Raw genomic sequence first — 53,562 nt, 5'->3', positions numbered from 1 at the left:
CGCCCTGGACGTGTACCAGCAGCGCGCCGAAGCCCTCTACTGGGAGCGCCGCGCGGACACCGTCCAGCAATCCGGCCGACAGTGGGCCCGTCTGGATGAGATCCGGGTTCCGCTCGCCCTGGCCGCCCGCGCCCTGCACCGTGAAACCTGCCAGCACTGGTCCACGGCGGCCGACCTCACCGAGTTGTGGGACATGCCGCGCATGATGACGGTCCTGCCCGGCGAGGGGGTGTTGTACGACGTTGCGCGGGCCGCCGACACGGTAAAGATGTGCATCTCCGAGATGCGGGAAGCCGCCGAGTCCCACCACCACTGGGCGTGGGTGCTGTCCGACAACCTCGAACGTCCCTGAACCCCGGGCGGGTGTCGGACCCGCCCGGTACCGTCACCACCACGGGGGTCGCTCCCCCCGCCCTTATCGCCCCTCTGAGGGGTTCACCGGCCGCCCAACCCCGGGCGGCTGGCCACAACACCCCTTTGGAGGAACCATGTCTGTGACCACGGAGCCGGGCCAGTTTCCGGTCGAGGAGAACGTTCGTGTCGATGGCGAGTTCGCCGGTCGCATCCGCCGGATGAGCAGCGGCACCTACCGGGCCACGCAGGGGCAACTTGTCGTCGCTGATGGGGCTGTTCGGGCTGAGGCGGTCGGCGCGGTGGCTGCGGAGTTCCGGTCCCGGCACGCCCAGGAGAAGCAGCAGGAGAGCCTTGACTTGGCGGTCGCGCGGGATCAGGAGTCGTATCGGCGGGCTGTGGAGGCGGACGAGGCGGAGGACACCTACGACGTGTGATCGAACGCACGTTCGACAGGGTTCGGCTGATCATGTAAGGTGTATGTCAGCGGAGAAAGTATGCCCCGGCCGGGAAAACCACGGTCCGGGGCATTCGTCGTTTCAGGAGACTTTCGTGACCCCCATGGCTCTCATCCACGGCGACAAGGTCGACACGACCGACGCCGCCCGAATCCTCGGCAAGACCACCGCCGCGATCTACGTGTACGTGTCCCGAGGGGTCAAGCTCGCGTCGGGGGAACGCTTCTTCCTCCGCCCGGCCGGACGCGACCACCGGGGCCACAACCTGTACTCGCTGGCGGACCTGAGGACGATCGCTGCCGCGACCCGGGCCCGGGGCACGTCCCACAAACAGGTCCTGACCGCCGCGTAATCCCATCCCCCGCTAGCTCAGATGGGTAGAGCACCCGGCTCTTAACCGGGGCGTCGCAGGTTCGAGCCCTGCGCGGGGGACTGTGCCTGTAGCTCAACGGCAGAGCACCCGGTTGTGGGCCGGGCAACGCGGGATCGACACCCGCCAGGCACCCCACAGGCGGTTAGCTCAACGGGTAGAGCACCGGTCTCCAAAACCGGGCGTCGGGGGTTCGAGTCCTCCACCGTCTGCCACCCTGGCCCTCACTGGCCGGAGGAACCACGCCCCGGAACCTGCCTGCCCGGGAAAGTAGCGCGGGGCCGCCCACGGCAACAGGGCGAGCCCGCGCCGCGCACCACACCAACCACCGCCCGGGTAGGGGCCCAGCACGAACCCCTGCATCCCCCGGCGGTCACGGCACGGCACCACCTTGCCTCGGGCCACCCAGGAAAGGCCACCGTGACCCCGCTGTTCGACACCCCCGCCACCAAACCGGAAACGATCCACCCGTTCAGCGTTCTGCGCGCCGACGTCGGCAAATGGCAGGACCGCAAACGCGCGTGGAACGCCCTCGGGTTCAACTCCCGCGCCGGGCGCGAACACACGAAAACGTGGAACACCGCTGGCGGCGACGACGTCTCCCAGAAGCTCGGCAAGATCAGCGACGGCCTGTCCACCTTCGACCCCGTCCTAGCCGAACTCTCCTACGACTGGTACACCCCCGCCAACGGCCACATCCTCGACCCGTTCGCCGGAGGGTCTGTGCGCGGCCTCGTAGCCGGACACGGCGGATACCACTACACCGGCATCGACCTGTCCCAGAAGCAGGTCGACGCGAACCGCCCCCAGATCGACGCGTGGCACGAACGGGGCCTCATCGAGGCGGAAACCCGGGTGGAGTACATCGTGGGGGACGCCGCTGACGTCACCCCGACCCTGCCCGATGACCACTTCGACTACGTGTTCACGTGCCCGCCGTACCACAACCTTGAGGTGTACTCCGACCTGCCCGAGGACCTGTCGAACATGGCGTGGGCCGACTTCGAGGACGCGTACACGCAGATCATCACCGAAACCATCCGGGCGCTGAGACCCAACCGGTTCGCGACATGGGTGGTCGGTGAGGTGCGTGACTACCGGGGGATGGTCCGCGGGCTCGCCCCGTTGACGATCGCCGCCCATGAGTCGGTGGGGGCCCGGTTGTACAACGACGCGATCCTGATGAACACCCTCGGCACTGTACCGATGAGGATCGGGAACCAGTGGCGGGCGTCTCGGAAGATGGGGCGTCACCACCAGTACGTGTTGACGTTCGTGAAGGGCGACCCGAAGAAAGCGGCCCGCGCGGTTGCGGGCTGATCCGGGAGCCACCCAGTTCGTGCCGTGCCCTTGAGGCCGGCGCTTTTGGCCCGCACGTCCCTGTGGCGGTGGCGTGCGGGCCCCACACACTCCCGGACCTCCTTGAGAGGGCCGGGACGGGCCCGGGACAGGTAGAGGGATCTCCCTGATCCTCCGGCGGGGAACCCCGGGCCCACCTCATGCTTGCCCGACAGCCACCAGGCACACCACAACGCGCTACACGCACACCGGCCTGCGCTGCGCCTGTCGGGCACCCACACGTGCCCCTGGTTTTGATGCTCCGACGTCCCCATGGGGGTGGGCGTTGTCGAAGCTCGACCAGGGGCACCACCTACTTGCCCAGGATCTTCTCCATCTTCGCCCGCCGAGCCTCGTACTCGGCCTGGGTGATCTCACCGTCGGACAGCATCCGGCCCAACTCCGCGAACTGCTTTTCCGCGACCGCGGTGAGCTTCCCACCCGCCTGGGTGTTCTCGGACTTGTCGAGCCACGTCTGCACCGGACCACCATCCGGGTCCATGATCGCCTGCTCCAACTCCCGACCCCCGGACACCACACGGAACGTCCGCTCACCCCCCACGGTTTGCAGGGTGAGTTTCCCCCGCCCCCGGTCCACCCCGGCCACGGGCAGCATCACTGACGACGTGGACGTGCGGCCGAACATCCCGGCGGACACGAACAGCACCCGGCGGGGGGTCGCGACGATGACGCACGCCTTCCCATCGAGGTTCCCGGCCCCGGCGGCGTTCACGGTCTCGCCCGCGCCGAGCTCGGCTTCCGCGACGGCCAATGCCTTCTTGAGGCCGACGAACCCGCCTGTCCGGGTGGCGTTCTTGAGGTCTTCGCGCATGATCTGTCGCCTTTCCGGCGTTCGGGGGACTCCGTCCCTCATGATCCACCACCTCGACCCCCAGGCATGACAGGAGGCCCGTTGTGGCCAGCACAACCCGGAACCGGCTCCTTGGAACCCCGCAGGCGCAGGCCATGTTCGATGTCCAGGAGCAATGGGGGCAAGCTCTGTCCGCGTTTTCGGGCATGGTGGAGCAGGCTAGGCGAGCGGGTTTCACTAAGCGGCAGGCGCGTTCGATCGTCGCGGCCACCATCGTTCAGGAGGTCGCGACCTCGAAGTTCGTCGAGGACGACGTGGACGGTGCCGAGTGAGTACCGCGCAGACCCTCGGCCAGTACCGCAAGGACCTGACAGCAGCCGGGTTCACCCCAGCGGAAGTCTGGGCACTGCTGGGGCAAGCCGCCCCAGGCCCCACGGACACCATCACCGCGGGCCCGCCGAGCGGCCCCGGCCCCGCCTCGTTGCGCATCCTCGTCCTCGCTGGTGATCACCAGGAGGGGGAGCAGTGGGTGAGCGACCAGGTTCGTCTCGATCGGGTTGATTCCCCGGACTGGTTCCTGGTGCTCGCTGCCGACGCGGGCGTGTTGCACGGCCTGGAAGGGCCGATTGCGGTTGTGAAGCTGCCCGGGTTCTACCGGCTGCCGTTGAAGAAGCGGGCGGCGTGGGATGACGCGTTCAGCATCGCCGCCGCCAACGTGTAACGGAATGTAGTTGCAACCCCCGGGATGGCGCTGACCTTCCGGGGTTTTCGTCTACCCACAGTCACCGAACCCCCTTGGAGGTCCCGTGAGCCCCGCAGACATCGACCACCGGTACAAGTACCACCCCTCCAACACCCCCACCGCGATCAACGCCCACCAAACAGTCCGAGGTGGCGCGCTCGCGTTCGCGCACCTGATCAACACCCACGTCCCGGACGGCCCGGACAAGGAGTTGGCCCTCAACGCCCTGGACGACGTCCTGTTCCGGTCGAACGCCGGGATCGCCCGCACCGGACGCCCGCACCCGGGGACCTGCCGGTGCAACCCCCACATCCGCACCAAGGGCCGGGGGATGGACGAAACCAACGACGGCTGACACCCGGGGCATGAAGAAGCCCGGGGCCGTCAAGACGACTCCGGGCCATTAACGTGCTGGTTAGGACATCTTGCCGACCAGCTTCGTGACCGCATCCGCGTTCGGGGCGGCCTGCCCGGTCACCAAGGCGTAGGCCGCCGCAACGTTCCTGGCGGCCTCCGTGTTATAGGGGTACTTGCTCTCGGTGTTCTCCGCAGCCGTCTTGATCAGTGACAGGACAGCGTCACGAGCCTGCGTTTCGAGGTCCTTCGTGTTCTCAGTCATGCCAGTGACGGTAGCTGTCCCCTGCGACATTTCGAGCTTGACGTAACCCCCATAAGCGCCCTCAAGAGTTCGAGTGACTGTGAAGGCAGAGCCCCACCGGCCCAGCGGCGTTCGTACACCGCTAAGACCGATGTCAACACGTAAGCGATCAGGGCGGGGATTCCGCATCCCCCTCTTGCAGCGCACCCCCCGGCGGAGTTGCCCCGCCAAGAAGACTCCTCCGCTGAGTCTGTGCCAACGCCTTGAACTTGGCGCGCTCCACCCAGGCGTCCAGCAAGAGACTCAGCACGTCGCGCGCGGCTTTGCGGCGAGCGGCCTGCTTTGACCAAACCGCAGGTAGGGCTACGCCGAAGAAGATCGCCAAGAAGACGGCCGCGACGATGAGGAGGGGGACGAGTGCTAGCAAACCTGATGGACTCATATAGCGGCCACCTCATGCCCGCTGGGTCCGTGAGGTGCGCGCTAGGGAACACACCTTGTGTGCTCCGTGACGGTGGCGCCGTCTCCATCATTGTAGCCCATTGCTATTCACCGTCTAGGGGTCTGGTGACTTCTCGCCCGAAGCAGCCGTGTAAGACCCCTGGGTGTCGGGGGAAGGCCCGCCCGGGGAAAGCCACCTGCACCGGGTGCCGTACCCGATCGAACCGGGACCTTCGCCAACGCCGGGGCCACTCCACCGCCCAGGGGTACGGGCGCGGCCACCGGCAACGGTTCCGGCCCGGAGTGCTGGCGCGTGACCGGATCTGCCGGGTGTGCCGGAAGGCCGAGGCGACGGTGGCGGATCACCACCCGCTCGACCGCAAGACCCTGGTGGCGATGGGGTTGGACGCGGACAACCCGGAGTACGGGCGTGGCCTGTGCGAACCCTGCCACAACCGGTACACCGCCGGTACGAACCCGGGGGGCTGGTACGGGGGAGCCCCCTGGTAGACCCCCCACCCCACGGGTACCCCACCCCCACCCGGGGGAAGGGGCACCCCACACCCACCCCGGAGGGGAGGACCCGTGCGCCACCCCTGCCCCACACCCGGATGCCCCACCACCACCCCCACCCCACGAACTCGCTGCCCCCGATGCGAACACCGCACCGGCAAAGCCCACAAGGTGACGCTGGTGTGCGGCCCACCCACCGCAGGCAAGAACACCTGGGTCACCACCCACGCCCGATCGGGTGACCTCATCGTGGACCTCGACGCCCTGTACACCGCGGTCAACGCCAACCCCACACGCGGCCACCACGACCAACCCCCAGCGCTGGCCCCGTTCGCCCTCGACGCCCGTGACGCCATCATCAACCGGCTCCTCCACGGCGACCACAACGTCCGCGCCGCCTGGATCATCCACTCCGCACCGCGAGCCCAGACGCGAGCCGAATGGAAACGTCGAGGCGCGAACATCGTGATGATCACCGCGCACCAGGACACACTCACCCGCAGGGCCCACACCCAACGCCCACCACAGTGGACCGACCACATCACGGACTGGCACAACCGGTACACACCCGGCCACATCGACCAGGTAGTCACCACCGGGTAGCCACCCCACCGAACCCACCCGAACCCCGCCCGAGACCAGAACACCACAAAACCCCAGGTCAAAGCCCGAACCCAACCCGCCCCACCACAAGGGGTAGGGGGGTCCAAATCGCTGTGACCTGGGCAAATGCCGGGCGCGCGGGTGACTCTCCGTCAACGCCGACGAGTTTCCCGAAAAATATCCGGCCCGGGGGGGAGGCAACCCCTGTGGGCAAACGAGGCACCCGCCAGAAACCCTCCGCACTGAAAGTCCTGGAAGGCACCCGCCAGGACCGCATCAACCACTCTGAACCCCTCCCAGGGCAAGACGACATCGTCGCCCCCCACTGGCTCGTCGAACTCGACAACCTGTCCGGAGACGACAACCGGGAAACCGCCCTCGACGTGTGGAACCGGCTCACCCCCGACCTCCACCGCAAAGGCGTCCTCACCCCATGGGACGTCGACGCGTTCGCTGTGTGGTGCGACGCCGTCATCCGCCACCGCGAAGCCGTCGAAGAGATCACCCAGCACGGCGTCATGGTCGTCGGCCAGAAGGGCGAGCGGGTCAAGAACCCGGCCGTGCAGATCGCCCGCGACTACGCCGACACCATGACCCGCATCGGCGCCCGCTTCGGCCTGACCCCCTCCGACAGGGCGGACCTCAAGATCGAACGGGAGGCACCGACCGGTGGAGCAGACCGCTACCTCGCCTGAACTCCCGCTCTGCTCCTGGACCCACGACGACCTCACCTGCGACGAACAAGGCGCCCACTTCTGTGTCCCGCGCGCGAACCACGCCCAAGGGTTCATCGAAGAGGTCCTGGTGCACACGAAGGGCGTCTACGCCCGCAAGCCGTTCGTGCTGACCCCGTGGCAGCGCGACGACATCATCCGACCGCTGTTCGGGAACGTCCGATGGTCCGACGAGTACCAGGACTACGTCCGCCTGTACTCCACCGCGTGGATCGAGCTCGGCCGCAAGAACGGCAAGTCCGAGATCCAGGCCGCGATGATGCTCTACCTCCTCGTCGCTGACGGCGAGGAGGAAGCCGAGCTGTACGGGTGCGCCCGCGACCGCGACCAGGCCTCCCTGGTGTTCAACGTCGCCAAGCGCATGGTCCAGCTGTCCCCGGTGCTCTCGCGCCGGTTGCAGGTCAAGGACGCCAACAAACGCATCGTGGACCCGAAGACCGCCAGCTTCTACCAGGTGATCGCCGCCGACGCGGCCGGAGCCCTGGGCTACAACCCGCACGGGGTAGCGGCCGACGAGATCCTGGCGTGGCGCAAGCGGGACCTGTGGGACGCCATGGAGACCGGTATGGGTTCGGGGGCCCGCCGCCAGCCGTTGATGATCGCGGCGACGACCGCGGGCAACGACCCCGCGTCGTTCGCGGCGAACATGCACAACGAGATGCAGAGGATCTTCGACATGCCCGACCGGTCGCCGCACACGTTCGTGTACCTGCGCAACACCCCGGAGGAAGCGGACCCGTGGGACGAGGCGACGTGGGAGATCGCGAACCCCGCTTTGGGGGACTTCCTGTCGGTGGAGAAGTTCCGGCAGGCCGCTTCGGATGCGAGGCATGATCCGGCGAAGGAGAACGCGTTCCGCCAGTTCAGGTTGAACCAGTGGGTTCGTCAGGCCACCCGTTGGATGCCGATGCACCTGTACGGGGAGAACCCGGGCCAGGTGTGGACCCACCCGGACGAGGTCCGTGAGGAGTTGGCGGGCCGGGAGGCCTACGGCGGGTTCGACCTGTCCGCGAAGTTCGACCTGACCGCCTGGTGTGTGCTCCTACCCCCGGTGGAGAAGGGCGGCCCGGTCGACGTGCTGTGGCGGTTCTGGCTCCCCGAAGAGGCGTTGCAGAAGCTGGACGAGGACAACGACGGCGCGTTCACCCGGTGGGCTGAACAGGGCTGGTTGACCATCACCGAGGGCAACATCATCGACTACGACCGGGTGTACGACGACATCGGCGCGGACGGGGAGCACTTCGTGTTCCGGTCCGTGCACGCCGATGAGTGGTCGATGTGGCCGGTCATCAACAAGGTCGGTGAGCTCACCGGCCTCGATGTCGATGAGGGCGAGATCGTCGCGTACAAGAACACCTACGACCGGATGACGCCGGGCCTGAACGAGGTCATGGGGTTAGTGAAGACTCGCCGGTTCAACCACCACGGCAACCCGGTCGCTGCGTTCTGCTTCGATTCGGTGGAGGTGCGCCGTGCCCCGTACAACCCCGACTTGATCCGGCCGGACAAGCCGGAGCGGGACAAGTCGGGGAAGCGAATTGATGGGGTTCCGGTGGCGGCCATGGCTGCTTCGGCTTGGCTGCTCGATGACGATGATGATGACGGCGGTTCCGCTTACGAAAACCGCGGTATCACCGTCGCCTAGGCGACAGTCTAGTTGCAATAAGGACGCCGTATACGGACTACCAGCGGCCAGTCCGACCAGGCGGATGCTATTTGACCCACTGTTATCTATTCGTCTGCAAGTTGTTCTCGCTCTTCGGGTGGTGTTTGGTTGATCTTATAGAAGCTGGAAATATTATGAGTCGCGATTGTTTCCGGCTTCTGGTTGGCGTACCATACGTCGTACTCGGTTTCTATCAGTGGGAGGTGCTCTATGATCGAAAGCTCACCTGAAGATATGAACTCCATTACGATTGTTCCGTTGGGCTTGAACAAAGTGGGATAAATGTTTGCGCATAGGTGCCCCGGAGACGCGGTGCTGTCTTCGATGTGGATGGGGGTTGAGGCGCCAAGGCATGCCAGGTGCCTGGAAATGAGGTGAATGTTGATGGGGGCGTTATTGTCGAAGGATGAGCTGGGGATGTCCTTTGTTCCAGAGTTGGTGATTTTTATGGAGGCAAAGTAGGGGTTGGAAATCGGGATGCCTTGGTGGGAGACCTGGATCGGGTATTGAGCACCTGAGAGTGTCGATGGGTTGAGGGGGATGTTTCGGATCAAGATTTCGATTTTCGCTTTTGTGGTATTTGCCTCCCAGGCCTTGAATGCATAATATGCACCAACGGTGCCTGCGATTCCTGCTCCAAGCGAAATCCAGTTCTGGGCAATCCAGTCGAACATGCATTCCTCATTGTAGGAAGATGGGCTTAGCGGTGCAGTGATGATAGCCGATCTTCAGTTTGGCTGCTAGGGCGTTCGTGATTTCGGATCCGTTTCAACTCAAGAAAGGTGGTGTCCGTCGTGTTCCCGTGGCTCCGGTTGCTGCTCCGCCGTGAGGTCGTCATCAACCTGTATGACGGCACCGGATTCCGGGGGGTCCTTTATCGGAAGGCCGGGCCCCTGGTGGAACTCCGTAACGTTGAACGGTTGGAATCCGACCTCACCATCACTCCGTGCGACGGCGCGGTCGTCATCGAACGCTCACAGATCCAGTTCTGGCAGGTGATCCGCCCGTGAGTCTCATCGTGTCCGGCGGCCAGCTGGAACAGGTGCGGGAGCACAGCGGGTACACGCTCCCCGCTGCGATCCAGCTCGGGAACACGTGGGTGGAGCACGGGCGGATCTTCGAGGCCCAACCGCAGGTGCAGACCGTTGTCACGTTCCTGGCCCGCAACATCGCCTCTCTCACCCTGCACGCCTACGAACGCCGGTCCGACGTCGACCGTGCCCGCCTCACCAACCACCCGCTCCCGAAGCTCCTCCGCACCCCGCTCCCCGGCCGGAAACTCACCCGCTACCAGCTGTTCTTCCGGATCGTCGCCGACCGCGCCATCTACGACGACGCGTTCGTGGCCAAGATCCGTGACGAGAATGGTCGGGTCATCGGACTACTACCGGTGCCGCGCCCGTGGGTCACCACCGATGGTGGGTCGTGGATCGAACCCGGCGAGTACATCGTGGCGGGGACGGTCCGGGTTCCGGCGGAGGACATGATCCACCTGCACGGGTACGCAGTCGACTCGCTGTGGCACGGCACGTCTCCGATGTCGGCGCTGCGGAACATCCTGCTGGAGGAGTACGAGGCGAACCGGCACCGGCAGCAGATGTGGAAGAACGGTGCCCGCACGTCGGGGTTCATCCAGCGGCCCGCCCCGAAGAACGGGCGGGACTGGTCGGAGGAGGCTCGCACCCGGTTCCAGCGCGAGTTCCGTGACCTGTACACGGGTGACGGCGCTGACGCCGGGGGTGTGCCCGTCCTAGAGGACGGCATGACCTACGTCCCCGCCGGGCTGGACCCGCGCGCGGCCCAGTACATCGAGGCGCGGAAGCTGACCCGGGAAGAGGTCGCCGCCGCGTACCACATCCCGCCCCCTCTGGTCGGCATCCTCGACCACGCCACGTTCAGCAACATCCGTGAGCAGCACAAACAGCTGTACCAGGACACGTTGGGTCCATGGCTGGTCGACATCGACGAGTCTTTGGAGATCCAACTCGTCCCCGAACTCGCGGACCCGGACCTCGTGTACCTGGAGTTCGACATCCGGTCGAAGCTCAATGGCAGTTTCGAGGAGCGCGCGGCCGGTGCTTCCGCTGCGGTGGGTGGCCCGTGGATGACCGTGAACGAACAACGCGCCCTGGACAACCTGTCCGCGATCGAGGGCGGCGACGAGCTGATCACCCCGCTGAACGTCATCAAGGGCGGGCAGGCGAACCCACGCGACTCCGCACCGCCGCCGGACCCGGCCAAGGCGCTGCCCTCAGCCACGAAGGCCCGCACCATCCACGTCAAGACCGCCCCGCCCGAGAACGCGGTGGAGCACGTCGAAGTCGAACTGTCCAGGTACTTCGCCCGCCAGGCCCGCTCTTTGGGGTCGCTGCTGGGTGCTGCGAAGACCAGCGGAGTCCTGACGAAGAACGCGGCCGACGTCGTGAACTGGGACCGGTGGGAGACAGAACTCGCTCTCCTCCTCGAAACCCTCAACACCGGGGTAGCCGCACAGACGGCGCGCGCCGCCCTGGAGGACATGGGCGCCGACCCGGCCGACTACGACCCGGCCGACACCGCCGAATGGTTGGCCGCGAACGCCCAAGGGCAGGCCGAGGCCGCCACGGAGACGTCCCGCGAGCAGGTCACCGAAGCCCTCGACGCAGATGATCCGGCCGAGGCGTTGAAGCACCTGTTCACGATCTGGGCTGCGTCCCGGGCCGCCGAGCTGGCCGCCCGCCAGTCCCTGCACGTCGCGGGCTACACCAGCGTGAAGGAAGCCCGGAAGGTATTCGGGTCCTCCGCCCGGAAGACGTGGCGCACCACCGCCAACAACTCCCGCGCCTCCCACGCCCGCCTGAACGGCCAGACCGTACCGATCGACAGCCGATTCGCGAACGGCGCCCGGTGGCCCGGCGACAGCATCCTGCCTGCCCGCGAGTCCGCGAAGTGCAAATGCATGCTCTCCATCACCGGCACCCCGCAAACCGACGACGACCCCGGCGGCACGCCGGATGAGGAGTAACCACATGATGCGCACCAAGAGCGTGCCCGTCCAGATCAAGGCCGCCGGGGAGCACGAGGGCACCGATGCCGGGGTGTTCGAGGCGATCGTGGCCGCGTACAACCTTGACTCCGGGGGCGACAAGATCACCCCCGGCGCGTTCACGAAGACGTTGGCGGAGTGGACCCTGAAGGGTGACCCGCTCCCGGTGATCTGGTCGCACAACTGGTCCGACCCGGACGCCCACATCGGTGTGGTGGAGGACGCCAAGGAGACAGAGGACGGCCTGTGGATCAAGGCCCGCCTGGACCTGGACGAGCCCAAGGCCGCGAAGGTGTACAAGCTGCTGAAGGGCCGCCGCGTCACCCAGTTCTCGTTCGGCTACGAGATCCCGCCGGGCGGCGGTGAGTGGGTCGACGGCAAGTCCGACGAGGAACCCGGCCATTACGCGCTCAACGAGATCAAGCTGTTCGAGGTCGGGCCGTGCCTGGTTGGCATGAACCAGGCCACGAGCCTCGGCACCGTCAAGGCCGCGGAGACCGGTCTGACGGAGGAGCGGGTCCGCAGCATCGTCGCGGAGGTCCTGGCCGCGAAGTCCGGCAGCCCCGGAGATGACGCGGCCCCGGGGGGCCCCGGCCTCGACCCGGGGGCCCCGGACGAACCCGCCCCGGAACCCGACCCGACCCCCGCCCCGGCCGAACCCGACCCCGAAACCACACCAGAGCCCGAGTGGCAGACCATCGCGTCCACCGTCGCCGCGCTCACCGACCAGGTCAAGACGCTCTCCGACTGGCTCAGCCAGCAGCCCGCTCCGGAACCGGCCCCGGTCGCCACCGACGACACCCCCGAGGGTAAGTCGGACGCGCCCGAACCCCCGGCTCCGGACCCGCTGCGCGCCCAGCTCGCCGCCCTGAACGCCGACCTGGCCTCCCTGTAACCCACACCAACCCCAACAGCACCTGTAGGCCACACCAGCCCCGCCACCCCACCGTGGGTGTGCCCGGCACCGGTGCCGCCTCGCTCCAACTCCTGGAACGAGGAACCACCGAATGCCCCGCAAGACCATCGACGAGCTCAAGGCCGAGCTCAAGCACCAGCTCGAAGCCGCCGACACTATCGCCAAGACCGCTGAGGGCGCGGCCCGCAACATGACCCCGGAGGAGTCTGCCAAGGCTGGCGAACACCTCCAGGCCGGTACCGCCCTCGTCGCGGAGATCAAGGCCTACCAGGGTTCTGGCCAGCTCCAGGCCGCTCTCGCGGAGATCGAGGGCATCGGGCACCAGCCCGGAGGCGCGAAGGGTCTGGTCCCGAACGGCAAGATCGGTGACCTGGGCGGCAAGTCCCTCGGTGAGCATTACACCGAGTCGGACGAGTTCCAGTCGCTGCTCTCCCAGAAGACCGGCCAGCACTTTAACTCCAACCAGCGCATCTCCTCCCGGCCGGTGGCGTACAAGGACCTGCTGCTGACCGGCGGCGACCGCTCCAGCGCGGGTGGGCTGGTTCGCCCCGACTACCGCGGCCTCCAGCTGGGCCTGGACCCGGTCATGCGCCCGCTCACCATGCGCGACCTGGTGACCGGCGCGACCACCACCAGCGACACCATCGAGTACACGTACATCGACGCGGTGACGCTGAACGCGGAGTTCGTGGCCGAGTCCACCAGCACCGCCACCCCGGAGAGCCCGTCCCCGGCGACCGGTGTCAAGCCGCTGTCCGGGTTCACCACCCGCTCCGAGTCGACCACGGTCAAGACCCTTGCGCACTGGTTCGCCCTCACCCGGCGTGCCCTGTCCGACGTGGCCCAGGTCCGCTCCCTCGTGGACGCGCTCCTGCGCTACGGCCTGGAGGAGAAGGTTGACCGGGAGATCATCAACGGTGACGGCACCACTGGCGACTCCCTTCGCGGTATCGCCAACACCCCGGGCGTGCAGGTCCTCACCGTGAACGCGGGCAGCATGGACCCGGTCCGCGCGAACATCGAAGCGGTCCGCCGCGCCAAGACCATGACCCGGCTGGGCGCCCGCGCGGTCGCGAACGGTATCGGCGCGAACCCGCTGGACCTGGAGAACATGGACCTGGTCAAGGACAACGAGGGCCGGTACGTGCTCGGCGGCCCGGTCGCGGCCGGGGGCACCACCTCGCTGTGGAACCTGCCGATCGTGGAGAACGAGGCCGTCCCGCAGGGCGAGCTGTACGTGGGCGACTGGTCCAAGGCGGTCCTGTACGACCGTGAGGAAGCGTCCATCACCGTCACTGACAGTCACGCGGACTTCTTCACCCGCAACCTCGTCGCGGTCCTGGGCGAGTGCCGGGTGGCCCTGGCTGTCCTCCAGCCGTCCGCGTTCGTCAAGGTCGAGCTGGCCGCTTAGGAGGTCCCCCTATGGCAACCGAGGGTTACATGAGCGAGTTCCAGGGGCGGCTTCGGTCGGTTGGTTCCGCTGACGAACTGGCTGATCTGCTCGGAGACACCGGCGACGGCGGGGGAGGCCCCGTCGCGTGGGCCGACATCACCGGCAAGCCGACCACGTTCGCGCCCACCGTCGGCACCACCGCATCGACGGCCGCCGCGGGCAACCACACCCACTCCAACCTCGCCACCACGGACGCGCTGTCCACGCTGGCCGCCCGTGTGCAGGCGCTCGAAGACGCCGCCGGGGTCTGATGTTCACCCGCCGCAAGCGGGGTGTGTGCCCGGTGTGCAGCGCTGACCATGCGTCGTGCGGCACACCGGGCCAGGGCCCCAGCGTGATCACAGGAGGGAAGGGGGTGACAGAGGTGACCCAGCCCGACACGAAGCTGCACGTCTACACGGTGAAGATCAACGGCTACGCCACGAAGATCCAGCTGACCGAGGCGGACGCCCGCCAGCGAAAGCTGATCCCCGGCGAGCCGGAGGAGAAGCCCACCGTCCAGACGAAGGCCAAGGCCAGCAAGACCAAGGAGGGGGACGAGTAGATGGACCCCTCCGCCACCTGGCCGGTGCTGGCCACCGTCGACGACTGGCCGCACCACACCGAGGCCCGCCAACCCGACCACGCCGAACACCTCCTGGCCGCCGCGTCCCGCAACATCCAGGACGCGGCCGGGTGGCACATCGCCCGCCATGAGGTGGATGGTGACGAGTACGACGGGCGCGGCAACCGGCTGTTGACCCTGCACGCCATGAACGTGCACGAGGTGCGGCAGGTGCGGGTCGACGGGGCCACGGTCCCGGACTCCGGATGGCGGCTGTCCCGCCGGTACGGCCAACTCGAACGCGTCGGCGGACGGTGGCCGTCCGGGTTCGGGCGGATCGAGGTCGACCACAGCAGCGGGTTCGACCCGACCCCGCCGAACCTGACCCAGCTGTGCGTGGAGGTCGCCGCCCGGGGTGCGAACATCCCCGTCAGCGTCGCCTCGGAGACCGTGGACCGGCGCACCGTCCGCTTCCGCGCAGCCGTCGAGCTGTCCGAGTTCGACCATGCCGCCCTCGCCCGGTACACGCTCGGCCCCCGCTCATGACCGGCATCTGGGCCGACACCGTGACCCTGGTGCGCCGCACCGTGGCAGGCCGGGACCGGTACGGCAACGACGTGCACACCGAGACCCGCGAGACCGTCGAGGGGTGCTCGTGGCAGGCCATCGACGGGGCCGAACGCCACGATCAACAGCGCGACCAGACCGTCGCCTACTGGGACCTCTACCTACCCGGCCTCGACACAGACGTGGACGCCGTGGACGCGTTCGAGCACGGACCCCACCGGGCGGAGGTGCACGGGCCCGCCCAGTACCACCGGTCCGCGTCCGGCCTGCTCGACCACACCGCCGTCCGCCTCCGAGAAGTGAAGGGGTGACACCGTGAAACCGCAACGCCCCGGCGAGACCGTCCGCATCGACTACGTCGGTGTCGGAGAGGCCATGCGCGAAGACGGTGTCCGCAAGGCCGCCGCCCAACGCGCCCGCGACATCGCCACCAACGCGAACGCCCTGGCCCGGGGGATGGGCATCAACGCCACCATCACCGTCCGCGAGGGCACCCGGAACCGCGGCCGAGGCAAGGGCCGCCCGGAGGCGCAGGTGCGAGCCGAAACCACCGACATGGGGGAACGCGCTCACCTGCTGTCCCTGCTGGAAGCCGCAGGGAGGGTGCGGTGACCCGCCTCGACGTGGACGGCCCGAACCTGCTCGCCACCGTCATCTCCTGGCACACCCAGGAACTCCCGGAAGTGCGGGCCGTCTCCAAGAATCCGGCGACCGACCGATTCAAACAGGCGATGCCGCTGGTCCGGTTCCGGCCGTCCCCGGGCGGCACCACCACATGGGCCGGTGACACCACCACCCTCCTCGACGTCGACTGGTACGACACCTCCGACGACGTGCTGTGGGCGTCCGTCCGCGCCACCACCTCCGTTCTCGAACGTCTCGCTGCCCGCCACCACGCCGGCCTCCTGGTCGATGACTGCGCCGTGCACATGGCGCCGGGTGCGGCCCCGTATGAGGACGAGTCGGTGGTGCGTGCGTTCGGTGTGTTCCGGGTGACCACCCGCTTCTGACCTTTCTCTGAGAGCCGCCCGCGCCCCGCCCACCTGTTGGGCCCGGCCGCCTGCGCCGCCTCCCCACCTGACCTTTCGCGAGCCCCCGCCGCCCAGCGGCCCGGGGCTCTTCCTGTATGCCCAAAAGGAGGTGGCCCTGGTGGCCACTGTCGAATCCCAGTACCGCGTCACCAAGAACGCTGTGTTTAAGGGCCTGTTCGTCGCGGTGTTCGTCGCTGACGCCTCCGTCGCCCTGCCCACGGAGTTGTTCGACGAGGACGGCAACCTCAACGCCCTGCCCACCGGCTGGTACCCCGTCGGGTACCTCACCGAGGACGGCATGACCCACTCCCGTGAGCGGGACATCGGGGAGACCATGGCCGCGCAGGAGGCCGCCAGCATCCGCGATGACGTGCAGGCCGACACCTCGACGTCGCAGATCGTCATGCTGGAGACGTCTCCGGTGGCCATCGCGCTCTACGAGGGGCTGCCGTTCTCCCAGCTTGGCACCCAGCTCGGTGTCCCGCTGTCCTGGGCCAAGCCCGCTGTCCCGCAGGTCCTCAACCGGCGGTGGTTGTTCGTCGCGGTCGACTACTCCAAGACCACGAGCGCTGAGAAGATCCGGGCCCGCCTCTACCCGTCCGGCGCGGTCACGGAGATCGGTGACGAGACGGAGAACCGGGCCGACGCCAAGGGCTACGAAGCCACCATCAAGGCGTACAAGGACGAAGAGGTCGGCACGGACGTCCTGCACTGGATGGACGGCCCCGGATGGCGTGAACTCGCCAACGACCCGGCCCCGGAGCCCGACCCTTCTCCCTGACGGTGACGCCTCCAACAGCCACGGTCCTCCTGGACTGAACAGCCCTGATGGGGCTAAGCGTCACCCGCCTCAACCTGTAGAAAGGCGCCCCGTTGGCGACCCTTCAGCTCACCGCAACCCTGAACCTGACCGACGACACCACGGAGACCGTCACCGACACCGCGTCCTGGACCTCCTCCGACGAGCAGGTCGCGACCGTGTCCGGCGGTGGTCTGGTGACCGCGACCGGCCCGGGAGAGTGCACGATCACCGGCACCCACTCCGGTCTGTCCGGCACGTCCACCATCACGGTTCCCGCACCCGACCCGGAACCGGAGTCGCTGTCGGTGACCCCGGCGTCGGCGTCGGTCGACCTCGACTAGAACCCACGATCTGAACCCGGCCGGTGGCCCACAGGGGTGAGCCCCACCGGCCGGGTTCTCACCTGACCCCACCCGGGGTCGGCTTACCCCAGCGCCCACCCCGCACCCGTCTGGAGACGAATCCTCATGGCCGAGGCCAAGAACCGCAAGACCCGCCGCACCCTCGACGCCGTCCGCCGCAAGTACGCCGACAAGCTCGAACTGGAATCGGTTGAGAACCCCGTCGTCGGCTACGAGTTCGACGACGGCCACGAATACCTGATCCCTCACCCCCTGTTCGCGGACGACGCCTGGTCCGACGCGGTCGACGCCGCAGAGAAGACCGCCGACAAGGCCCGCGCGATCCTCGGCGAGGAACAGTACGAGCGGTTCCGTGCACACCCCACCCACCGCGACGCGGACATCATGCTCGTCTTCCTGGACCTGAACCAGTCCACCCAGGGGCAGCTCGCTGACGGGGGCCCTACCAAGTAACCGACCTGCTCGGGGACACCCCCGAGGAGGTCGAGGCGATCGAGGCCGCGCTGATCGCGGAGTACGGGGGCCGGGACTGGTTGGGCGACTACATGGTCACCCTCCACTCGGACCTGACCGGGGGTGACCCGCCTGCCGAGGGCCGGGTCACCCTCCACCAGCTGCGGGTACTGATCGACAACCTGCCGCCCACGTCGGCACGCCACCGGCAGGTGCGCGGCCACTCCTGGACCGTTGAGACGTATCTGCTGGCTGCGATCGGTGACGCGGTGCGGGAGCACGCCACCTACACCGTGGCCGTCAACTCGAAGAACCCGCGCAGCGTGAAGAAACCGGAACCGCTGCCGCGCCCGGTGGACCACGCCGAGGAAGAGCGCAAGGCCGCCGAGGCCGAGAAGCGCGCGTCCGCTCTCGCTCAGATGGTCGGCCGCCTCACCCCCGATTTCCAACACCTTTTCAGCTAGAACAAGGGGGCCCTGGTGGCGACCACCGTAGGCGCCGTATGGCTCAACGTCCTCCCCTCGATGCGGGACTTCACCCGCAGACTCACCGGGGACGCCACGAAGGCGGCCATGGCCGCAGCGAAGACCTCCGGTGCCCGCATGGGTGCGGACATGGTCAACGAGGTGTCGCGGGAGGTCGGCAGGAACGGGGCGAGGGCGGCTAAGGAGGCGGGGGAGAAGGTCGCTGACGAGGCCTCCGCCGCCGCCACGAAGAAGCTCCCGAAGGAGATGAGCAAGGCCGGGACCGCGGCAGGGGCGGCGCTCGCGGACTCCGCCGGGAAAGCCTCCCAATCCCTGTCCCGGACCCTGTCGGAGTCCACGGCGAAGGCCACCCGCGACGCCATGGCCACGGTTTCGCAGACCACGGCCCGCACCCTCCCGGCCGCACTGTCCGCGCAGGCGGGGCGGGCGGGGGAGCAGGCCGGGGCCGCCATGTCGCGGGCGATGGCGCAGTCGTACCAGCCACCCGTGCACGGGTTCTCCGGGTGGGTGTCCGGTGCGGCCACGGCTGCCCGTGACGCGGGGTCGTCCGCGATGTCCACGCTCGGCTCCACGATCACCTCGGCAGGGCCCGCGATCACCTCCGCCATGACCGGCGCGGTCGGCGGTGCGATCGTCGCCGCGTCCCGTGAGGGTGTGGCGCAGGCCGGTCAGGCGTGGCGGTCCGCTGGTGCGGAGATGACCGCTGCCGGTCAGCAGACGACGGTGGCGATGTCCGCGCCGATGGCCGCATTCGGCGCGTTGACGCTGAAGACAGCGGGTGATTTCGAGCAGCAAATGAACCGGGTGCGCGCCGTTTCAGGTGCGACCGGTGAAGATTTCGACGCTCTCAACGCGCTTGCTAGGGAACTCGGAGAAACCACCCGGTTCTCCGCGTCGGAAGCCGCTGACGCCATGGGCTTTCTGGCCATGGCCGGATTCGACACCGAACAAATCATGTCAGCGCTCCCAGGAACCCTTGACCTGGCGGCTGCGGGCGCGATCGACCTAGGCGAAGCCGCTGACATCGCATCGAACATCCTGACCGGTTTCGGATTTGAAGCGTCCGAACTCGCACGGATCAACGACATCCTCACCGCGACGTTCACGAACTCGAACGTCAACATGACCCAACTGGGTTACAGCTTCAAGTACATTGCGCCGATCGCGAATTCAGCCGGTCTGCAATTCGAGGAACTCGCGGCAGCGGTCGGAATGCTCGGCAACGCCGGTATTCAGGGTGAGATGGCTGGTACGGCGCTGCGTGGCGGTATCAGCCGACTCCTGAAACCGACCGGTGCCGTTTCGGATGCCCTGGATGAGCTCGGGGTTTCTGTTGCTGACTCGGCCGGGAACATGCTTCCCCTTGCTGACATTTTCGAGCAGCTTGAATCTGCGGGTGCCACCACTTCTGACATGATCACGATTTTCGGGCTCGAAGCGGGTCCGGGAATGATGGCGCTCCTTGATCAGGGGTCTGGGGCGTTGCGTGACTTCACCGCCGAGTTGGAAAACTCAGGTGGGACTGCGGGGCGGATCGCGGATATCCAGATGGAAGGCCTTAACGGGTCCATCCTGGAATTGAAGTCCGCGTTCGAGGGCCTGTTGTTGGCTATCGCTGACAGCGGGATGCTGGAAACTGTCACCGATCGGGTTGAGTCGTTCACCTCGGTGATTCAGGACTTGTCCCAGACGAATCCGGAGCTGTTGAACACAGCGGCCGGATTCGTGGGGTTGCTGGCCGCGCTCGGCCCGATTCTGTGGATCGGTGGTCGGGTCGTCGGCACCATCGGCGCCCTGACCGCTGCTGTCAGCGGGTCCGCCACGTTCCTCACCGCCGCGATCACCGGGTGGCGAGGGGCCGGGACAGTGTGGGCGGCTGGAACCCCGCTGATCACCCGACTGACCGCCGCGATCCGTCTCAACGCCCTTGCGCTTCGGCTTCAGGCCGCCAGGGTCAATCGGTCCGTGGCCGGGATGATCCTCCACAACACCTGGTCGAAGATCGTCCGGGGCGCGACGCTGGCCTGGAACGGCGCCCAGTGGCTGCTCAACGCCGCCCTGACGGCGAACCCCATCGGGATCGTCGTCGTGGCCATCGCCGCACTGGTCGGCGGAATCGTCCTCGCCTGGAAGCGCAGCGACAAGTTCCGGGCCGTTGTCACCAAGGCGTGGGACACCGTCAAGGCGAAGGTGCAACCGGTCGCGGACTGGTTCACCGGCACCGTCTGGCCGGGCCTGGTCGCCGGGTACGAGTGGGTGGCCGACATCGCCTCCGAGGCGTGGGGCAAGGTCACGGCCGCGTGGGACAAACTCACCGGGCTGTTCTCCGGCGAAGTGAGCCTGGGCGGCATCAGCCAGTCCCTCATGGACGCCGGAACATCCGTCGTCGACTGGTTCAGGGACCGCAGCGGAGACATCCGGGCGTGGGTCCAGGACCTTCCCCGACTGATCTGGGAGGGCGGCAAGGGCCTAGGGGAGTCTTTCCTCGGGCTCCTCCAGACCATCCTCGACCCGGCCACCCTGACTCAGATCGGTCAGGACATCGCCGGACACATCACCGGCGGCCTGGACTGGCTGATCGACCAGGCCCAGGAACTCCCGGCGAAACTCGGCCCGAAGCTGGGCGCGGTGGCCGGGGAGATCATCGCGTGGGCGCAGAGCCTCCCAGGGTTGGTCGAGGAGAAGGTGGCCGGCCTCGCCGGTTCGCTGGTCGGGTGGGCGTCCAGGGTCGGACCGGAAGCTGTGGCGCGTCTCCGCCAGGCGGGGACGAACATCGCGGACTGGTTCAAGGGTCTGCCGGGTCGCATCGCTGACCTGGTGGACATCGACGCCGCCGTGGCGTGGGCGAAGGAGATCCCTGGCCGGATCTCCGACGCGATCGACATCGACGCCGCTGTGGCGTGGGTGCTGACCATGCGTGACCGGGCTGTCGTCAAGCTCGGTCAGGTCGTGGACGCCGTCAAGGAGTGGGCGCGTGACCTCCCGGAGAAGATCCGGGGCTGGATCGACAACGCGGCGAAGGTCAAGGACTGGTTCGTTGAATGGGGTCCGAAGATCGTCGCGGGTCTGGCTATTGCCTTTCTCGTTGTAGCCCTCGCCATTCCCGTGCTGCTCCTGACTGTTGGTGCGGCAATCCTGTTCGTTCTCGGAATTATTGTCCTTGAGCTCGGAAAGTGGATTTGGGAGAAATTCACTGGGCTGATGGAAACAGCAGCCCAGGCCCTTGGGGCGAAGGTCGCTGAAGTCGGAGCTAGATTCCGTGAAATCCGGAACCAAGCTGTCGCGTATATCAGTAACCTCTACACGCGGGTGATCGGATTCTTCGCGAATACCCGGGATCAGAGCGTGGCTCGGGTTCGGGAAATGCGTGACCGGGCTCTGGGGTTCTTCGCGAACCTGAGAGATCAGAGCGTGGCCCGGGTGTTGGCGCTCCGTGACAGGGTCGTGTCGGCTCTGGTGAACGCCCGTGACCGGGGTGTTGGCGCGGTTCGTGGACTGCGGGATCAGGCGACGGCGTTGGTGACGAACGCCCGTGACTGGGTGGTGTCACGTGTCACCAGTTTGCGTGATCGTGCTGTGTCGCTCCTGAACAATTTCCGAGACAGGGCCATTAGTGCTTTCCAGAGCGCTAAAAATGGTATCGAAACGGCCTGGAAAAAGGTTGAATCGGTCACCAAAAAGCCCATCACGTTCCTGGTCAACACCGTCTATAACAATGGTATCAGGGCCACCTGGAACAAGGTTGCCGACCTAGTCAACATGTCCCAGCTGCCGCGCATCAACGGTTTCGCGACCGGCGGCATCATGCCCGGATACACACCCGGACGCGACCCACACAAGTTCATCTCACCTACCGGCGGGCGGCTTGAACTGTCCGGCGGCGAAGCCATCATGCGACCCGAATTCACCCGGGCAGTGGGGCCGGGGTGGGTTCACGCGATCAACGCCGCTGCCCGCTCCGGTGGGATCGGCGGTGTGCAGTCCGCGTTGGGGTTCGCGTCGGGCGGTATCTACAGCCCGGTGCAGTCCTTCGACAAGGGCGGCATCTGGCAGAGCGTCCAGAACTTCGGGTCCAGCCTGAAGGGCATCTTCGACGGGGACGGGCTCGCCTCAGCCGCCCGCGCCGTCCTGGACCCCCTCATCGAGACGATGAAGGGCCGGTTCACCGAAGGCCGGTTCAGTGACCTTTTGACCGCGGTCCCCGGTGCGATGGTCGGCAAGCTCGCGACCTGGCTGAAAAACACGGTCGGGTCCATGCTCGGCGGCACCGGCAAAGCGGTCGCGGAGAACGCCGCGAAGTACGTCGGCATCAGCGGGAACCCGAACCAGTTCACGAGGGCTTTCGGGATGGGCGGCCAGCCCTGGTGCGCCATGTTCGTCAGCGAGATGATCAAGGAGGTCAAGGCCCAGAAGGCGTACTCCAACGTGCGTTCGGCGGCAGTCACCTCGTTCGCGAACTCGTCCATGGACTCGGTGTCCAGTGTGGCCGCGTCCCGCCCCGGGGACCTCGCCGTGTACTCCGGTAGGGGGCCCGGCGGGTGGCAGCACATCAACATCATCGTGGACGACAACGGGTCCACGATCGGCGGTAACGAGGGCAACGCCGTCCGCGAGTACTCGTCGTACTCGTCTCGGGCGGCGAAGTTCATGAGGCCGAAGAACCTGGCCACGGGCGGGTTGTGGTGGCAGGACGAGGCCGTCAACTCCCCGCGCACCACTCCGGCGTTGACCGAGCTACTGCGCGCGGTCGACACCGTCAAGGTCCAGGGGTACGCGTCCGGCGGCACCCCGCCAGTCGGTGAGTGGTCGGTGTTCGGTGAGAACGGCCCCGAACTCGGTTTCATCTCCCGGGGCACGCGGGTCATGTCGAACCGCCAGTCCCGCAAGATGTTGTCTGATCTGCACCCCAACCCGGCCCCGGTCATCACGGACGGGCAGTGGAGGGACGTGCAGGACAACCGGGCGGGCCGACGCCGGGAGCGTCCGAACCAGACGTTCAACGTCTATGAGACCCGCCGGGCGCGTTCCACTGCTCGGGAGGTCATGAAGGCCCAGGCGGACGCGGACGCACTCCACCCGTCGTGGGCGTAACCACAACCGAGGAAAGGGGCGGGCTGTCCGATGCCGATCATCTACCTGCCACCCACACCACCAGGTAGGCCCGGTGTTGGGCTCCCGCCCCGCCAACCCTCCTACGCAACGAGGATCACCTGGACCAGCGCAGCGGGCGACACCACCGTGCTCACGGACTGGGCGCGCGGCTACACCCTGATGGACGGCGCCCGCGGCCTCGGGATGCCCGAGTACGAGTTCTACCGGCGCGAGTCGGGGGTGTTGAACGGTGACCAGGTGACGGGGGTGCGGGCGCTTCCTCGGGAGTTGTTCTTCCCCATCAAGATCCACGGGGAGTCCCGGGGCGACATCATCGACCGGCGGCGCCGACTCGCTGAGGACCTGGACCCGATGGGGGTGAACGGCGGCGGGCGGGGGACCATCACCGTGCAGGAGTTCGACGGCACCCGCAGGTCGATCACCGCGCACTACGAGTCCGGCGCGGAAGGGGAGATGGACCGGGACGTGGAAGGGCTGCTGTGGGCGTCCTTCGGGCTGCTGTTCCGGGCGGAGCAGCCGTTCTGGGAGCTGGACCCGGTGGAGGTCGTTTACCGGGGGCCTTCGGACGACGGCCGTAAATGGCTGCCGATCCTCCCCGTCAAGGTGAAACGGTCGGCGGCGATCGGCCCCGGCATGAACATCCGTGTCGGCGGGTCGGCGCAGACGTGGCCGGTGTGGACGTTGCGGGGCCCGATCGCCCCCGGTGTCCGGTTGACCAACGTCACCACCGGCCGGTGGATGGAGATCGGGGGCGGGCTGGAGTCCGGGGATGAGCTGGTGATCGACACCCGCCCCCGGCGTAAGTCGGTCCGGCTCAACGGGCAGCGCGCCTACCGGCTCCTGACACAGCCGGGCTCCACGTTGTGGCCGCTCAACAAGGGCGTCAACACGGTGGATGTGGAGGCAACGGGGATGGCGGAGGAGTCGAGGCTGATCTTGCGGTACACACCGCTTGCCTCCACCGCGTAATTGTCACGTGCGGAGAGTATCGATCTGTGCCTTTCCACGCCCTTGGACCGTGACCGAAATTTCAACCCTGCGGTTGTCCGGCCACTCGTGGTTGAGGTCTTCGATTTCTCCTGGTTCGAGCCAGCCAGCCCACCTGGCGTGCATTAGTCCATTTTTATCAGCAACACGTATGCTGAAAAGAGCGCGTGTTGTGGTGTTATTGATCAGGCTGCTGCGTTCTCCGAGGGCAAAGAACTCGTATTGCGCATAGTATTTGCTGGTCTCGTAGCGAACTCGGGCGATGCCGCTCACGCCACCAGCGTCTCCGTCCTTGGGCTTCCTGCGGCACTGGGTTCGCCAATTGCCGCTCGTGGTGTCTTCTGAACAGAGGACGATATCGATGGCAGAGGCTGGATCTGGCGTGGCTGCGCAGAGCGTGACCGCAGTTACGCCGGACATGACGCCAGCGACTAATCGCTTGGAGGTGTTTGCGTATGATCTCATGCGTGTCCTGGTCTTTGTATTCGTGAGTGAATGCTCATGTATGAAGGTAGCCCATTATTACCTTGTGCACGAGGTTCTGGCCAGTCTTGGCCACGCCATCGGATTGCAGGGGATGAGACTCGGAGCAAGAGTATTCAATTGTTTCACGAGCAACAGTGGCAACATGTTAGGTGTGAGGAGCGCCGTGGACGAGTGGGTCATCCGAGTCCGTAACGCCGACCGGGAGATGATCGGTGAAATCGACGACGAACAGGAACTGGAGATCCGGGACCGGCACCTAGACCACGGGGCATGGAAGATCGTGGTCGACGCCGACACCGAATCCGCCGCCCTACTCGAAGAAGGGGCGGGCATCCAGTTCGAGATCAACGGCCAGGTCGTGTTCTCCGGCCCCATCAACCGGCTCGTCTCCGAGATCACCGACGACGCCGGAACTGACAACCCGGACGGCGCGGAAGCCTCCACGTTCACCGGCATCTCCGACACCTCAGCGTTCCGCCGCATCATCTACCCGTCCCACACCAGCCCCATCACTCCGGCCGGGGTCAAACACACGGTGGACCGCACCGCGATCACCGGCCCCGCCGAAACCGTCCTGGGCACCCTGATCAACCGGCAGGCCGGACCCGCAGCACTCACCGGCCGCCGCCACCCGGGCCTGGTCGTGCCCACCTCGCAGGGGCGCGGCCCCACCATCACCTCATCGGAGCGGTTCACGGATCTGCACGAGCACGCGTTCGCCCTAGCGGCCGGTGCTGGCCTCGGATGGCGGGTCCTCCAACACGGGACCGACCTCGTGTTCGGGGTGTACGAACCCCGCGACCTGACCGATGAGATGGGGTTCTCCGTTGAGCTCGGCAACGTCGGCACGTACACATACGAACTGACGCCCCCCGAGGTCACCCACTACATCATCGGTGCGGGTGGCGAAGGCAAGGACCGGCTCCTGTTCCAGTACACGCAGCTGTCGCCGCTGTGGCCGGGGCTGGTGATCGAGGAGTTCAAGGACTCCCGAGACCTGAAACCGGCCCCGGACGGGCCGGATGACACCGAGTGGGTCGACCCCGCCGTGGCGTCCGTCCAGCAGGCGGAGGAACGGTTCGCCGAGGCCGCCGCGCAGCAGACGGTGGCGTTCGACCTGCTCCCCACCGAAGGGCTCGTGTGGGGAGAAGACGTCGGCCTCGGTGACCGGGTCAACTTCGACACCCCACGCGGCACCGTCACCGACCTGATCCGCGAGGTCGTGTACCGGCGCACCCCAACAGACGGGCAGACCATCACCCCGATCGTCGGGGACGCCGTGCACCTGCCCCGCACCTACCGGGCACTCAGGCGGTTGCGGCGGGAGGTCGCCGCCCTGGCCGCCACCTAACCCACTGTCTCTCAACCCCACAGGGCCCCGCACCACACGGTGCAGGGGCCCTTCGTCATGAAAGGAGGCGGCTCGTGGCCGAGCAGTCCGGCGTTTTCGCTGAGTCCGACCTCGACACCGCCGAAGACCTCGCCCGCTGGTACCGCCAGTTCTCACCCTCCGGGGTCGTCACCGCCGGGGCCGACGCCGGGCAGCGGATGGAGGTCACCGCCACCGGAACCGGCCTCATCACCATCGGCACCGGGTACGCGCTCGTCGGCGGCTACTGGTACCGGATCAGTGTCCCCATCACCCGGGGCATCCAGGCCAACACCTCAGGGCAGCCCCGCCGGGACCTGGTCGTGGTGCGCGCGGACCCGCAGGCCGACGAGGCGACCGTGGTCATCCTGCCCGGCTCCCCGGGCGCGTCCACCCCACCCAACCCCACCCGTAACCCGGCCGGGGTGTGGGACATGGTGCTCGCCGTCATCGTCGTGGCCGGGGGGTCCACCGTCGTCGCCCCAGGCGATGTGGACCTGCGGGTTCGTGAGTTCACGTCCCCGGGTGGGGCGGTGCCGTGCCATTCCACGAACCGGCCCCCGGAGACCTTCGAGGGGCAACTGATCTATGAGAGCGACACGGGCCGCATCCTGATGAGGGTGGGCGACTCGTGGCGGCTCGTCACCGAAACCGAGTTCCCCACCGCGTGGCAGCCCATCACCCTACGGTCCGGGTACACCACCCCCGGGCACGGCCGGTCCCCGTCCTGGAGGTTCATCACCCCGGGCCGGGTCGAGCTACGCGGCACGATCTCCCGCACCAACGGCAACGCGCTCCCGAACAACGACTACTACGCGCGCCTTCCGGCCGCGGCCCGCCCGAATGCGTGGGTGCGAGCCGTGGGGGCAGCTGAGTCCCGGAACTCCGGCGGCTCGTGGGGGGCGACCTGCCGCCTGGAGGTCGCCAGCGAGAACGCGTCGAACCGGTTGCCGGGGCAGGTCATCGCGTTTCACGAGCACGCCCCGCGCTGGATCGCCCTCGACAACTTCGCTTATGACGTCTGAACTCGCGTCCCTGGAGCTGTGGGGGACTCTCGCCGCTGCTGCTGGAGCCATCACCGCTGTGTGGGCGGCGCTCCGAAAGATCGTCCCGGTGCTGCGCAAGTTGGGCCATCTGGCCGATGACCTGATCGGTGAACCCGCCCGGCCGGGGGTGGAGGCCCGCCCGGGGGTGATGGAGCGTATGGCGTCCATGGAGCAGCAGCTCGCTGTGGTGCAGCACGAGGTGGAGCACAACGAGGGCACGTCGCTGAAGGACGCTACCCGCCGCACTGAGACGGCCGTGGCAGCTCTCACCAAGCAGGTGGACAAGCTCACCGCCCGCGACCGGGCCACGCCCGTTGTCCAGCAGGACATCACCATCAACCCCGATCCACCAACGCAAGGAGAGCCCCGTGTGTGAACCCGAGATCCCTACCGAACCCGACTACGACTTTTGGGTCGGTACCCCGTTTCGGTACGAGATGGCAATGACGGAGCAGTACGAAGGGTGGCTGGAGGTGACCGTGGACGACACCAAGTCGCCTTCCAACGCCCGCTACTCCCCGGAGACGCTGGATGCCGCCATGCGTGCGTTCTGCCAGGTCATCCACGCCGAAAGCCCGATCCGGGTCGCCAAGCGTGTGTCCGCGGCTGCATCCCGGCCCGGCACGTTCTTCCCCACCCAGTGATCCCAGAGGAGACCCCGTTGTACGACTACCGGCACGAGCAGGTCGACTACACCATCCGAGTCCAGCTGGGCGGAGGCATGGCCGGTGAGATCCGGCTGAGCGTTGACGCCACACCGATCGAGGAGCACCTGGACCAGGCCGCGAACGCGTTCTTCACAGCGCTGTCGGAGCACTACGAGATCGAGGTCCGCCAGTCGGTGCGTGCCACGGGCCACCGACCCGGCTTGGTCTTCCCCACCGCCTAGACCACCTCCCGTCTCCCCCTTCTTCGGGGCCCCGCACCTTCCTGGACGGGGCCCTTTCCCATGCCCACAGAAAGAGCCCAGCATGATCCTTCGCCCCCGCTCCTACTTCGGCTGGGGGGCCAGCGGCGCGGACTACGCCAACCCGCGCTCCGGCCTCGTCATCCACTACAACGGCGGCCCCACCAACCTGAAGACGCAGGCTGACTGCGTCCGCTACTGGAAGGGCGTCCGGTCCAGCCACGTCAACGACAACGGGTGGGCCGACCTCGGATACTCGTTCGGAGTCGCGGTGAACGGGGAGGTGTTCACCGGCCGGGGCCTCAACCGCTACCAGGCCGCCCAGGGCACTACCTCCGGGAACGCCAACTGGTACAGCGTCTCCCTGATGATCGGCGGCAACGAGCAGCCCACCCAGGCGCAGATCCAGGGAGTGCGTGACCTGCGCGCCTACCTCATGGCCCGAGGCATGGGTTCCGCGATCCGGGGGCACCGCGACTTCGTCAGCACGTCGTGCCCCGGCACCCCGCTGTACAAGCTCGTCCAGGACGGCACGTTCGGGAAGAAGGGCAACGGAACCCCCACTACCGGGGGCAGCTCGGGCGAGTACCGGCCGGAGAACGGCGACGGCCTGTTCCAGCTGTACGAGTACGGGCCCGCCATCAAGCCTCTCCAGAAGGCGCTCGGCGTCACCGCAGATGGCTACTACGGTCCCGACACCGAGAAAGCGGTCCGCGCGTACCAGAAGAAGCACGGCCTCGGTGTGGACGGCATCGCCGGACCCGAAACCCTCGCCCACCTCGGCCTCAGCGCGGCGGCCTCGAAGCCCGGCTCTGGCGTCCCCTCCTGGCCCGGCGTGTACCTGTCCGACTTCACCACCCACGCCTCGGCACGCACCTGGCAGCAGCGTATGAGGGACCGCGGCTGGTCGATCGGAGTGGACGGCATGTACGGGCCCGCCAGCGCCCGGGTCGCCCGCCAGTTCCAGACCGAGAAGCGGCTCGGGGTGGACGGCATCGTGGGCCCCGACACCTGGCGTGCCGCGTGGACCAGCCCCGTCACCTGACCTACCGAACCCGGCCGCACCCCGTGCTGTGGGTCGCGGCTGGGTTCGCCCTCGGGGTGGCTGTGACCTGCGCTGTCTGGTCGCTCAACGACCTCGTTCTCTGCCACCACGGCCCGGTCCTGATCCTCCCGATCAGGTGAGAACTCGGCTGTACGACAACCGGGCACGGAAGAACCCACGGGTCTGGGACCGGAACTCCAGGCACTGGCCCCCGGCCGCCCACTCACCCCACACGGTCAGCGGGTGGCCGGGCCCGAACCCGCCTTCCCACCGCACCGTCCCCGTGCCGCCCACCCACAACAGGCCCTTGTCGAACAGGGAATGGCACTGGCCGCACACCAGCATCGTGTTCCACAGGTCAAGCTTTTCCTGGTCCGTGCATTCGGTGCGGGGTTTGATGTGCGCCAACTCCAAAAGGCCCTCGGGGTACGGGGCCCGGCACAACGCGCACAAGGCGCGGGTTCGTCCGGCGAGTTTCCGAGCCCGGAGCACAGCCTGTTCGCCTCGCCTCCTGGTGAGGGCGACGGGGGAGAGGTCACCGCTGAACTCCACGTACCGGCCAGTGCTCTCAGCGTCTGGTGGATGTTTCCAACCCCGCAGCGCCAAGAACGGATGGAAGTGGCTCTTTCCTGAGCTGACAGGACAGAACAGCACGCGGTTCTGGCGGCCGAACCTCGCGGTGGCGATGTTGAACCCCAATCCGTGAATCCCGATATCTGAGATTGCGTCAACCCATTGTCCGAATGAGTTGACTTCATCAAATACCACCACGTTATTCATCGGCGCTGCTGCTCCTCTGGTTGCTGAAGCAATCACGCTAGCGCCACACACCGACAAACCATCTCACATCCCGGGATGGTTTTTTCTATTTGTCGAAGGAAGGCATCACATGTCTCGTCGTATTGAGTCCGCCGCCGTCGTCCGCACCCTGCTCCCGTACCTCGTCGGCGCCGTCGCCGCGCTCGCCGCCGGACAGGGCATCACCCTCCCCGAGACCGCTCTCGCCGCCGTCATCGAGCCCGCCCTGGAACCCGCCGTCGCGTTCCTCGTCGGCGGTGGCTACTACCTGCTCGGCCGAGTCCTGGAGACCCGCGCCGGACAGACCGCCCAGCGTCTCGGTCGCCTCCTTCTCTCCTTCGGCACCACCACCCACACCCCGGTGTACGTGCCCGCCGCTGAGATCCCCGCCGCGCCGACCGCGGACCAGGCCTGACCCCAGCAGTACCCCCCACACCACCACAACAGAACAGCGAGGACGGGCCCATGAGGTACTGGTACGGCGGAGGCCCCGCCGACTACGTCATCAGCCCCGGCCAGCAGGCCCACCTCCCCGGCGAAACAGTCGGCTACCAAACCATCCTCGTCCCCGGTGTCCGCCTCTGGTGCTACGACCACGGCAGCGGCGAGCGGGTCATGGACCTCCTCAACGCGTCCGGCGACCAGGTCGACCACCTCATCGCTGGGGAGTACGGGGACATCCCGCGTTTCCGGGGCCCTGACGAGGTGCGTCGTCTCCTCATCGGCCCGGAACCCACCGATCCCGGCGACCCGGACGACCCGGACGACGGAAACGACGCCCAGGGCCGATGGGTCATCACCACCTCGGACTGGCCCACCATCGTTGGCGCGGTCGAGTCCCGGGTCCACACCCTGGAACAGGGAGGGAACGGTGGGGGAGGGGAGGACCCCGGCGAACCCACCGGGTCAGCGCACCCACTCATGTGGACCCACCCCGGCCGGGTTGAGGAACCCCGCACCAGCCCGCACCCGTACTACAACGACGACGGCCGCTCCCAGACCATCCCCAGGGTGCGCGCCCAGGCCACCGTCGCCAGCGGGGAACTTGTCTGCTCCGTGCTCCGGATCGACCCCGACACCGGCACACAGACCGTGGTCGCGGCCGTGGCGTTGACCCCGGACAACCCGGTGGGGGTGGTCGCCCCGGACGCCACCGTCTCGGACGGGTCCGGGCTGACCGTCCGGATCGAACCGGGGGATGTGGATGACGAGGTCGCGGACGTCACCATGCAGGTGATGATCCGATGACGACCGTCGTGGACACGTTCCCCCGCACCACCGCCACCGGGTGGGGGGACACCCCGTCCGGGCTGGGGTGGCAGGCCAACGGCGGCACCCCGGAGGAACGCCGTGTGGTCCCCGGTGCGGCCCGCATCAGCCTCCCCACGAACCCGGGCGGTGTGCGCTCCCAGACCATCCCCCGCCCGTGGGGGGACAGCCAGGTCCTCGCCCACTTCCGGGTGGGGCAGCTGTCCGTGGGCGCCCCGCTGTTGGTCGGGATCATCCTGCGCCGCCAGGCCGCGAGCGTGTTCTACCGGGTGCGGGTGGGGTTGGACCTCGAAGGTGGGGTGACCCTGTCCGCCACCCGGGGGGTCACCCAGGTCGGCCCGTCCGTCGACACCGGGGTGACCTACGGTGCCGGGTCACGCCTACGTGTTCGGGCGCGGGTGGACGGTCACCGGCTCCGCGCCCGCGTGTGGTCGGCGGCCTCCCCGGAACCGTCCGGGTGGCAGCTGGACCGGACAGTCAGCGTAGACACCATCCCGGGCGGGGACGCAGGGGTGGCCCTGTCGGCGTTCGGAGAGAACACGAACGATGCCCCGTGGGTGGACTTCGAGCGGGTCGAGATCACCTACCCGCTCCTGGCCGAGAACACCCTGACCGGGCCGTCAGGCCAGCAGGTCACCAACACCCGCCTCGCTGACTCCTCCCAGGCCGGTACCGTCACCATCCGCCACCCCGGAACCCGCGCCACCTACGACGACACGGAGACCGTGCGCGGCCGACTCTCCATCCGCCTCGCCTCCGGCGGCCACCGGGAGGAAACTCCACACCTACGTGTCAACCTCCCCACCACAGGGCCATGGTCGGCCCGCTGGTACAGCTGGGTACCGACCCTCCAGGACGCCGGCCTCGGCATCGGGGAGGTCCGGACGGCGGCGGTTCTTCCCACTCACGCGTGGGTGGTGCACGCCACCGCCGCTGGAAACATCGGCACCCGGTTGCAGCCCCCCGGCCTGGCGGCGCCCGCGATCCAGTGGGACGAGCAGGACGGTGTGGGTGTGACGATCGGCCAGTGGTGGCGGATCGAAATGCGGTACGCCGGAGAGTCGTTGCAGGTGCGGGCGTTCCCTGGGCATTCCACCACCGGGTACCGGGGCAACGCGTGGACCGGTCTTCCGGACCCGGGCCGCACCCTGGACCTGACCGGGTACCGGTGGCGGCGTGACCGTCCGCTGGTGCAGTGGGGGAGCAGCGGCGCGGAGGTGCGAACCCTTCAGAACGAACTCGTTGACCTCGGATACTCCCTCGGCGCGGGCGGGGCCAACGGCGACTTCGACGAGCGGATGCACCTGTTGGTCCAGCGGGTTCAACGCGACCTCGGCGTCACCCCGGTAGACGGGTCCGCGGGCCCCGAAACCCGGTCTGCGATCGACTACGCGTTGGGCCGGGTGCCGCCTCCGCTGTGGGTCAGCCACCTCGCCATCGCAGGCGGGGAGTGGATCGGCCCCGCTGAACCGGACTCCGCACCTGCGCCGGTCACCCGGTTGGGGTTCACGGTCGGTATCCCCATCTGAGCGGGTTGCTGACTTCCGATAAGGCATCTATCCTTAGAACAGGTGTTCGGAAGCCAGGGTGGGGACCCGGCGACGAACGAAGCGCCTCACCTCCCAGTTTCGGGAGGTGAGGCGCCTTTTTTGCGTTCAGGGGGCGGGTGTTGGGCTCCCGCTGGCTAGCCTCCGGGTACGGGCCGGGGGTGGAACCGATGCTCGCGACTGCTGTGGATGCCCTACCCACCGGCCCCGGACTGTTGTACGAGCCGAAGTGGGACGGCTTCCGGTGCCTGGCCGAGACCGGGCCGGTCAGGATGTCGTCCAAGAATGACCGGCCGCTCCACCAGCGGTTCCCGGAACTCGCTGACGCCCTGGACAGTCAGCTCCCCGAGGGCGTCCTGCTGGACGGGGAGATCATCCGGTGGGCGGACGACGGGCGGCTGGACTTCGGGGCCCTGCTGAGGCGGAACGGTGCCTCGGTCCGCCACGCCCGCGCCCTGGCGCGCACCGACCCGTGCCACCTCGTGGTGTTCGACCTGCTGAGGGCCGGTGGCCGGGACCTCACGCACCGGGCGCTCTCCCACCGGCGCGGGGAACTGGAACGTCTCATGGAGCTGGTCGAGCAGCCCTCGCCGCTCACGCTCGGCTGGCAGACCGACAACCCGGAGGTCGCCATGCAGTGGTGGGACGAGATGCCCGCCGTGGGGGTGGAGGGCGTGATGATCAAGGACGCGCGCCGCTCCTACCGTCCGGGCCGCAGGGACTGGCGCAAGTGGAAGCACCGCGTCACCACCGAGGCGATCGTGGGCGGGATCGTCGGGCACGCGCGGGCCCCCCGCGCGCTCATCCTGGGCCGCGTGGACTCCGCGACCGGCGAGCTGCGGGTGGCGGGGCGGACCTCGGACCTCTCCCCGGAGCAGTCCGAAGAACTCGCGCCGCACGTGGTGAAGACGGACGATCACCCGTGGCCCGCGACCCTCGCGGCGACGTGGGGGAGTGAGGGAAGGCAGCACTACACCCGCGTGGAACCGCACGTGGTGGTGGAGGTGTGCCCGGACTCGGCCGTGGTGTCCTGGCGGTGGCGGCATCCGGTCAGGTACGCGCGCCTGCGCCCCGACCTGGCCCCGGAGGACGTGCCCCGGGACCTGGACGCGGAGACGTAGCATCCGCTACTTCGGGGTTTCCACGGGCAGCTCCGGCCCGACCGCCCGCAGGTACTCAAGCCGCTCTTCGAGAACGAAGTCCGGCGCGGTCATTTTCGACGAGGCCTGGAGCCCCCGCACGTGCCGGATGGTGTCGAGGCGGAGCAGGCCCTCGACGCTTTCGAGCGGGATGGTCCAGCTGAGAGCCAAGGGCGCCGGTTCCCCGCCTCGGCTTCGCGCCCGCAGCATGGCGACGGCGATCCGCCAGCCGATCCTCGCGGCAGCGCGCGGCCGGTCCCTCAGTTCCGGGACGGCTGTGAGGAGCCACGGGTCCAGGGCCCTCTCTACGTCCCACTCGGGTGTGCGCATAGTCCTATAGTGCCTGACGTGCGCAAACCCCACTCGTCACCCGGAGTTCATCCCCGCGTGCGCGGGGAGCAGTTGAGGACGTCGTCCTGGTGCTCGTGGGCGACGGGTCCATCCCCGCGTGCGCGGGAAGCAGGCGGCCACGAGCAACCCGGAGCAGTCATAGCAGGGCCCATCCCCGCAAGGTGCAGGGAGCAAACGAAGCTCGAAGCCTCTCGGCCGGAAAAGAACGGCCCATCCCCGCTGGACGAGGAATTGAGGATAACCCTACTCGCTCTGAGGCGGCCCGTCCACGTCTTCGGCGGAGCGCTCGGTTTCTTCCTCGTGGGAAGCCAGGATTCTTTTCACCGTTGGCACATTCACGCCGGTCGCCTTCGCCATGTCTCGCAGAGACGCGTGACGAAGAGCCAAGTGGACCACCGCCTTCCGCAGTGAGCTCTCATACGCTGACCGGTCCTTTCTCATTTCGACCAGTTCAGGTGTGACCGGGACGATTTCCACCTGGCTGACCGGCACCTGCGCGAGGGCTAACGCCTTCATGGTGGCGGTCGCCAACGCCTCCAGCGTCCGCCCGTGTGCGTACACTCCCTCCACCGAGACGATCCACATCCGTCCTCGCCGCTGGGCCTCGCACACTCTTCTCTCGCTCATTTCGCACCCGCTCTCAGGTCCTCGATCACCTGGTGCACGATCAGGTCCGGGATCGGGGTGGGCAGCACCAGCCGCTGAGACCCGACTCGGTAGATCGCGTGCGAGTCGCTGTGGTCAAGCCGAACGACGGTGACCCCCAACTCGCTTGCCGCCGCGCGGATGCGCGTCAACCCGCCGGACTCCTCGGTCCTGCGCGCTCGGAGGCCGGCGGTGACTTCCCGGGCCTCGGCCCATTCCTGAATGGACACCACGGGTTCATGCACCACAGTGGGGGACCACGCCCATTCCGATATGGGGTTCCACGGACTCATTCCGGGCGTGCTGGTGCGGGTCGCCCGCCGGTTGTACACCTGGTATCCGGTGAGCTTCGGGTTCGCGATCAACCCCTCCACCCGGGAGGGCGTCCACCGTCCCGGATACCGATCCGGGGCGGCAGACAGGATCGCGATGATGTCCGACGACTTCAAGTGCTCCTCCCGGCGCAGACGGCACAGCTCACGGGCTGCCTCGAAGCGGCGCGGGTCGGGGTGCGGGACGAGCAGCTTCTTCGGCCGCGCAACCCCGAACCGGGACCCCTCCCTCTCGGGCGCGTTCTCATCCACCACCGCCACGTAGGGGTAGGGCGGCACCCCGTGGTTCCACCCGTTGACGGCGTGCTGGATCTGCCCGCCCATGGACATCTCCACCAGGGCGTACCGGTACAGCTCTGCGTCGACCTGGCTGTACCTGCGGGTCCGCAGCTGGCCCGTCTTGGTGCCGCCGGTCGGTTCGTTCGCATAGACCACCTCCACGCCCACCTTCTCCAGCTCGTGTTCCACGGTGAGGCTGGTGAGCATGGCGCGGGCGACCCGGTCAGAGCGCTCCGCGATCACGTGGGTGATGCCGCGGTGCTCGGCTTGGTCGAGGAGTTCCTGGAGTCCGCCGTCCCGGGGGACGGGGATGGCGAGAGCGTCATACATCTCCATGGAGCCCAGACCCCGTAGCGCCGGGGGGAGCATCCCGGACTCGACGTCGTAGAAGTGCGCGACGAAGCTCTCACCATCCTCCAGGCGTTCGGAGGCCAACGCGACCTGGCGGGGGATCGAGCTGGTGGGGTCCTGGTTGTCCTTGGTGGACACCCGGCCAGCGAACGCCACGCGCCGGGAGCGGGTCGTAGTCGTCTGCCATCCGGGGAGGGTGCTGAGGTCGATGGGTGGGCCGAACGCGGTCGACACGGTGGTGCCCTTTCTACTCGGGAAAAACGATGCGGACCTCCCCACCGGCCTGGCGGGCGGCGCGCACGGACACGGCCCGGTGCCACGCGGCGGTCCACCGGTTCATGTCCGGGTGCACGTGGTGGTACTCGGGGTCGTCGCGGTACACGGTCAGGGTGGGGGCGGTCTGGGATCGCAGTTTGGAGGCGATCTCCTCCACGTAGGAGTCCGTGAAGGCGACCAAGTTGTGAACCTCGGCGGCGACGCCATCCGGGATGTCGTACTTTCCCGCCTCCCAGTGGCGGACGGTCCTGCCCGCTGAGGCGGAGGTCAGGGCCCGGCCGAGGGCGTCGGCGGTGAGGCCGAGGTATTCGCGGAGGGATTTCAGTTCGGCAGGGGTCACGGTGATGGCTCCGGGTGTCGTGGGTGACATGAACCGGATCATCATCCCAGCCACCGTGCCCCTTTCCGAGTCGTGATCAGCGCGTCATGGGCGCTTTCATCCGGGGGCCGGTCGGCGCGGTGGGTGCGGGGTCGGTGCTTCCTCCGCCGCCCCGGCGGCACCAGGGGCACCAGGGGCTCAGACGCATGTGGGCCTCGGCGGACAGCCACAGGACGGTGACCACCATGGCGGGCAGGGACAGGATGGCCGGGGTGGTGAGCGGGGCTACCGCTCCCGCGAGGAGACCGCACCCCACACAGGTGGCGACGACCTTCAACCCGGGCCGGTCCGGGACTCGGTGGATGAGGGCGAGCATCCACCATCGGCGGGTCGCCTCGTCGGCCGGGTTGGTCGGCATCGTCTGGGCGCAGAGGACGCAGGGCCTCCGCAGATGGCGGAAGAGGCTGACGTACAGCAGGCCGAGCGCTGTGAAGGCCAGGGCCACAGGGGTGAGAGTGGGTCCCGTCACCAGAGTCAGGAGCGGCGCCAGGCACAGCAGGGTAAGGCCCGCGCGAGCGGAGTAGTGCACGAACAAGGGGGTCTCCGAACAGGGGCGGGGAGCCCCACCACGAGCGGGTGGGGCTCGGGGGTGGGGTGTCAGGCGCGGGTGACCGGGGCGCAGAACCCGGAGACGGTGGGTGTCCACGGGCCGGTCGGCTCCCACTCGTCCTCGGCCATGGCCTCGACGGCGAGCTGGTGGAGCAGGGCGGCGGGAACGACCTCGTTGGCCCGGACGGGGAGGGCGATGGTCTCATCACCGATAGTGAGGGACTGCCACCCGGAGGCGCCGACGCTGAGGGTGGCGTCCTGATTGATCAGGTCCGGGTCGTACCGCTCCAGGATGGGGTCGAGGTCGATCCCGGCGATGATCGCAGAGATGTCCAGCTGCCCGAACTCGTCAGTGGGATAGCCGTCGAAGCCCTGGTCGGCCGCGTAGTACGGGCCGTAGAAGTCGTTGCCGCACAGGCTGACGCTGCTGGGCAACGCGGCGTTGATCTGCGCGCGGAACGCGGCGACCATCCTGTCGAAGTATCCGCCTTCATTCACCTGCTCGACCCACTCGGGGTCTCCGCCGCTGAGGTAGTTCGCGACGTCGGTTTCCACGGTCAACTCGGTGCGGGCGTGGTTGTACCAGGTGCCGTATTCGGTGGTGACAGTCATGATCGCCGGTTCCTTCCGGTGGGGCCTGGGGCTAATCCCCGGACCGCTAAACACGACTGTAGCTTCCTAATTTAGGAAGCACAACTCTCGTTATGGGTTTTGTTAGATTGCTTCTCCGTCCCACCGGTACGCGACCTTCGCGGCACCCGGCCGGTCCTGCAACAACTCGTAGGTGTGCACCACGAGATGGCCCTTCGTCCGCTCCTCGACCTGCACGATCGGCGGCAGACGGCCATCCACCAGGGCGACGGGTAGGTACTCACCGTCCTCCGGGGTGGCGCGACGGACGAACATGGCAGCACCGTACCCACTGGCCGCAAGCGGCAGGGCCTAGGACGATCAGCGCGTTACGGAGAAGAGGGCCTGTCGGAACCCTCCGCGAAGCTCGGTGATCGGCCCGCGGTCACGGGTGTAGTAGAGCTTGTTCGTCATCAGGACGGCCCACCTCTGCTGCCGTGGGCAGATCCAGGCCCCGGTCCCCGTGAACCCGTAGTGCACCCACACATCCTCCTCCGGAGAGGTGCCGGGCGCCGGGTGCCAGAACAGGCCCCGCTGAGGTTCGAGCTCGCCGGTCTGCACCCGCAGAGATTCCGCCACCCACTTCTCCCCGAACCCCGCCCGGTCGCCGGGGGCGAGCATGTGTGCCAGGAACCGCCCCACATCCGGGGCGGTGGAGACCACCCCGGCGATCCCGCACACCCCACCCAGCAGGCGGGCGGAGAAGTCGTGCGGGACGCCGCGCAGGTGCTGGCCGGTGTCCTCATCCAACTCGGTCGGGGCTGCCCGTTCCACCAGTCCCGCAGGCAACGGCCCGAACTGGGTTTCCGCCATCCCCAGAGGAGCCCACACCCGATCGCGGGCGAGCACGTCCAGGCTTTGGCCGGTGAGTTCTTCAGCCAGGAACCCGAGGATGAGCGCGGCCCGGTCGGTGTACCGCACCTCCTCCCCAGGGGTGTGGTGCAACTGCTCATACAGCACCCCGCGACGGATCTCGGCCGGGTCGGTTCCGTACAGGGCCTTCAGCTGCGCGCGCGGTGGAACCCCAGCGGTGTGGGTGAGGAGCTGGCGCACGCTCACCTGCCCCAAGGGGGCGGTGGCCAGGTCCGGCAGGAGGCGGGCGAGGGGGTCATCCAGGCGTAGGACTCCGTCGTCCCACAGGGTTCCGATCACTGACCAGACCGCGGTGACCTTCGTGAGTGAGGCGATGTCGAACAGGGTGTTCGGCTGCATGGGTGCCGTGGGGTCGGTGGGGTCCAGGACCCCGGCTTGCCCGCCGGTTTCGGGGCCGGAGGGGCCGCCCACGAGCCAGACCGCTCCGGGTGTCACCTGCTCTTCCACGGCCTGGTTGAGGAGGGTGTTGATGCGGTCGGCGTCCACGGGCATGGGCGGGCCCCTTCCTGGTCAGGGTCGTTCGCAGGCGAGCCTACTGGTGTTGGAGGAGGTTTTCTGAGAGGTCGTGGAGCGCGTTCGCGAGCACGGACAGCGGGAAGCGTGCGGCGTTGCGGTACCCGGCCTCGCGGACCTGGTCGAGGGCGCGGTGGTCGGTGGAGAGCCAGGACAGTGTGGCGGCCAGCGTGCGTTTGCTCAGGTCCGGGACCGGTATCGCGCTGGTGCCCAGGACGTCGTTCAGGGCAGGGACGTCACGGTAGAGCACGGGCAGTCCGCACGCCTGGGATTCGATCGCGACCAGACCGAACGCTTCCCATGTGGAGGGGACGACGAGGAGGTCGTGGTGGGCGAACTCTGCCCACAGTGCGGGACGGTCGAACCAGCCCAGGTACCGAACTCCGGGTGCGGGTGGGGGTGTGGGGGCGGCCACGCTCAGCTGCGCCCCCACCTCCTGGCACGCGGCGACCAGCTCATCGGCTCCCTTCTCGGGGGTGAGCCGTCCGGCGAACAACAACCGGAGGGGTCCGGGGCGGCGCTGTGGTGGGCGTGGAGGAGGGGCAGCGAGCAGGGAGTCCGGGACTCCCCACGGCACGTGGGTGATGCGGCCCGGGGGCAGGTCGGGGACCATCCTGGACAGCTGATCGGCCATGGTCGGGGTGGGGGCGACCACCACCCGGGCGCGGTGGGCGACGCGTGTGAGGATCGTGTGCTGGGTCAGACAGTCGCGGGCGTACAGCAGGTCGGTGCCGTGGATCAGGGCCAGGGCCGGGGTGGTGGGGAACGCGCCGATCATCGCTGGGCTCGCCCCGAACGCCAGGTGGTGGAGATGGAGAACGTCGGGGGTCGGCGCCTGGGCGTGCAGCTGCTCGGTCAGGTGCGCGACGTAGTGACGGAACGGTGGCCCCTGGACGCATTTCCCGGCACCGTCCAGCAGGGCGACCTTGCGTCCGGGCAGCTGGTGGGGGCCGAGCATCCACGCCCAGGACTCGTCCGCGAGCGGTCCCCCGGGGGTGGTGTACAGGTCGTGGAGGAGTTCCACCGACCCGCCGGGGGCTGTCGCGGGCAGGTCGATGCCGGTCACGATGCGCACGGGTTCAGCTCCTGCCACAGTCGGGAGGTGTCGATCCCGGTGGTGGAGCGGTATTTGCGTCCCACCTCCTGGTAGGACACCGAAGTGCCGTGGACGGTGTGGAAGGTGAGCTTGCCGAACTTCTGCCCGGGGTAGACGCGTACCGGGTGGACCACATGGATCTCCAGCGTCCACGCGATGGCGTGCCCCTGGTGGCCCAGCGGTGCGCTGATGTGCACCCAGATCCCGAGCGCCCCGACGTCCTGTGCCCCGTTGAGGCGTTGGGCGTAGACCTCTGACGCGGTGAACTCGTGGGTGCGGCCCAGGTAGAGGACCCCGGGTTCGAGCACCACACCCTCAGGGCCGAACAGCACCCGCGTGTAGGAGGTCGGCAGTGCGGAGTCGAGGGAAGGCGGGCACTTCCAGAGCTCGCCGTGCAGCGTCCAGTCGTAGGCGTTCGCGGAGAGGCGGGCCGGGTCGAACGGGGAGATGGTGATCCGCCCGACCTCGATGGCGTCGAGGATCGCCTGCCGGGTGAGGATCACGATGCGACCTGCCGGTGCTCGGGGGCGTGCCGCCACATCTCGGAGGGTCGCGGCCCCGACGCACCCTGGTACTTGCCCCGGTAGAGGTCCACATCTCCGGTGGCGACCTCGAACATGACCTGGGCGATCTGCATCCCGGCGTACACGCGCAGTGGCTGGACCGGGGTCAGGTGCAAAGTCCACTGCCCGTAGAACCCCAGATCTCCGACCGGGGCGGTGATGTGGACGTGCAGGCCCAACCTGCCGACGCTGGAGCGGCCTTCGAGCAGCGGGACGTGCCGGGTGGACCCGACCCGTTCGATGGTGTGGCCGAGGTAGAGGGTGTCGCGCTGAAGGACGAACCCCTCCTCGGGGATCTGAAACGCCCGGGTCGGGTTGGGCTTGTAGGAGTCCAACACCTTCTCGGTGTAGACACGCAGGGTGCGCCCGAGACGCACGTTGACACTGTTCGGGTTGACCTGGTCGGGAACGAACGGGTCAACGCGAATCGTCCCGTCCTCGGTGCCTTCGGTGATGGCCTGACCAGTGCAGATCATCCGGAACCTCCTGGGGGTGCGGTCATCTCGTGGATGAGTAGGTCACGCACGCTCAGACCAGTAGGGGTGGTGGTGCGCGCGCGCAGGTGGGTGGTGGCCAGGTACCGAGTGGTCACCACCTGGTTCGGCGGGGGTGTGGGAAGCCGTGGTGCGATCTCGACGGGGCCGACGTCCGCGACGAGATCGTCGACTACGTCGGGGGTGAGTAGTTCGGGCAGGCCAGCCAAGACAAGGTGGTTGTCGAAGGGTTCGAGCTCGGCCAAGTCCCACTCGGTGAGCACGCTCCCCACCCGGGCGGGCCGGAGCGCGGTTTCATTGAGGAGAACAGGGTGGCCGGTACGGCGGTGCGCCTCCTGGCCGATGCGGCGGGTGAGCGCCCGCCGGTCGGGAACCGCGTTCTGGTAGCGGGGGGAGGTTGAGGAGATGAGAGGGCTGTTGGCGCGGACGGCTTCGATGTCGGTGAGCAGCTGGGCGAGGTCATCGGATCGAGATTTGGGATCGGACAGGGGGTAGAGGAGGCGGCTGGTCAGACACCGCCACCCGGTCTCCTCCAACCGCGCCACCGCGTACCCCGCGCCGAGTTCGGGCCCCTTCACGACGAGGGATGACCCGGAGCGTGTGGGGCCGGTGTGGGTGCTGTGGCAGTGCCCGGAGAACACCACCCCGGCCAGCTCGGGCAGGTCGGCCATGAGCGCGAGATCTTCCTCGAACCCGGAGTGGGAGAGCACCACCCACTCGTCTGCTGGCGTGGACGCCACCAGCTCCCGGAGCGCGTCGGCGGGGTCGAGGACTTGGTGGCCCACCCGGTCGTCGGCGGGCACGCACGCCCACGCTGAAGGCGAGATGATGCCGGTGACCGCGACCGTTCTCCCGGAGACCTGATGGACCTGGACGGGCTCCCAGACCGGGGCATGCCCGGTGACCACGTTCGCGCACACCACCGACGGCGCCAGTTCGGGTGTGCGGTAGTGGTGGTAGCCGTGGTTCCCGGGAACGACCGCGTCGTAGAGCAGCTGGAGCAGACGCGTTTCCAACCGGCCACCGCCGGCCTGGTAGTAGCCGGTCCCCTCGAAGAAGTCGCCGGAGTCCACCACCAGGAAATCCGGGCGTCGGGCCGTCAGCACGGTGGTCAGGGTGGGGGCGTCGCCCAGGTGGGAGTGGACATCGGTCGTGCCTACTACACCGACCAGTCGCCGGGTCACGCCGACTCCTGAATCTGGGCGCCGAGCGCGGTCAGCGTGCCGACCATGTCGGGGTGGCCGCGCTGGATCTGGGCGTCGCCGCTGATGGTCGACACCCCCCTGGTGGCCAGGGCCGCCAACACCACGGCTGTTCCGGTACGGATGTCGGTCGCCTCGACGTCTGCCGCGTGCAGGTCCTGGGGGCCGGTCAGCTCGCACAGGGTCGAGGACAGGGCATTGATGCGGGCACCGAACCGGCCCAGCTGGGGGAGCAGGTTGTTGTGGCGGCCCGGGTTGATGTCGTCACCGAACCGGTGCGTGCCGTCCCGGCCGAGCGCGGTGACGAGCAGGGCGGGCTCGAAGTCCGCGTCCAGGCCGCCCGGGGCCAGGTCCGCGATCGCTTCCACGGGGCCAGCTGCCCGGGGGGACTGCGCGTCCAAGCTGACCTCGTACTCACCGGGTTGCGGGTCGAACCCGAGCTGCCGCAAGAATGACAACCCGGCGGTGAGATAGTCGGGGTTGATTCCGGAGATGGTGCCCGACCCGCCGGTGACTGCCAGAGCGCACAGCAGCGTGAACGCCTCAACCTTGTCGCCGGGCACCCGCCATGCGGATTCCGGCGGCTTCGGTGAGCCGGGGAACACGGTCAGCTCGTCCTCGGTGACGGTCACCTCGACCCAGCATGAGGAGACCGCGTACAGGACCTCTAGAGTTTCCGGCGCCAGGTTCGGGTTGTGGATGATCAGGCGGCGCCGCTCGACAACAGCGCGCAGCACGGCTGCGATGGTCGCCCCCCGGGACCGGAACGGTAGTTCCAGGTTCACCGGCTTCAATGGGCTTCCGCCCAGGGTGACGGTGTACCCCCACCCGTCGACGGTGACGTGGTCCCCGAAGGCTCGGTACACGGTGAAGTGCAGATCCATTCCTCGGTCTCCGATGGAACACCCGCCGGGCCACGGCAGCCGAGCCCGCCCGCGCGCACCCAGGAGGGCAGGGACGAGGTAATACGAGGCGCGAATCGTTCCTGCGGCCTCCAGGCCTTCCCAGGTGGGCGGGCTTCCGGTGGGTGCGCCGACGGTGACACCCCGCTGTTCCAGGCTCAGCTCGAACCCGATGGTCTTGAGCAGGGACAGCATGGCCACCACGTCCGAGGAGGCGGGCAGACCAGTGAGGGTGACGGGGCCCGGGGTGCAGGCCGCGGCAGCGAGCAGCGGCAGGGCCGTGTTCTTCGATCCCTCTACGGTGACGGTTCCGTGAAGGGGTGTTCCGCCGTTGATGGTGATCATCAGTGCTCCTTGTGCCCGCTCATCCGGGCTTTGGTCAGCTACACCAGAGCGCTGCGTGGCGTGCGCAATGGACTGTTGCCCAGGGGGTGCGGGCGAGGTCGTAGGGGTTCGGCCCTCTCGTGTGATGTGTGCGCTCTCGGGTGCTCACTGGAGATGCAGTTCGGTAGGCCGTCCTCACAGCTCTTAGTCGATCCGCTACCCAGGTGCGCTACCGGTGTAGGCAGGTCGTCAGGGCTGGGTCGATCAGGGCCGGGTCCACCAGCCAGAACAACGCGGCGTGATCGCTAGGGATCGTGACGTGCTCCAGCCCCCATGCGGCCGGGGTGACCGACTCCGTCAGGTACACCCGGTCCACGGCGAAACCTCCGTGACCGGTGGGGGCGAGCAGACGGGCCTGCTCCTGCGGGTCGCCCGTGCGGTCAGCGAGGTGCAGGGCGAGGTCCGTCCACCTGCACCGGTCGAAGAGCTCAGCGACCGCCCGGTCCACCTCTTCCTTGCCCGCTGGTCCGGTGAACCGGTAGGCGAGGTTCGCGGCGGGCAGGTCCTCGGGGCGGGGTTCAGGAGGGGCGGCTGGGTGCATCAGGCGGGGAGCGTTGATGTCCCCGAAGAGCATCGCGGCTTCCGCCCTCGGGGCGCCGGGCGGCTGGGATCGGTCAGCAACGCGACGGGCCCGATCTGACATCGTCGATGCCTGGTGGATGGCCAGCGGCAGGCTCTGGTGGGTCATGTGCGCGACGACGACGGACAGGCTGTACGGGAGACCGAAGTCGAAGAGCGCGGTGCCACCGAACCCGGTGAGCCCGGACGCGGCCCCATAGACCGTCTCCCACTCCTTGAAATCCATGGCGTCGGGGTCATAGAGCAGGCCCGTGGATCGCCCGGGGGCGAACGAGTCCGGTACCGCCGTCAGGCCGAGCCTCCCCTGAACTTCCTGGAGGAGTCGGCCGTCATCGGCCATCCACTCGTTGGCCTCCTGTACCCCGACCAGGTGCGGGTCCTGGGCGGCGATCGCCTCGCATAGAGCGGGTAGGCGATCCGCGCGGGTCCCATCCGGGTTGCGGACTCCGCCGCGCCACGTGTTGACGGACATACAGCGCAGGGCGCTGGGGCTCATCAGGTTCCTCGTCATGGAATGGATGGGCGTGTTCATTCGGCGTGGTTCCAGGGGTTGTGGGTCAGGTCGTAGGACAGGTGGAACCAGACCTGCCGAAACTTCGGGTTGCCGTTGTCGCCCCACCGGTCCGCGAGGGCGTTGATGAGCGCGAGCCCTCTTCTCTTCGCGGTCCCCGACGTGACCTCCTGGGGAGTCGCGGCGGTGAAAGAACCCGGTTCGACGGGGAGCCGGGCGCCCTGGTCCTGGCAGGTGAGCGTCATGCCGGTCGCGCCCCGGTCGACGGTGAGCCTGTAGGTGCCGCCGGGGTCACCCGAAAGGGAGTGGGTGAGGGAGTTGTTGGCCAACTCCGATCCGAGCAGGGTGAACAGGAACCGGTAGTCGGTGGAGCGTTCGGCGGCGCTGGTGTCCAGGAAAGCCCGCACCAGGGGCATCAGGGCGGGGAGTCCGGCGAAGGCGTACTGGCGTTTGCGGAACGGGGTGCCCACGGTCCGGGAGAAGTAGTGGGCGTGGAACGGCTGGATGAAGCTCGCCAGAGGGACTGTGACCTCGCGTTGGGTCAGCTCAGGGGAGACCACGCCACCGTGGGGGTGAGCGGACTTCCAGGGAGGGATGAGCATGGCCATCTCGTTGAGAGTCAGAGGCTGTTGAGGTCGATGTGGCGGATGTCCTCGGCCACCGCCCAACGGGTGTCCAGGTCCGCGCGCAGCCACCGTGCGAGGGAGGGGGAGTCCAGGCGCACGGCCCCGGCGGCGAAATGGTCCGCGTCGGCGGGCAGCCGGTAGACGGTCCCGCCCCGCAGGTACAGCTCCGGGATACGTTCGCCCAGGTCGGGCGCCACGCGCACCTGCGCTCCGGCCTCTGCCTGCCTGCGCACCGCCATCCACGCGAACCGGGCGTAGTCGCCCATCGCCATGGGCGGGATGATCAGGCGCCGCAGATCCGGGTTGGGCGCGTTCGCGGATTGGATCTCGTGGTCGATGATCGCGAGGGCCTTGTCCAGGTCCCCAGCACGGTAGGCGTCCAGGGCGGGGTCATGCCGTAGCCGCGTCGTCAGCTTGTCCACCCGCACGTCCTTCTCCGGGACGTCGATCCTACGCCGTTGGGCGAGGTCGGCGCGGTACTCGGCCCGGGTCAGGTGGAGGCCGTCCGTGTGGTTGATGGCGTCCCACACCGTGGTGTGGGAGGAGCGGGCGGGGGGCGGAGTCGAGGGGCGCTCGTTCATGCGGCGGCTCCCAGCGCGAACTCGATGAGCCGGTGATCGCTCACCCGAGGCTCGCCCGGGGCGGGCACGTGCACCCGGTAGCTGCCGGGCACCAGGTGCGGGATCAGGGCGGGGCTCAGGAGGGCGTCGTCGATCACGGTCCCGCCTCCGCGTTCGACGGCGGCGTGGGTGGTCTGCACCATCAGTTCGTCGGGGCGACCGCGCTGGTGCCAGTCGGTGACGGCGACGCTGGCCCACCCCAGGCCACCGATCCGGTGCCCCCGCGTCTCGTCCCAGGTTCCGGTGAAGTGGTCGACAGCGGCCGTGTGGGAGACCCACTTCCCGTCGGGGCCGTCCGGCTGCCACGCCTTGTGGTGACGGGAGTGGACGGGGCGCTTCTCCCAATCGGGTTCGGGGTACTCGGGGCCGGAACCCTTCGAGTTCAGGTCACCGACGACCATCGCGTAGCCCTCGTTGCCGAGGAGTCCGGAGGCGATGCGGGCCGCGCGGACGCGGGCGTCGCGGTCCCAGGGCTCCCAGTGCTGGGCGAGCACTGCCAGCGGTGCGTCCAGGGTCGGGGTGGCGAAGCGGGCCCGGTTCCAGCTGTCCCGGGAGCGGGTGGTTTCGGGGCTGTCCCACCGCAGCAGGTCCAGCCGGGTGGTGTCGTACAGCACCACCGGGGGAAGGTCCGCGCGGTCGAGGTGGCCCACCAGCATCCGGTAGCGGGGCCCGTGTCCCCACCTGTCGTTCATCCACCCGGTGATGGCCTCGGCGCGCTCGCCCCACCCGCGCCCCTCGCAGACCACGAACATGGCCGGGGCGTTGGTGACGTCGGCCAGGAGTACGTCCAGGACGCCGGGGACACCCCCGGGCTGGTGGGTTCCGCCTTTCTCGATGTTGGCGTAGGCGACGCCCAGGTGTGGTGGGGCGGTGGGTGCGGTCATCGCTGTTCCTCGCGGGTAGTAGGGGGTGGTCCGGTGGGGCCGAGAAGGCGGGCTCGGCCCCACCAGGGGCCCACGGTGCTGTCAGGGTGTGGCGCCCGCACCGTGAGCCGGGGTGCCCCCGGGCCGCACTCCGTATACGGCTCCGGGGTGTGGTGAGCTGCCCGCGCCGACCCGGCTGCGGAGGTCGCGCGTGCGGCTCACCAGCTTGAGGGGCCACCACTCCCCGACGGCGAAACCGGGGAGTGGTGGCTGAGGCCCGGGGAAGAAACCCTGGCCTCGGTGAGAGGGCTGCTCACGGCGCTGCGCAATCTGCCACCCGGCGCTGTGCCGTGTCGTGAGAGCAACCCTCCGTGCCTGGAGCCCAGCTGTCATGAGCTCCAGACGTGGTGAACCGCTGATCCCACGGCGGTCCACCAGCTCAGAGGGTCAGGCCACCGGCTCGGAGGCCTCCCACAACCTCTCGAAGTCGTCGCGCCACACCGCCGGGTCCCCAGGCGGCGTGAAGTAGTACCGGGCGCTCTCCATACGGACGTCGTCGCCGAGAAGCGTGAACGCGTTGCACCCGTCCAGCCCGTCGAAGCGGATGCGCCGGATGTCGATGTGGGACAGGTCGTTCACCACCCGGAGGTAGTCGATCTGCTCTTCCATGTACGGGCCCTCGTGTTCGAGGGCGTCTACACCGATCACGAAGCGGTGGTGCAGGCCACGGTCGGTGCGTTCGCGCATCTGCTGGCCGCGAGCCATACGAAGGTTGATCATCGCCTCTCGCCCGTCGGCCAGGTGGGGGTACTGGTCCGCGACGGCTTCCGCGTAGCGCCGGGTCTGGAGCAGGCCGGGTACCACCCAGGGGTGGAACTGCGACGTCGATTTCTCGGCCTCTTCCTCCAGGAGCCCTTCCAGCCCGGACGGGTAGATGAGTTCGGGTGCGATGACGGCCATCAGGTCTTCCTCTCTGTTGGGTGAAACGGGAGTGGGTTGGACGGTGGTTCGTGGTGGTTGGTCACGCGGCGTCGTGGTGATGCCAGCGGACGAACTCCGAGAGCGGTGTGGCCCGTTGCCGGGCGGCCCAGGCCACGAACCCCGCCGTCGCCCTCACCAGCCCCGGGTCCGTGATCCGCACCGCGCCGTCCCGCGCCCCGATCGCGGTGTGGGAACGCAGATACACGGCCCGGGGTGTGACTTCGAGGTCGGGGAGCGGCCGCTGGTCCTCCAACAGTTCGACCTTCCAGACCGGGAGGGTGTCGACCGACCCTCCGGCGGCGACCACGTGGGTGAACCGGGCCAGGGTGTACTGCCCGAAGTCCGTTCGGAGCGGCGTGTTGGGAACCCACAGGGTGCGGTGGATCAGCCCGCGGGCGCGCTCTTCCCGGATCTGCTGTACCCACCGGGGTCTCTGCCCGATCAACTCCTGTTCGGCCTGGCCGTGCTCGCCCTCGAACCAGCGGGCCCAGGACGGCCAGTCCGGGGGTACCTGCTGGTCTCGGCGGGCCAGTGTCCACCAGGTACCCGATGCGGCCCGTCCCAGTTCGCGGGCCAGCTCGTCTTCGGTGAGGTGGTCGCCGTGGTCGGTGGCGGTGAGTGCGTCGAACAGGGTGAGCGGCCCCGGGTTACGGCGGCGGCAGTAGGCCAGGACGGACCGGGCCTCGTAGGTGAACCGCCTCGGGCCCTGCTGCTGGGCGATGAGTTCGCCCTCCTGGGTCAGGCGTACCAGCGTGGGTGCGCCGTGGCCGGTCAGGGTGCGGGTGTGGGCGATGGTCAGGTAGCGGCCGGGGGCGGTGAGAATGCGGGCGCGTTGGTCGAGCACGTGCGCGGACACGGACACTGGACACTCCTGTTCTAGGCGAGGGAGCCGAGCCACACGCTGACGACCGTGACGGCAGCGGCAGCCGAGGCGTGGCCGAGGATGAGGGGGGTCAGCCGGTTGCAGTGCAGGTACAGCACGGCGACGATCGCGCCGCCCACCGTGGCCGTCAGGACACCGGGCCAACTGGCGTCCGTGATCGCGAAACGGCCCACGACGGACCAGGCCACGAACTCGAAATCGCTGATCCGGGAGCGTGCGACCAGCGTCGCGACGACGCCCAGGAGCACAACCTCGGAGAGGACCGCTGTGGTGGTCGTGGTGAACAGCTGGAGGAGGAGGGGGCCGCTGCCGGGCTCGGGGGTGGTGACTGCGGTGATGCCGTGTACTACCAGGTAGAGGGCCAGGGCCACGGCGCCCAAGATCGCGGCGTCCAACCCATGCTCGATACGGAGGAGACGTTGGTGGGTGTGCGTCCAGCGGGGGGCGATCCCGAACCCGTCGCGGACCCCGAGTCCGGCGGCGCGCGCCAACAGCCAGGACGACAGGACGATGACGGCGGCGATGGCGGCCCAGAGGGCTGTCCACGCGAGGGTGAAGGCCGGTGTGGTGCTGGCGTCCGGGATGTTGTGGGTGAGGGTCACGAGGAGCGCGAGCATGAAGGCGGCCAGCCCGTACACCTGGTAGCGGTGCAGGTCGCGGGTGGGGCGGTCGTGTGTGGTGGTCATGGGTCTTTCCGAGGGTGCTTGGTTCCCCGGGGCCCGCCTGCTGGAAAGGCGGGCCCCGGGGGCGGTGGTGGCCCGCTGGAACCCCGTGTGGACGGTGGGGTGCGTCGGCGGGTCACCGGTTCAGGGGGTGGCGGGGTGCTGGTTCAGGAACATCGCGACTTCGTCCAGCGAGTAGAAGAAGTCGGTGTGCCCGAGTTGGGTGAGGGCGTAGGTGACCCCGGCGTGGTCCCGGCCCTGGGTCAAAATGAACCCGGGGCCTGTGGTCGCGGCCCTCCACCGCAGGTCCCCATACCGGGAGCGCTGGTCGGTGATCTGGGGTCGGCGGTCCGTTCGGATCACGTGGGCCTGCCCAGCAGGTGGTCGATGACCGCGAGGTCCTGGGTGTGCACGGGGAACCGGGCGTCCCCAAGCACGGCCAGGCGGCGGGTGCTGGTCGCGGACTTCGGCATCGCCCACTCGTCTGGGGTTCGGGGCGGCCACTCGTAGGTCCACCACAGGGAGTCGGGGCCGGGTTGGTGCAGGCGCAGGCACACGGCGGCGACCGGCCCGTGCCCCACGGGGGTGCCGTGCTCCCAGTGCCGGTCTCGGTAGAGGCGAGCGTCCACGGACCACTCGGCGTGGTCGACCTGCGGGGTGTACCCCGACCGGACCAACGTCTTCGCCATGGTGGTGAGCGCCCGGACAGCGCGGGTCGACGGGCGGGGGAACTGCTGGTGGTGGGGCACCATCGACAGGGTCAGCACGCTCACCGGGCGACCTCCGCCCACACCCCGGTACCGATCGTGGCGACGCCCCACCTCAGGGAGAGGGTGTCCACGATCCCGAGCCCGCGGCCGTGCTCCGCCGTGGGCTGTGGTGTGCGGCGGGTGGGGGTACGGCCCTTGCGGGGGCCGGCGTCGCGGACAACGACGCGCACATGGTCTTCGTGGAGGGCGAGGCGGACGGTGAACCTGCCGCCCGCATCGCCGCTGTGGGAGTGGTCAACGGCGTTGGTGGCGAGTTCGCTGACCACGATGGCCAGGTCGGTGGGGTCCTCGACGTCCCAGCCGGGCTTGCCGAGGGCGCCGATGGCCCACCTGCGAGCCTCCTGGGCGCCTTCGGTGGTGCCGTCGAAGGTCGCGCGGCGTTCTTCGATCGGCCTAGTGCGTGGGGGTTTGAGGGCGGTACACTGCATTCGTTCTCACCTCGGTGCTGTCGGGGTGGGGGCTCAACCCCGGGCGACCGCTCTTCCACTTCGGTCACCGGGGTTTTTCTGTGTCGGGTCGGCCCGCCCTTGCCTCCCAGCTGGGGCGGGCCGACGTCGCTCCCGCCCGGCGAAGGGCAGGTTGTTCCCAGCGGCCACCCCATGGGCCGTGACACCCATGGGGCGGCCGTGCAGCTCAGGACCCACATCTCCTGGACGAAAGTGCCGAGCTGGAGCCGCACCATTCCCTTCGGTCGCGGCCTCACCACAGACCCTGCCAATCAGAACCTCGGGCGGTCTATGCTTACCGCTCAAGATGGTGAAGCTTCTATGACCAGTGGTGAAAATAGATGACCCGGTGGTGAGATGGAAACCGTAGAAGATGAAGAGGCAGCAGCAAGGCGCCGGTTCGGGGTGATACTCAGAGAACTTCGAGGTCAGAGGGGTATGTCCCAGCAGGAGCTAGCCAAGATGGCTATTGTCTCGCAGAGCGCAGTGAGCGACCTGGAGCTGGGGAAGAAAGGGACAAAAAGGGACCCAGTGGTTCGCCTTGATGAGGCTCTTACCGCTCACGGTGAACTTGTTGACGCCTGGGACGCAGTGTTCTCCGGTATCGGGATGACCGCCTACTTCCGGCGCGTGGCCGGGGCTGAACAGAGGGCAGTCCGGATTCGGGACTACTCCCACGGCCTGGTCCACGGGCTGCTTCAGACGGAGGGCTACGTCAGAGCCATCAATGAGGTAGCGAAGCCGGAAACCCCGCAGGACAGCGTTGACCAGATCGTCGCAGGTCGACAACATCGCCAGCGAATCCTCGAACAGACCCACCCGCCCGCGATGACGATGATTCTTGACGAGGTGGTGCTCCTACGTCGGTTCCGTGACCCCCATGTCATGAAGGACCAGATCAGCCGTCTGATCGAACTGTCCTGCCTTCCGCGTATCAAGATTCAGCTGGTGCCGATCACGAGCGAGGGACATCCGGGTCTAGGCGGGTCCTTTACGATGATCGAAGAGCTTGGGAGCCCCCCGTTCGTGTACGTCGAAAGTCAGGAGACCGGGGTGTCGCTGAAGAGGCAAGAGGTTGTGGCAAGCTACGACCGGATATTCGCGGACCTGGGAAGCGCAGCTCTACCGGTATCCGAGTCACGGTCCCGCATGGAAGAGATTCGAGGCAGCATCACATGATGACCGATCACTGGAACAAGTCGTCCTACAGCAACGCGAACGGTGGCCAGTGCGTGGAAGCTCGCACTACCGAGCAGGGTGCTGCGGTGCGAGACACGCAGAATCGCCACCTGGGTCACCTCGACGCGTCCGCCCGTGAGTGGAAGGCGTTCGTGGAGGCCGTGCGTCTCTGAGACGCAGCGAACCGGACCCCGCCAGTCACGTTGGCGGGGTCCGGTTCTGTGTGTACCGGCAAAGGGTACCTGCGATGTCTGGCCGAAACCTAGGACCAAAAGCGGTTGCGTCGGGGCCATCCCCTCTTGACGGGGTCGAGAAGCGCGGCGGGCCCTTCAACCCACAGATGGGTACCCCGCTCGTCCACGGTGACGCCTAGCCGGTCACGACCAGGAGAGTCGAACTTCACCCACTCGTCCCACGCTGCCGCGATCTCCGCCCACAACGCCCGAGGCCCAGCCTGCCGAGTCTGGTACGCCCCACCCGCCGGGGTGTACTCCGCCACCGCCCACGACCCGTCCGTGGTCGCCACGTACACCGTCGCCTCCCCAGCCCACTCCGGCCGGTCCTCGGCAGCCTCGTACACCGCGTACCGCAGATCGGGGACCAGGTGTCCCAGAGCGAGCTGCCAGCCGGTGTGCCGGTACGCGACCACCCTCGGGTTGAGCTCGATCAGCCCGTCCGTCGCCGCCGGGTCGTCCTCGTCCACCAGATCCCGGACCCGGCGCATGTCCGGCCGCTGGGACCGCAACGTCATGAACGGGGCGTCCCCGATGATGTGGCCGGTCGCGGTTCCGTCCCCGTGAACCCGCAACCTCAGCAGGACACCGGGGGTGTTGCCCAACTCCAGGGGGGTGACGATGATCCCGTACTTCGCGCTCTGCTCCACCCACGAGAACGGCACCTGGTCGCGCGCCGCAACCGTCGATAGCACCCTGTCGAACTCGCCTTCGCCAACCTCCGGGGTCCCGGCCGCGTCAGCTGTCACGACCGTGGGGTGGTGGCCCGCCTGGGCGAGGTTCTTCACCGCGGTCTCGGCCAGGCCGGGGTCGACCTCGACCGACACCACCGACTCCTCACCGAGCGCGTGCGACAAGAGGGCCGTGTTGTAGCCGGTGCCCGTCCCGATCTCCAACACCCGGTGACCCTCACGGGCATCGAGCGCCTGAAGCATCTCCACCACCAGCGACGGTTGGCTGATACTCGACGTCCGCAACCGGCCCCACCCGGGTTCACCGTTGGGGCCACCGGCCGGGACGCCGTCATCGACCTGGACGGCGAGCGCGTAGTCCTCGTGCGCCCACCGGGCATGGTCGGGGTCGTCCCGGCTCACCGGCCGAAAGTAGCCGGGGTGGTCACGGGCGGTGACCCACACCGTGTCGGGGATGAACCCGGCCCGGTCGGTGTGCAGGATGGCCCGGTGCCACAGAGGGTCGATGATCTGGCCCGTGGAGGTGAGGATTCGCGCGAGGCGGACGCCGGGGTGGTCCGTCACCGGTTCGGGTCCTGCCCGTCTCCGGACTGGGGCGGGATGGGTTCGGCCCCGTGCCGGTTGGGGTCTTGGCCGTCGCCGCCTGCGCTGCCACCTGTGCCGCTGTCGGTGGGTTTGTCCGGGTTGTCGTGCTTGCCCATGTGCGTGCTCCGTCCTGCTAGGGGGTCAA

68 protein-coding genes and 3 tRNA genes (1 of these 71 cut by a window edge) are annotated in these 53,562 nt (G+C 68.1%); 42 read left to right on the top strand and 29 right to left on the bottom strand.

The features are described from left to right. From AC0VYL_RS16450 to AC0VYL_RS16420, 7 genes are all read left to right on the top strand, one after another. Positions 1-352 carry the 3' portion of a hypothetical protein gene (locus AC0VYL_RS16450; protein WP_475480703.1) on the top strand. It extends 98 nt beyond the left edge of the window, so only the last 352 of its 450 coding nucleotides appear in the window; its start codon lies off the left edge, out of view; it ends in the stop codon at positions 350-352. 136 nt (positions 353-488) lie between these two features. Continuing rightward, positions 489-788 carry a hypothetical protein gene (locus AC0VYL_RS16445; RefSeq protein ID WP_475480702.1) on the top strand — a complete coding sequence of 100 codons (300 nt, stop codon included), beginning with the start codon at positions 489-491 and terminating at the stop codon, positions 786-788. Positions 789-903: 115 nt separating this feature from the next. Continuing rightward, positions 904-1,161, top strand: coding sequence for a hypothetical protein (locus AC0VYL_RS16440; RefSeq protein ID WP_475480701.1), 258 nt, complete (start codon positions 904-906; stop codon positions 1,159-1,161). Between the two features lie 6 nt (positions 1,162-1,167). Continuing rightward, positions 1,168-1,241: transfer RNA gene (locus AC0VYL_RS16435), tRNA-Lys, on the top strand. Positions 1,242-1,243: 2 nt separating this feature from the next. Next, positions 1,244-1,317 (top strand) — tRNA-His (locus AC0VYL_RS16430). Position 1,318: 1 nt separating this feature from the next. Beyond that, a tRNA-Trp gene (locus tag AC0VYL_RS16425) sits at positions 1,319-1,394 on the top strand. Between the two features lie 205 nt (positions 1,395-1,599). Beyond that, positions 1,600-2,499: a methyltransferase domain-containing protein gene (locus AC0VYL_RS16420; RefSeq protein WP_475480700.1), complete on the top strand. Its 900-nt coding sequence runs from the start codon at positions 1,600-1,602 to the stop codon at positions 2,497-2,499. A gap of 331 nt (positions 2,500-2,830) precedes the next feature. On the opposite strand, the gene AC0VYL_RS16415 is transcribed toward AC0VYL_RS16420, so the two are convergent. Then, the gene (locus tag AC0VYL_RS16415) at positions 2,831-3,349 is read right to left on the bottom strand and encodes an SHOCT domain-containing protein (protein WP_475480699.1); all 519 of its coding nucleotides are present in this window, start codon (positions 3,347-3,349) and stop codon (positions 2,831-2,833) included. Positions 3,350-3,432: 83 nt separating this feature from the next. Between AC0VYL_RS16415 and AC0VYL_RS16410 the strand changes: the two genes are divergently transcribed. The 3 genes from AC0VYL_RS16410 to AC0VYL_RS16400 all read left to right on the top strand — a co-directional run bounded on the left by AC0VYL_RS16410 (position 3,433) and on the right by AC0VYL_RS16400 (position 4,425). Then, entirely contained in the window at positions 3,433-3,660 is a 228-nt protein-coding gene (locus AC0VYL_RS16410; RefSeq protein WP_475480698.1) for a hypothetical protein, read from the top strand. Continuing rightward, entirely contained in the window at positions 3,657-4,049 is a 393-nt protein-coding gene (locus tag AC0VYL_RS16405; RefSeq protein WP_475480697.1) for a hypothetical protein, read from the top strand. The genes AC0VYL_RS16410 and AC0VYL_RS16405 overlap by 4 nt, the downstream gene beginning before the upstream one ends. 85 nt (positions 4,050-4,134) lie before the next feature. Then, positions 4,135-4,425, top strand: a complete 291-nt coding sequence (locus AC0VYL_RS16400) for an Acb2/Tad1 domain-containing protein (RefSeq protein ID WP_475480696.1) — start codon at positions 4,135-4,137, stop codon at positions 4,423-4,425. Positions 4,426-4,485: 60 nt separating this feature from the next. Here AC0VYL_RS16400 and AC0VYL_RS16395 read toward each other — a convergent pair whose 3' ends face one another. Beyond that, positions 4,486-4,689, bottom strand: a complete 204-nt coding sequence (locus tag AC0VYL_RS16395) for a hypothetical protein (protein WP_475480695.1) — start codon at positions 4,687-4,689, stop codon at positions 4,486-4,488. 774 nt (positions 4,690-5,463) lie between these two features. Between AC0VYL_RS16395 and AC0VYL_RS16390 the strand changes: the two genes are divergently transcribed. The 4 genes from AC0VYL_RS16390 to AC0VYL_RS16375 all read left to right on the top strand — a co-directional run bounded on the left by AC0VYL_RS16390 (position 5,464) and on the right by AC0VYL_RS16375 (position 8,604). Beyond that, the gene (locus AC0VYL_RS16390; protein ID WP_475480694.1) at positions 5,464-5,619 is read left to right on the top strand and encodes a hypothetical protein; all 156 of its coding nucleotides are present in this window, start codon (positions 5,464-5,466) and stop codon (positions 5,617-5,619) included. Positions 5,620-5,802: 183 nt separating this feature from the next. Further along, entirely contained in the window at positions 5,803-6,225 is a 423-nt protein-coding gene (locus AC0VYL_RS16385; protein ID WP_475480693.1) for a hypothetical protein, read from the top strand. A gap of 206 nt (positions 6,226-6,431) precedes the next feature. After that, positions 6,432-6,920 carry a phage terminase small subunit P27 family gene (locus AC0VYL_RS16380; RefSeq protein WP_475480692.1) on the top strand — a complete coding sequence of 163 codons (489 nt, stop codon included), beginning with the start codon at positions 6,432-6,434 and terminating at the stop codon, positions 6,918-6,920. Continuing rightward, positions 6,895-8,604 (top strand): terminase large subunit, encoded by a 1,710-nt coding sequence (locus tag AC0VYL_RS16375; protein ID WP_475480691.1) that lies wholly within the window; start codon positions 6,895-6,897, stop codon positions 8,602-8,604. The genes AC0VYL_RS16380 and AC0VYL_RS16375 overlap by 26 nt, the downstream gene beginning before the upstream one ends. A gap of 86 nt (positions 8,605-8,690) precedes the next feature. On the opposite strand, the gene AC0VYL_RS16370 is transcribed toward AC0VYL_RS16375, so the two are convergent. After that, the gene (locus AC0VYL_RS16370; protein WP_475480690.1) at positions 8,691-9,299 is read right to left on the bottom strand and encodes a hypothetical protein; all 609 of its coding nucleotides are present in this window, start codon (positions 9,297-9,299) and stop codon (positions 8,691-8,693) included. A 111-nt stretch (positions 9,300-9,410) separates the two neighbouring features. On the opposite strand from AC0VYL_RS16370, the gene AC0VYL_RS16365 reads away from it, so the two are divergent. The 16 genes from AC0VYL_RS16365 (at position 9,411) to AC0VYL_RS16290 (ending at position 24,344) form a co-directional block, all read left to right on the top strand. After that, the gene (locus AC0VYL_RS16365) at positions 9,411-9,635 is read left to right on the top strand and encodes a hypothetical protein (RefSeq protein ID WP_475480689.1); all 225 of its coding nucleotides are present in this window, start codon (positions 9,411-9,413) and stop codon (positions 9,633-9,635) included. After that, positions 9,632-11,629, top strand: coding sequence for a phage portal protein (locus AC0VYL_RS16360; RefSeq protein ID WP_475480688.1), 1,998 nt, complete (start codon positions 9,632-9,634; stop codon positions 11,627-11,629). Before AC0VYL_RS16365 ends, AC0VYL_RS16360 begins: the two co-directional genes overlap by 4 nt. Before the next feature lie 4 nt (positions 11,630-11,633). Next, positions 11,634-12,545, top strand: coding sequence for an HK97 family phage prohead protease (locus tag AC0VYL_RS16355; RefSeq protein WP_475480687.1), 912 nt, complete (start codon positions 11,634-11,636; stop codon positions 12,543-12,545). 112 nt (positions 12,546-12,657) lie between these two features. Beyond that, on the top strand, positions 12,658-13,977 hold the full coding sequence (locus tag AC0VYL_RS16350) for a phage major capsid protein (protein ID WP_475480686.1): 1,320 nt from the start codon (positions 12,658-12,660) through the stop codon (positions 13,975-13,977). An 11-nt stretch (positions 13,978-13,988) separates the two neighbouring features. Next, positions 13,989-14,270 (top strand): hypothetical protein, encoded by a 282-nt coding sequence (locus AC0VYL_RS16345; protein ID WP_475480685.1) that lies wholly within the window; start codon positions 13,989-13,991, stop codon positions 14,268-14,270. A 104-nt stretch (positions 14,271-14,374) separates the two neighbouring features. Then, positions 14,375-14,563, top strand: a complete 189-nt coding sequence (locus AC0VYL_RS16340) for a hypothetical protein (protein WP_475480684.1) — start codon at positions 14,375-14,377, stop codon at positions 14,561-14,563. Continuing rightward, on the top strand, positions 14,564-15,109 hold the full coding sequence (locus tag AC0VYL_RS16335) for a hypothetical protein (RefSeq protein ID WP_475480683.1): 546 nt from the start codon (positions 14,564-14,566) through the stop codon (positions 15,107-15,109). It begins immediately after the preceding gene. Beyond that, positions 15,106-15,441 (top strand): hypothetical protein, encoded by a 336-nt coding sequence (locus AC0VYL_RS16330; RefSeq protein WP_475480682.1) that lies wholly within the window; start codon positions 15,106-15,108, stop codon positions 15,439-15,441. The genes AC0VYL_RS16335 and AC0VYL_RS16330 overlap by 4 nt, the downstream gene beginning before the upstream one ends. Positions 15,442-15,445: 4 nt before the next feature. Beyond that, positions 15,446-15,742 (top strand): hypothetical protein, encoded by a 297-nt coding sequence (locus AC0VYL_RS16325; RefSeq protein ID WP_475480681.1) that lies wholly within the window; start codon positions 15,446-15,448, stop codon positions 15,740-15,742. Further along, on the top strand, positions 15,739-16,140 hold the full coding sequence (locus AC0VYL_RS16320; protein ID WP_475480680.1) for a hypothetical protein: 402 nt from the start codon (positions 15,739-15,741) through the stop codon (positions 16,138-16,140). The genes AC0VYL_RS16325 and AC0VYL_RS16320 overlap by 4 nt, the downstream gene beginning before the upstream one ends. A gap of 139 nt (positions 16,141-16,279) precedes the next feature. Next, the gene (locus AC0VYL_RS16315) at positions 16,280-16,942 is read left to right on the top strand and encodes a phage tail tube protein (protein WP_475480679.1); all 663 of its coding nucleotides are present in this window, start codon (positions 16,280-16,282) and stop codon (positions 16,940-16,942) included. Between the two features lie 92 nt (positions 16,943-17,034). Continuing rightward, positions 17,035-17,304 carry an Ig-like domain-containing protein gene (locus AC0VYL_RS16310; protein ID WP_475480678.1) on the top strand — a complete coding sequence of 90 codons (270 nt, stop codon included), beginning with the start codon at positions 17,035-17,037 and terminating at the stop codon, positions 17,302-17,304. 126 nt (positions 17,305-17,430) lie between these two features. Further along, the gene (locus tag AC0VYL_RS16305) at positions 17,431-17,778 is read left to right on the top strand and encodes a hypothetical protein (RefSeq protein WP_475480677.1); all 348 of its coding nucleotides are present in this window, start codon (positions 17,431-17,433) and stop codon (positions 17,776-17,778) included. Between the two features lie 80 nt (positions 17,779-17,858). Beyond that, positions 17,859-18,242: a hypothetical protein gene (locus AC0VYL_RS16300; RefSeq protein ID WP_475480676.1), complete on the top strand. Its 384-nt coding sequence runs from the start codon at positions 17,859-17,861 to the stop codon at positions 18,240-18,242. A 15-nt stretch (positions 18,243-18,257) separates the two neighbouring features. Continuing rightward, entirely contained in the window at positions 18,258-23,354 is a 5,097-nt protein-coding gene (locus AC0VYL_RS16295) for a phage tail tape measure protein (RefSeq protein ID WP_475480675.1), read from the top strand. 30 nt (positions 23,355-23,384) lie between these two features. Continuing rightward, positions 23,385-24,344 (top strand): phage distal tail protein, encoded by a 960-nt coding sequence (locus AC0VYL_RS16290; RefSeq protein ID WP_475480674.1) that lies wholly within the window; start codon positions 23,385-23,387, stop codon positions 24,342-24,344. A 3-nt stretch (positions 24,345-24,347) separates the two neighbouring features. Here AC0VYL_RS16290 and AC0VYL_RS16285 read toward each other — a convergent pair whose 3' ends face one another. Beyond that, positions 24,348-24,635, bottom strand: a complete 288-nt coding sequence (locus AC0VYL_RS16285; protein ID WP_475480673.1) for a hypothetical protein — start codon at positions 24,633-24,635, stop codon at positions 24,348-24,350. A 355-nt stretch (positions 24,636-24,990) separates the two neighbouring features. On the opposite strand from AC0VYL_RS16285, the gene AC0VYL_RS16280 reads away from it, so the two are divergent. The 6 genes from AC0VYL_RS16280 to AC0VYL_RS16255 all read left to right on the top strand — a co-directional run bounded on the left by AC0VYL_RS16280 (position 24,991) and on the right by AC0VYL_RS16255 (position 29,215). Beyond that, entirely contained in the window at positions 24,991-26,199 is a 1,209-nt protein-coding gene (locus AC0VYL_RS16280; RefSeq protein ID WP_475480672.1) for a Gp37-like protein, read from the top strand. Between the two features lie 74 nt (positions 26,200-26,273). Beyond that, positions 26,274-27,242 (top strand): hypothetical protein, encoded by a 969-nt coding sequence (locus tag AC0VYL_RS16275; RefSeq protein ID WP_475480671.1) that lies wholly within the window; start codon positions 26,274-26,276, stop codon positions 27,240-27,242. Then, on the top strand, positions 27,232-27,639 hold the full coding sequence (locus tag AC0VYL_RS16270) for a hypothetical protein (RefSeq protein ID WP_475480670.1): 408 nt from the start codon (positions 27,232-27,234) through the stop codon (positions 27,637-27,639). Before AC0VYL_RS16275 ends, AC0VYL_RS16270 begins: the two co-directional genes overlap by 11 nt. Before the next feature lie 67 nt (positions 27,640-27,706). After that, a complete protein-coding gene (locus tag AC0VYL_RS16265) occupies positions 27,707-27,907 on the top strand; it encodes a hypothetical protein (RefSeq protein WP_475480669.1) in 201 nt (66 codons plus the stop codon). Positions 27,908-27,924: 17 nt separating this feature from the next. After that, positions 27,925-28,152 carry a hypothetical protein gene (locus tag AC0VYL_RS16260; protein WP_475480668.1) on the top strand — a complete coding sequence of 76 codons (228 nt, stop codon included), beginning with the start codon at positions 27,925-27,927 and terminating at the stop codon, positions 28,150-28,152. An 82-nt stretch (positions 28,153-28,234) separates the two neighbouring features. After that, positions 28,235-29,215, top strand: a complete 981-nt coding sequence (locus AC0VYL_RS16255) for a peptidoglycan recognition protein family protein (RefSeq protein ID WP_475480667.1) — start codon at positions 28,235-28,237, stop codon at positions 29,213-29,215. Positions 29,216-29,347: 132 nt separating this feature from the next. Here AC0VYL_RS16255 and AC0VYL_RS16250 read toward each other — a convergent pair whose 3' ends face one another. Then, positions 29,348-29,995, bottom strand: coding sequence for an HNH endonuclease signature motif containing protein (locus AC0VYL_RS16250; protein ID WP_475480666.1), 648 nt, complete (start codon positions 29,993-29,995; stop codon positions 29,348-29,350). Between the two features lie 109 nt (positions 29,996-30,104). Here AC0VYL_RS16250 and AC0VYL_RS16245 point away from each other — a divergent pair, with 109 nt between their 5' ends. From AC0VYL_RS16245 to AC0VYL_RS16230, 4 genes are all read left to right on the top strand, one after another. Further along, positions 30,105-30,428: a hypothetical protein gene (locus AC0VYL_RS16245; protein ID WP_475480665.1), complete on the top strand. Its 324-nt coding sequence runs from the start codon at positions 30,105-30,107 to the stop codon at positions 30,426-30,428. 50 nt (positions 30,429-30,478) lie between these two features. Beyond that, positions 30,479-31,261: a hypothetical protein gene (locus AC0VYL_RS16240; protein WP_475480664.1), complete on the top strand. Its 783-nt coding sequence runs from the start codon at positions 30,479-30,481 to the stop codon at positions 31,259-31,261. Next, a complete protein-coding gene (locus AC0VYL_RS16235) occupies positions 31,258-32,811 on the top strand; it encodes a peptidoglycan-binding domain-containing protein (RefSeq protein WP_475480663.1) in 1,554 nt (517 codons plus the stop codon). Before AC0VYL_RS16240 ends, AC0VYL_RS16235 begins: the two co-directional genes overlap by 4 nt. 188 nt (positions 32,812-32,999) lie before the next feature. Further along, positions 33,000-33,950 (top strand): ATP-dependent DNA ligase, encoded by a 951-nt coding sequence (locus AC0VYL_RS16230; RefSeq protein WP_475480662.1) that lies wholly within the window; start codon positions 33,000-33,002, stop codon positions 33,948-33,950. A gap of 6 nt (positions 33,951-33,956) precedes the next feature. On the opposite strand, the gene AC0VYL_RS16225 is transcribed toward AC0VYL_RS16230, so the two are convergent. The 23 genes from AC0VYL_RS16225 to AC0VYL_RS16115 all read right to left on the bottom strand — a co-directional run bounded on the left by AC0VYL_RS16225 (position 33,957) and on the right by AC0VYL_RS16115 (position 50,710). Continuing rightward, positions 33,957-34,298, bottom strand: a complete 342-nt coding sequence (locus tag AC0VYL_RS16225; protein WP_475480661.1) for a hypothetical protein — start codon at positions 34,296-34,298, stop codon at positions 33,957-33,959. 264 nt (positions 34,299-34,562) lie between these two features. After that, entirely contained in the window at positions 34,563-34,946 is a 384-nt protein-coding gene (locus AC0VYL_RS16220; protein WP_475480660.1) for a hypothetical protein, read from the bottom strand. Continuing rightward, positions 34,943-36,160 carry a recombinase family protein gene (locus AC0VYL_RS16215; RefSeq protein WP_475480659.1) on the bottom strand — a complete coding sequence of 406 codons (1,218 nt, stop codon included), beginning with the start codon at positions 36,158-36,160 and terminating at the stop codon, positions 34,943-34,945. The genes AC0VYL_RS16220 and AC0VYL_RS16215 overlap by 4 nt, the downstream gene beginning before the upstream one ends. A 13-nt stretch (positions 36,161-36,173) precedes the next feature. Continuing rightward, positions 36,174-36,572 (bottom strand): Aca2/YdiL-like domain-containing protein, encoded by a 399-nt coding sequence (locus AC0VYL_RS16210; protein ID WP_475480658.1) that lies wholly within the window; start codon positions 36,570-36,572, stop codon positions 36,174-36,176. Between the two features lie 46 nt (positions 36,573-36,618). Then, entirely contained in the window at positions 36,619-37,116 is a 498-nt protein-coding gene (locus tag AC0VYL_RS16205; RefSeq protein ID WP_475480657.1) for a hypothetical protein, read from the bottom strand. 62 nt (positions 37,117-37,178) lie between these two features. After that, positions 37,179-37,742, bottom strand: a complete 564-nt coding sequence (locus AC0VYL_RS16200) for a hypothetical protein (protein ID WP_475480656.1) — start codon at positions 37,740-37,742, stop codon at positions 37,179-37,181. Between the two features lie 102 nt (positions 37,743-37,844). Then, positions 37,845-38,036, bottom strand: a complete 192-nt coding sequence (locus AC0VYL_RS16195; RefSeq protein WP_475480655.1) for a hypothetical protein — start codon at positions 38,034-38,036, stop codon at positions 37,845-37,847. A gap of 45 nt (positions 38,037-38,081) precedes the next feature. Further along, positions 38,082-39,125 (bottom strand): serine hydrolase domain-containing protein, encoded by a 1,044-nt coding sequence (locus AC0VYL_RS16190; protein WP_475480654.1) that lies wholly within the window; start codon positions 39,123-39,125, stop codon positions 38,082-38,084. Positions 39,126-39,165: 40 nt separating this feature from the next. Then, positions 39,166-40,221: a glycosyltransferase family 4 protein gene (locus AC0VYL_RS16185; protein WP_475480653.1), complete on the bottom strand. Its 1,056-nt coding sequence runs from the start codon at positions 40,219-40,221 to the stop codon at positions 39,166-39,168. Then, positions 40,209-40,745 (bottom strand): dCTP deaminase, encoded by a 537-nt coding sequence (locus AC0VYL_RS16180; protein ID WP_475480652.1) that lies wholly within the window; start codon positions 40,743-40,745, stop codon positions 40,209-40,211. The genes AC0VYL_RS16185 and AC0VYL_RS16180 overlap by 13 nt, the downstream gene beginning before the upstream one ends. Then, positions 40,742-41,281, bottom strand: a complete 540-nt coding sequence (gene dcd / locus AC0VYL_RS16175; RefSeq protein WP_475480651.1) for a dCTP deaminase — start codon at positions 41,279-41,281, stop codon at positions 40,742-40,744. The genes AC0VYL_RS16180 and dcd overlap by 4 nt, the downstream gene beginning before the upstream one ends. Beyond that, positions 41,278-42,483: a bifunctional UDP-sugar hydrolase/5'-nucleotidase gene (locus AC0VYL_RS16170; RefSeq protein ID WP_475480650.1), complete on the bottom strand. Its 1,206-nt coding sequence runs from the start codon at positions 42,481-42,483 to the stop codon at positions 41,278-41,280. The genes dcd and AC0VYL_RS16170 overlap by 4 nt, the downstream gene beginning before the upstream one ends. Continuing rightward, on the bottom strand, positions 42,480-43,748 hold the full coding sequence (locus AC0VYL_RS16165) for a hypothetical protein (RefSeq protein WP_475480649.1): 1,269 nt from the start codon (positions 43,746-43,748) through the stop codon (positions 42,480-42,482). Before AC0VYL_RS16165 ends, AC0VYL_RS16170 begins: the two co-directional genes overlap by 4 nt. A gap of 208 nt (positions 43,749-43,956) precedes the next feature. Beyond that, entirely contained in the window at positions 43,957-44,877 is a 921-nt protein-coding gene (locus tag AC0VYL_RS16160; RefSeq protein WP_475480648.1) for a hypothetical protein, read from the bottom strand. A 17-nt stretch (positions 44,878-44,894) separates the two neighbouring features. Continuing rightward, positions 44,895-45,485, bottom strand: a complete 591-nt coding sequence (locus tag AC0VYL_RS16155) for an ATP-binding protein (protein ID WP_475480647.1) — start codon at positions 45,483-45,485, stop codon at positions 44,895-44,897. Positions 45,486-45,496: 11 nt separating this feature from the next. Beyond that, the gene (locus AC0VYL_RS16150; protein ID WP_475480646.1) at positions 45,497-46,084 is read right to left on the bottom strand and encodes a DUF6879 family protein; all 588 of its coding nucleotides are present in this window, start codon (positions 46,082-46,084) and stop codon (positions 45,497-45,499) included. After that, positions 46,081-47,007 carry a hypothetical protein gene (locus AC0VYL_RS16145; RefSeq protein ID WP_475480645.1) on the bottom strand — a complete coding sequence of 309 codons (927 nt, stop codon included), beginning with the start codon at positions 47,005-47,007 and terminating at the stop codon, positions 46,081-46,083. The genes AC0VYL_RS16150 and AC0VYL_RS16145 overlap by 4 nt, the downstream gene beginning before the upstream one ends. A 426-nt stretch (positions 47,008-47,433) precedes the next feature. Next, positions 47,434-47,946 (bottom strand): Scr1 family TA system antitoxin-like transcriptional regulator, encoded by a 513-nt coding sequence (locus AC0VYL_RS16140; RefSeq protein ID WP_475480644.1) that lies wholly within the window; start codon positions 47,944-47,946, stop codon positions 47,434-47,436. Between the two features lie 61 nt (positions 47,947-48,007). Then, positions 48,008-48,829 carry a hypothetical protein gene (locus AC0VYL_RS16135; protein WP_475480643.1) on the bottom strand — a complete coding sequence of 274 codons (822 nt, stop codon included), beginning with the start codon at positions 48,827-48,829 and terminating at the stop codon, positions 48,008-48,010. A gap of 14 nt (positions 48,830-48,843) precedes the next feature. Next, positions 48,844-49,536, bottom strand: coding sequence for a hypothetical protein (locus AC0VYL_RS16130; protein ID WP_475480642.1), 693 nt, complete (start codon positions 49,534-49,536; stop codon positions 48,844-48,846). Between the two features lie 120 nt (positions 49,537-49,656). Further along, positions 49,657-49,875 (bottom strand): hypothetical protein, encoded by a 219-nt coding sequence (locus tag AC0VYL_RS16125; RefSeq protein ID WP_475480641.1) that lies wholly within the window; start codon positions 49,873-49,875, stop codon positions 49,657-49,659. Further along, positions 49,872-50,285: a hypothetical protein gene (locus tag AC0VYL_RS16120; protein ID WP_475480640.1), complete on the bottom strand. Its 414-nt coding sequence runs from the start codon at positions 50,283-50,285 to the stop codon at positions 49,872-49,874. Before AC0VYL_RS16120 ends, AC0VYL_RS16125 begins: the two co-directional genes overlap by 4 nt. Further along, positions 50,282-50,710, bottom strand: coding sequence for an ATP-binding protein (locus tag AC0VYL_RS16115; protein ID WP_475480639.1), 429 nt, complete (start codon positions 50,708-50,710; stop codon positions 50,282-50,284). Before AC0VYL_RS16115 ends, AC0VYL_RS16120 begins: the two co-directional genes overlap by 4 nt. 375 nt (positions 50,711-51,085) lie before the next feature. Between AC0VYL_RS16115 and AC0VYL_RS16110 the strand changes: the two genes are divergently transcribed. Together AC0VYL_RS16110 and AC0VYL_RS16105 are read left to right on the top strand one after the other, a co-directional pair. Further along, positions 51,086-51,907: a helix-turn-helix domain-containing protein gene (locus AC0VYL_RS16110; protein ID WP_475480638.1), complete on the top strand. Its 822-nt coding sequence runs from the start codon at positions 51,086-51,088 to the stop codon at positions 51,905-51,907. Continuing rightward, on the top strand, positions 51,904-52,080 hold the full coding sequence (locus tag AC0VYL_RS16105) for a DUF397 domain-containing protein (protein WP_475480637.1): 177 nt from the start codon (positions 51,904-51,906) through the stop codon (positions 52,078-52,080). The genes AC0VYL_RS16110 and AC0VYL_RS16105 overlap by 4 nt, the downstream gene beginning before the upstream one ends. An 89-nt stretch (positions 52,081-52,169) precedes the next feature. Here AC0VYL_RS16105 and AC0VYL_RS16100 read toward each other — a convergent pair whose 3' ends face one another. Next, complete coding sequence (locus tag AC0VYL_RS16100) at positions 52,170-53,396, bottom strand: methyltransferase domain-containing protein (RefSeq protein ID WP_475480636.1); 1,227 nt, start codon at positions 53,394-53,396, stop codon at positions 52,170-52,172. Between the last annotated feature and the right edge of the window lie 166 nt (positions 53,397-53,562).

It is taken from the genome of Nocardiopsis sp. iso_238, assembly GCF_056173325.1.
Note: the sequence above shows the minus strand (reverse complement) of the source record. Positions and strands in the feature narration are given on the sequence as shown.

What these genes read in the sequence shown, in the direction of transcription:
- AC0VYL_RS16110 (WP_475480638.1), top strand. Translation starts at nt 51,086, where the DNA reads ATGGAAACCGTAGAAGATGAAGAGGCAGCAGCAAGGCGCCGGTTCGGG.
- AC0VYL_RS16130 (WP_475480642.1), bottom strand. Translation starts at nt 49,536, where the DNA reads ATGACCACCACACACGACCGCCCCACCCGCGACCTGCACCGCTACCAG.
- AC0VYL_RS16350 (WP_475480686.1), top strand. Translation starts at nt 12,658, where the DNA reads ATGCCCCGCAAGACCATCGACGAGCTCAAGGCCGAGCTCAAGCACCAG.
- AC0VYL_RS16280 (WP_475480672.1), top strand. Translation starts at nt 24,991, where the DNA reads ATGTTAGGTGTGAGGAGCGCCGTGGACGAGTGGGTCATCCGAGTCCGT.
- AC0VYL_RS16255 (WP_475480667.1), top strand. Translation starts at nt 28,235, where the DNA reads ATGATCCTTCGCCCCCGCTCCTACTTCGGCTGGGGGGCCAGCGGCGCG.
- AC0VYL_RS16395 (WP_475480695.1), bottom strand. Translation starts at nt 4,689, where the DNA reads ATGACTGAGAACACGAAGGACCTCGAAACGCAGGCTCGTGACGCTGTC.
- AC0VYL_RS16330 (WP_475480682.1), top strand. Translation starts at nt 15,106, where the DNA reads ATGACCGGCATCTGGGCCGACACCGTGACCCTGGTGCGCCGCACCGTG.
- AC0VYL_RS16250 (WP_475480666.1), bottom strand. Translation starts at nt 29,995, where the DNA reads ATGAATAACGTGGTGGTATTTGATGAAGTCAACTCATTCGGACAATGG.
- AC0VYL_RS16225 (WP_475480661.1), bottom strand. Translation starts at nt 34,298, where the DNA reads ATGCGCACACCCGAGTGGGACGTAGAGAGGGCCCTGGACCCGTGGCTC.
- AC0VYL_RS16235 (WP_475480663.1), top strand. Translation starts at nt 31,258, where the DNA reads ATGACGACCGTCGTGGACACGTTCCCCCGCACCACCGCCACCGGGTGG.
- AC0VYL_RS16270 (WP_475480670.1), top strand. Translation starts at nt 27,232, where the DNA reads ATGACGTCTGAACTCGCGTCCCTGGAGCTGTGGGGGACTCTCGCCGCT.
- AC0VYL_RS16240 (WP_475480664.1), top strand. Translation starts at nt 30,479, where the DNA reads ATGAGGTACTGGTACGGCGGAGGCCCCGCCGACTACGTCATCAGCCCC.
- AC0VYL_RS16165 (WP_475480649.1), bottom strand. Translation starts at nt 43,748, where the DNA reads ATGATCACCATCAACGGCGGAACACCCCTTCACGGAACCGTCACCGTA.
- AC0VYL_RS16355 (WP_475480687.1), top strand. Translation starts at nt 11,634, where the DNA reads ATGATGCGCACCAAGAGCGTGCCCGTCCAGATCAAGGCCGCCGGGGAG.
- AC0VYL_RS16105 (WP_475480637.1), top strand. Translation starts at nt 51,904, where the DNA reads ATGATGACCGATCACTGGAACAAGTCGTCCTACAGCAACGCGAACGGT.
- AC0VYL_RS16335 (WP_475480683.1), top strand. Translation starts at nt 14,564, where the DNA reads ATGGACCCCTCCGCCACCTGGCCGGTGCTGGCCACCGTCGACGACTGG.
- AC0VYL_RS16150 (WP_475480646.1), bottom strand. Translation starts at nt 46,084, where the DNA reads ATGAACGAGCGCCCCTCGACTCCGCCCCCCGCCCGCTCCTCCCACACC.
- AC0VYL_RS16230 (WP_475480662.1), top strand. Translation starts at nt 33,000, where the DNA reads ATGCTCGCGACTGCTGTGGATGCCCTACCCACCGGCCCCGGACTGTTG.
- AC0VYL_RS16445 (WP_475480702.1), top strand. Translation starts at nt 489, where the DNA reads ATGTCTGTGACCACGGAGCCGGGCCAGTTTCCGGTCGAGGAGAACGTT.
- dcd (WP_475480651.1), bottom strand. Translation starts at nt 41,281, where the DNA reads ATGATCTGCACTGGTCAGGCCATCACCGAAGGCACCGAGGACGGGACG.
- AC0VYL_RS16220 (WP_475480660.1), bottom strand. Translation starts at nt 34,946, where the DNA reads ATGAGCGAGAGAAGAGTGTGCGAGGCCCAGCGGCGAGGACGGATGTGG.
- AC0VYL_RS16415 (WP_475480699.1), bottom strand. Translation starts at nt 3,349, where the DNA reads ATGCGCGAAGACCTCAAGAACGCCACCCGGACAGGCGGGTTCGTCGGC.
- AC0VYL_RS16200 (WP_475480656.1), bottom strand. Translation starts at nt 37,742, where the DNA reads ATGACTGTCACCACCGAATACGGCACCTGGTACAACCACGCCCGCACC.
- AC0VYL_RS16305 (WP_475480677.1), top strand. Translation starts at nt 17,431, where the DNA reads ATGGCCGAGGCCAAGAACCGCAAGACCCGCCGCACCCTCGACGCCGTC.
- AC0VYL_RS16245 (WP_475480665.1), top strand. Translation starts at nt 30,105, where the DNA reads ATGTCTCGTCGTATTGAGTCCGCCGCCGTCGTCCGCACCCTGCTCCCG.
- AC0VYL_RS16155 (WP_475480647.1), bottom strand. Translation starts at nt 45,485, where the DNA reads ATGGCCATGCTCATCCCTCCCTGGAAGTCCGCTCACCCCCACGGTGGC.
- AC0VYL_RS16290 (WP_475480674.1), top strand. Translation starts at nt 23,385, where the DNA reads ATGCCGATCATCTACCTGCCACCCACACCACCAGGTAGGCCCGGTGTT.
- AC0VYL_RS16345 (WP_475480685.1), top strand. Translation starts at nt 13,989, where the DNA reads ATGGCAACCGAGGGTTACATGAGCGAGTTCCAGGGGCGGCTTCGGTCG.
- AC0VYL_RS16210 (WP_475480658.1), bottom strand. Translation starts at nt 36,572, where the DNA reads ATGTCACCCACGACACCCGGAGCCATCACCGTGACCCCTGCCGAACTG.
- AC0VYL_RS16140 (WP_475480644.1), bottom strand. Translation starts at nt 47,946, where the DNA reads ATGGCCGTCATCGCACCCGAACTCATCTACCCGTCCGGGCTGGAAGGG.
- AC0VYL_RS16115 (WP_475480639.1), bottom strand. Translation starts at nt 50,710, where the DNA reads ATGCAGTGTACCGCCCTCAAACCCCCACGCACTAGGCCGATCGAAGAA.
- AC0VYL_RS16160 (WP_475480648.1), bottom strand. Translation starts at nt 44,877, where the DNA reads ATGACGAGGAACCTGATGAGCCCCAGCGCCCTGCGCTGTATGTCCGTC.
- AC0VYL_RS16195 (WP_475480655.1), bottom strand. Translation starts at nt 38,036, where the DNA reads ATGTTCGTCCGTCGCGCCACCCCGGAGGACGGTGAGTACCTACCCGTC.
- AC0VYL_RS16190 (WP_475480654.1), bottom strand. Translation starts at nt 39,125, where the DNA reads ATGCCCGTGGACGCCGACCGCATCAACACCCTCCTCAACCAGGCCGTG.
- AC0VYL_RS16145 (WP_475480645.1), bottom strand. Translation starts at nt 47,007, where the DNA reads ATGACCGCACCCACCGCCCCACCACACCTGGGCGTCGCCTACGCCAAC.
- AC0VYL_RS16265 (WP_475480669.1), top strand. Translation starts at nt 27,707, where the DNA reads ATGACGGAGCAGTACGAAGGGTGGCTGGAGGTGACCGTGGACGACACC.
- AC0VYL_RS16370 (WP_475480690.1), bottom strand. Translation starts at nt 9,299, where the DNA reads ATGTTCGACTGGATTGCCCAGAACTGGATTTCGCTTGGAGCAGGAATC.